The 55297-nt window shown below is 74.6% G+C and carries 52 protein-coding genes (1 of these 52 cut by a window edge); 29 read left to right on the plus strand and 23 right to left on the minus strand.

Features of this window, described 5'->3' with window-relative positions:
- Positions 1 to 259 precede the first annotated feature (259 nt).
- Positions 260 to 1000 carry a Clp protease N-terminal domain-containing protein gene (locus tag ABZW14_RS05420; protein WP_355340215.1) on the plus strand — a complete coding sequence of 247 codons (741 nt, stop codon included), beginning with the start codon at positions 260 to 262 and terminating at the stop codon, positions 998 to 1000.
- Between the two features lie 127 nt (positions 1001 to 1127).
- Here the strand turns inward: ABZW14_RS05420 and ABZW14_RS05425 are convergent, their stop codons facing one another.
- Together ABZW14_RS05425 and ABZW14_RS05430 are read right to left on the minus strand one after the other, a co-directional pair.
- Positions 1128 to 1643 (minus strand): hypothetical protein, encoded by a 516-nt coding sequence (locus ABZW14_RS05425; RefSeq protein WP_355340217.1) that lies wholly within the window; start codon positions 1641 to 1643, stop codon positions 1128 to 1130.
- A gap of 99 nt (positions 1644 to 1742) precedes the next feature.
- On the minus strand, positions 1743 to 1928 hold the full coding sequence (locus ABZW14_RS05430; protein ID WP_355340220.1) for a DNA repair protein: 186 nt from the start codon (positions 1926 to 1928) through the stop codon (positions 1743 to 1745).
- Positions 1929 to 2098: 170 nt separating this feature from the next.
- Here ABZW14_RS05430 and ABZW14_RS05435 point away from each other — a divergent pair, with 170 nt between their 5' ends.
- A complete protein-coding gene (locus ABZW14_RS05435) occupies positions 2099 to 2764 on the plus strand; it encodes a GNAT family N-acetyltransferase (protein ID WP_355340223.1) in 666 nt (221 codons plus the stop codon).
- A 182-nt stretch (positions 2765 to 2946) separates the two neighbouring features.
- On the opposite strand, the gene ABZW14_RS05440 is transcribed toward ABZW14_RS05435, so the two are convergent.
- Genes ABZW14_RS05440 through ABZW14_RS05450 form a run of 3 tightly spaced genes read right to left on the minus strand, consistent with a single transcriptional unit; the run spans position 2947 to position 4560 of the window.
- Entirely contained in the window at positions 2947 to 3654 is a 708-nt protein-coding gene (locus tag ABZW14_RS05440) for a TetR family transcriptional regulator (RefSeq protein ID WP_355340226.1), read from the minus strand.
- Entirely contained in the window at positions 3587 to 4087 is a 501-nt protein-coding gene (locus ABZW14_RS05445) for a DCC1-like thiol-disulfide oxidoreductase family protein (protein WP_355340229.1), read from the minus strand. The genes ABZW14_RS05440 and ABZW14_RS05445 overlap by 68 nt, the downstream gene beginning before the upstream one ends.
- Positions 4084 to 4560, minus strand: a complete 477-nt coding sequence (locus ABZW14_RS05450) for a hypothetical protein (RefSeq protein WP_355340231.1) — start codon at positions 4558 to 4560, stop codon at positions 4084 to 4086. The genes ABZW14_RS05445 and ABZW14_RS05450 overlap by 4 nt, the downstream gene beginning before the upstream one ends.
- Before the next feature lie 135 nt (positions 4561 to 4695).
- Between ABZW14_RS05450 and ABZW14_RS05455 the strand changes: the two genes are divergently transcribed.
- The gene (locus ABZW14_RS05455; RefSeq protein WP_355340234.1) at positions 4696 to 5058 is read left to right on the plus strand and encodes an STAS domain-containing protein; all 363 of its coding nucleotides are present in this window, start codon (positions 4696 to 4698) and stop codon (positions 5056 to 5058) included.
- Between the two features lie 6 nt (positions 5059 to 5064).
- Here ABZW14_RS05455 and ABZW14_RS05460 read toward each other — a convergent pair whose 3' ends face one another.
- Positions 5065 to 6261, minus strand: a complete 1197-nt coding sequence (locus tag ABZW14_RS05460; protein WP_355340237.1) for a PP2C family protein-serine/threonine phosphatase — start codon at positions 6259 to 6261, stop codon at positions 5065 to 5067.
- 36 nt (positions 6262 to 6297) lie between these two features.
- Positions 6298 to 7749, minus strand: a complete 1452-nt coding sequence (locus tag ABZW14_RS05465; protein WP_355340240.1) for a glycoside hydrolase family 3 N-terminal domain-containing protein — start codon at positions 7747 to 7749, stop codon at positions 6298 to 6300.
- Between the two features lie 123 nt (positions 7750 to 7872).
- Between ABZW14_RS05465 and ABZW14_RS05470 the strand changes: the two genes are divergently transcribed.
- A complete protein-coding gene (locus ABZW14_RS05470) occupies positions 7873 to 9048 on the plus strand; it encodes an ROK family transcriptional regulator (RefSeq protein WP_355340242.1) in 1176 nt (391 codons plus the stop codon).
- Between the two features lie 110 nt (positions 9049 to 9158).
- Here the strand turns inward: ABZW14_RS05470 and ABZW14_RS05475 are convergent, their stop codons facing one another.
- Entirely contained in the window at positions 9159 to 10169 is a 1011-nt protein-coding gene (locus ABZW14_RS05475; protein WP_355340245.1) for an ABC transporter permease subunit, read from the minus strand.
- Complete coding sequence (locus ABZW14_RS05480) at positions 10166 to 11170, minus strand: ATP-binding cassette domain-containing protein (RefSeq protein WP_355340248.1); 1005 nt, start codon at positions 11168 to 11170, stop codon at positions 10166 to 10168. The genes ABZW14_RS05475 and ABZW14_RS05480 overlap by 4 nt, the downstream gene beginning before the upstream one ends.
- Before the next feature lie 75 nt (positions 11171 to 11245).
- Between ABZW14_RS05480 and ABZW14_RS05485 the strand changes: the two genes are divergently transcribed.
- Together ABZW14_RS05485 and ABZW14_RS05490 are read left to right on the plus strand one after the other, a co-directional pair.
- On the plus strand, positions 11246 to 12142 hold the full coding sequence (locus tag ABZW14_RS05485) for an ABC transporter ATP-binding protein (RefSeq protein ID WP_355340910.1): 897 nt from the start codon (positions 11246 to 11248) through the stop codon (positions 12140 to 12142).
- 20 nt (positions 12143 to 12162) lie between these two features.
- On the plus strand, positions 12163 to 13062 hold the full coding sequence (locus tag ABZW14_RS05490) for a ribokinase (RefSeq protein ID WP_355340251.1): 900 nt from the start codon (positions 12163 to 12165) through the stop codon (positions 13060 to 13062).
- Positions 13063 to 13064: 2 nt separating this feature from the next.
- Here ABZW14_RS05490 and ABZW14_RS05495 read toward each other — a convergent pair whose 3' ends face one another.
- Positions 13065 to 14033 (minus strand): helix-turn-helix domain-containing protein, encoded by a 969-nt coding sequence (locus tag ABZW14_RS05495; RefSeq protein ID WP_355340254.1) that lies wholly within the window; start codon positions 14031 to 14033, stop codon positions 13065 to 13067.
- Positions 14034 to 14104: 71 nt separating this feature from the next.
- Here ABZW14_RS05495 and ABZW14_RS05500 point away from each other — a divergent pair, with 71 nt between their 5' ends.
- Positions 14105 to 14557, plus strand: a complete 453-nt coding sequence (locus tag ABZW14_RS05500) for a rhodanese-like domain-containing protein (RefSeq protein WP_355340257.1) — start codon at positions 14105 to 14107, stop codon at positions 14555 to 14557.
- Positions 14558 to 14562: 5 nt separating this feature from the next.
- On the opposite strand, the gene ABZW14_RS05505 is transcribed toward ABZW14_RS05500, so the two are convergent.
- Both ABZW14_RS05505 and ABZW14_RS05510 read right to left on the minus strand, forming a co-directional pair.
- A complete protein-coding gene (locus ABZW14_RS05505; protein ID WP_355340260.1) occupies positions 14563 to 15291 on the minus strand; it encodes a hypothetical protein in 729 nt (242 codons plus the stop codon).
- 71 nt (positions 15292 to 15362) lie between these two features.
- Positions 15363 to 15845, minus strand: coding sequence for a DUF6232 family protein (locus ABZW14_RS05510; protein WP_355340913.1), 483 nt, complete (start codon positions 15843 to 15845; stop codon positions 15363 to 15365).
- 68 nt (positions 15846 to 15913) lie between these two features.
- On the opposite strand from ABZW14_RS05510, the gene ABZW14_RS05515 reads away from it, so the two are divergent.
- Positions 15914 to 16345, plus strand: coding sequence for a nuclear transport factor 2 family protein (locus ABZW14_RS05515; RefSeq protein ID WP_355340263.1), 432 nt, complete (start codon positions 15914 to 15916; stop codon positions 16343 to 16345).
- Here ABZW14_RS05515 and ABZW14_RS05520 read toward each other — a convergent pair.
- Positions 16291 to 16812, minus strand: a complete 522-nt coding sequence (locus ABZW14_RS05520) for a DUF6232 family protein (RefSeq protein ID WP_355340266.1) — start codon at positions 16810 to 16812, stop codon at positions 16291 to 16293. The two genes, ABZW14_RS05515 and ABZW14_RS05520, sit on opposite strands and share 55 nt — an antisense overlap.
- 105 nt (positions 16813 to 16917) lie before the next feature.
- Here ABZW14_RS05520 and ABZW14_RS05525 point away from each other — a divergent pair, with 105 nt between their 5' ends.
- The 4 genes from ABZW14_RS05525 to ABZW14_RS05540 all read left to right on the plus strand — a co-directional run bounded on the left by ABZW14_RS05525 (position 16918) and on the right by ABZW14_RS05540 (position 21353).
- Entirely contained in the window at positions 16918 to 17691 is a 774-nt protein-coding gene (locus ABZW14_RS05525; protein ID WP_107077603.1) for an enoyl-CoA hydratase-related protein, read from the plus strand.
- A gap of 109 nt (positions 17692 to 17800) precedes the next feature.
- Positions 17801 to 19423, plus strand: a complete 1623-nt coding sequence (locus ABZW14_RS05530) for an acetolactate synthase (RefSeq protein WP_355340270.1) — start codon at positions 17801 to 17803, stop codon at positions 19421 to 19423.
- A 155-nt stretch (positions 19424 to 19578) separates the two neighbouring features.
- Complete coding sequence (locus tag ABZW14_RS05535) at positions 19579 to 20544, plus strand: ATP-binding cassette domain-containing protein (RefSeq protein WP_355340273.1); 966 nt, start codon at positions 19579 to 19581, stop codon at positions 20542 to 20544.
- Positions 20541 to 21353, plus strand: coding sequence for an ABC transporter permease (locus tag ABZW14_RS05540; RefSeq protein ID WP_355340276.1), 813 nt, complete (start codon positions 20541 to 20543; stop codon positions 21351 to 21353). The genes ABZW14_RS05535 and ABZW14_RS05540 overlap by 4 nt, the downstream gene beginning before the upstream one ends.
- On the opposite strand, the gene ABZW14_RS05545 is transcribed toward ABZW14_RS05540, so the two are convergent.
- Genes ABZW14_RS05545 through ABZW14_RS05565 form a run of 5 tightly spaced genes read right to left on the minus strand, consistent with a single transcriptional unit; the run spans position 21337 to position 27133 of the window.
- Positions 21337 to 24534 (minus strand): BTAD domain-containing putative transcriptional regulator, encoded by a 3198-nt coding sequence (locus ABZW14_RS05545; RefSeq protein ID WP_355340279.1) that lies wholly within the window; start codon positions 24532 to 24534, stop codon positions 21337 to 21339. The two genes, ABZW14_RS05540 and ABZW14_RS05545, sit on opposite strands and share 17 nt — an antisense overlap.
- Positions 24535 to 24572: 38 nt before the next feature.
- Positions 24573 to 24977: a PLD nuclease N-terminal domain-containing protein gene (locus tag ABZW14_RS05550; RefSeq protein ID WP_355340282.1), complete on the minus strand. Its 405-nt coding sequence runs from the start codon at positions 24975 to 24977 to the stop codon at positions 24573 to 24575.
- Between the two features lie 28 nt (positions 24978 to 25005).
- The gene (locus tag ABZW14_RS05555; protein WP_355340285.1) at positions 25006 to 25305 is read right to left on the minus strand and encodes a DUF202 domain-containing protein; all 300 of its coding nucleotides are present in this window, start codon (positions 25303 to 25305) and stop codon (positions 25006 to 25008) included.
- The gene (locus ABZW14_RS05560) at positions 25302 to 25688 is read right to left on the minus strand and encodes a DUF202 domain-containing protein (RefSeq protein WP_355340288.1); all 387 of its coding nucleotides are present in this window, start codon (positions 25686 to 25688) and stop codon (positions 25302 to 25304) included. The genes ABZW14_RS05555 and ABZW14_RS05560 overlap by 4 nt, the downstream gene beginning before the upstream one ends.
- 8 nt (positions 25689 to 25696) lie before the next feature.
- Positions 25697 to 27133 (minus strand): transposase, encoded by a 1437-nt coding sequence (locus tag ABZW14_RS05565; protein ID WP_355340291.1) that lies wholly within the window; start codon positions 27131 to 27133, stop codon positions 25697 to 25699.
- Positions 27134 to 27218: 85 nt separating this feature from the next.
- Here ABZW14_RS05565 and ABZW14_RS05570 point away from each other — a divergent pair, with 85 nt between their 5' ends.
- From ABZW14_RS05570 to ABZW14_RS05610, 9 genes are all read left to right on the plus strand, one after another.
- The gene (locus ABZW14_RS05570; RefSeq protein ID WP_355340294.1) at positions 27219 to 28016 is read left to right on the plus strand and encodes a GNAT family N-acetyltransferase; all 798 of its coding nucleotides are present in this window, start codon (positions 27219 to 27221) and stop codon (positions 28014 to 28016) included.
- A gap of 2 nt (positions 28017 to 28018) precedes the next feature.
- Positions 28019 to 28423, plus strand: coding sequence for a hypothetical protein (locus ABZW14_RS05575; RefSeq protein ID WP_355340297.1), 405 nt, complete (start codon positions 28019 to 28021; stop codon positions 28421 to 28423).
- Between the two features lie 379 nt (positions 28424 to 28802).
- Positions 28803 to 29582, plus strand: coding sequence for an electron transfer flavoprotein subunit beta/FixA family protein (locus ABZW14_RS05580; protein ID WP_355340300.1), 780 nt, complete (start codon positions 28803 to 28805; stop codon positions 29580 to 29582).
- 11 nt (positions 29583 to 29593) lie between these two features.
- A complete protein-coding gene (locus ABZW14_RS05585) occupies positions 29594 to 30553 on the plus strand; it encodes an electron transfer flavoprotein subunit alpha/FixB family protein (RefSeq protein ID WP_355340303.1) in 960 nt (319 codons plus the stop codon).
- Positions 30554 to 30981: 428 nt separating this feature from the next.
- Complete coding sequence (locus tag ABZW14_RS05590; RefSeq protein WP_355340306.1) at positions 30982 to 32157, plus strand: cysteine desulfurase family protein; 1176 nt, start codon at positions 30982 to 30984, stop codon at positions 32155 to 32157.
- Between the two features lie 37 nt (positions 32158 to 32194).
- Positions 32195 to 33268 carry a tRNA 2-thiouridine(34) synthase MnmA gene (mnmA, locus tag ABZW14_RS05595; protein ID WP_355340309.1) on the plus strand — a complete coding sequence of 358 codons (1074 nt, stop codon included), beginning with the start codon at positions 32195 to 32197 and terminating at the stop codon, positions 33266 to 33268.
- A gap of 36 nt (positions 33269 to 33304) precedes the next feature.
- Complete coding sequence (locus ABZW14_RS05600; protein WP_355340312.1) at positions 33305 to 34309, plus strand: methionine synthase; 1005 nt, start codon at positions 33305 to 33307, stop codon at positions 34307 to 34309.
- Positions 34310 to 34345: 36 nt separating this feature from the next.
- Positions 34346 to 34714, plus strand: a complete 369-nt coding sequence (locus tag ABZW14_RS05605; protein WP_355340315.1) for a VOC family protein — start codon at positions 34346 to 34348, stop codon at positions 34712 to 34714.
- A 26-nt stretch (positions 34715 to 34740) separates the two neighbouring features.
- Positions 34741 to 35757 carry an ADP-ribosylglycohydrolase family protein gene (locus ABZW14_RS05610; protein WP_355340318.1) on the plus strand — a complete coding sequence of 339 codons (1017 nt, stop codon included), beginning with the start codon at positions 34741 to 34743 and terminating at the stop codon, positions 35755 to 35757.
- Positions 35758 to 35773: 16 nt separating this feature from the next.
- On the opposite strand, the gene ABZW14_RS05615 is transcribed toward ABZW14_RS05610, so the two are convergent.
- A complete protein-coding gene (locus ABZW14_RS05615) occupies positions 35774 to 36379 on the minus strand; it encodes a type II toxin-antitoxin system PemK/MazF family toxin (protein WP_355340321.1) in 606 nt (201 codons plus the stop codon).
- 274 nt (positions 36380 to 36653) lie between these two features.
- Here ABZW14_RS05615 and ligA point away from each other — a divergent pair, with 274 nt between their 5' ends.
- From ligA to gatA, 4 genes are all read left to right on the plus strand, one after another.
- On the plus strand, positions 36654 to 38789 hold the full coding sequence (gene ligA, locus ABZW14_RS05620) for an NAD-dependent DNA ligase LigA (protein WP_355340324.1): 2136 nt from the start codon (positions 36654 to 36656) through the stop codon (positions 38787 to 38789).
- A 154-nt stretch (positions 38790 to 38943) separates the two neighbouring features.
- Positions 38944 to 41784, plus strand: a complete 2841-nt coding sequence (locus tag ABZW14_RS05625) for an EAL domain-containing protein (RefSeq protein ID WP_355340326.1) — start codon at positions 38944 to 38946, stop codon at positions 41782 to 41784.
- A gap of 245 nt (positions 41785 to 42029) precedes the next feature.
- Complete coding sequence (gene gatC, locus ABZW14_RS05630; protein WP_091268917.1) at positions 42030 to 42335, plus strand: Asp-tRNA(Asn)/Glu-tRNA(Gln) amidotransferase subunit GatC; 306 nt, start codon at positions 42030 to 42032, stop codon at positions 42333 to 42335.
- On the plus strand, positions 42332 to 43807 hold the full coding sequence (gatA, locus tag ABZW14_RS05635) for an Asp-tRNA(Asn)/Glu-tRNA(Gln) amidotransferase subunit GatA (RefSeq protein ID WP_355340329.1): 1476 nt from the start codon (positions 42332 to 42334) through the stop codon (positions 43805 to 43807). The genes gatC and gatA overlap by 4 nt, the downstream gene beginning before the upstream one ends.
- 85 nt (positions 43808 to 43892) lie before the next feature.
- Here gatA and ABZW14_RS05640 read toward each other — a convergent pair whose 3' ends face one another.
- Positions 43893 to 44852, minus strand: coding sequence for a helix-turn-helix domain-containing protein (locus tag ABZW14_RS05640; RefSeq protein ID WP_355340332.1), 960 nt, complete (start codon positions 44850 to 44852; stop codon positions 43893 to 43895).
- Between the two features lie 97 nt (positions 44853 to 44949).
- Here ABZW14_RS05640 and ABZW14_RS05645 point away from each other — a divergent pair, with 97 nt between their 5' ends.
- From ABZW14_RS05645 to ABZW14_RS05655, 3 genes are all read left to right on the plus strand, one after another.
- Positions 44950 to 46053 (plus strand): hypothetical protein, encoded by a 1104-nt coding sequence (locus ABZW14_RS05645; protein ID WP_355340335.1) that lies wholly within the window; start codon positions 44950 to 44952, stop codon positions 46051 to 46053.
- Positions 46054 to 46190: 137 nt separating this feature from the next.
- Complete coding sequence (gene gatB, locus ABZW14_RS05650; protein WP_355340338.1) at positions 46191 to 47690, plus strand: Asp-tRNA(Asn)/Glu-tRNA(Gln) amidotransferase subunit GatB; 1500 nt, start codon at positions 46191 to 46193, stop codon at positions 47688 to 47690.
- A gap of 93 nt (positions 47691 to 47783) precedes the next feature.
- Positions 47784 to 50141: a pyruvate dehydrogenase gene (locus ABZW14_RS05655; protein WP_355340341.1), complete on the plus strand. Its 2358-nt coding sequence runs from the start codon at positions 47784 to 47786 to the stop codon at positions 50139 to 50141.
- A gap of 3 nt (positions 50142 to 50144) precedes the next feature.
- On the opposite strand, the gene ABZW14_RS05660 is transcribed toward ABZW14_RS05655, so the two are convergent.
- From ABZW14_RS05660 to ABZW14_RS05670, 3 genes are read right to left on the minus strand one after another with little or no spacing between them, the layout of a single operon-like run.
- Positions 50145 to 51755: a metallophosphoesterase gene (locus ABZW14_RS05660; protein ID WP_355340344.1), complete on the minus strand. Its 1611-nt coding sequence runs from the start codon at positions 51753 to 51755 to the stop codon at positions 50145 to 50147.
- Positions 51756 to 51810: 55 nt separating this feature from the next.
- The gene (locus ABZW14_RS05665) at positions 51811 to 52986 is read right to left on the minus strand and encodes a PQQ-dependent sugar dehydrogenase (protein WP_355340347.1); all 1176 of its coding nucleotides are present in this window, start codon (positions 52984 to 52986) and stop codon (positions 51811 to 51813) included.
- A gap of 56 nt (positions 52987 to 53042) precedes the next feature.
- Positions 53043 to 54848: a SpoIIE family protein phosphatase gene (locus ABZW14_RS05670; RefSeq protein ID WP_355340350.1), complete on the minus strand. Its 1806-nt coding sequence runs from the start codon at positions 54846 to 54848 to the stop codon at positions 53043 to 53045.
- A gap of 142 nt (positions 54849 to 54990) precedes the next feature.
- On the opposite strand from ABZW14_RS05670, the gene ABZW14_RS05675 reads away from it, so the two are divergent.
- Positions 54991 to 55297 carry the beginning of a 2-hydroxyacid dehydrogenase gene (locus tag ABZW14_RS05675; protein WP_355340353.1) on the plus strand. 620 nt of this gene lie beyond the right edge of the window, so the window shows 307 of its 927 coding nt (coding positions 1-307); it begins with the start codon at positions 54991 to 54993; its stop codon lies beyond the right edge, outside the window.

Below are 55297 nucleotides of genomic sequence, written 5' to 3' on the forward strand. Positions count from 1 at the left end.
GGTCGTTCACACAGAGACTCACGCGATGACCCACCTCTATGCCCGAGGCACGCCGAAGCAGGTCAACTTCTACACCACCCGGCGGGACGCAACCGTCATCTCGCGCACGCGCCCTCCCGGTTCCCGGCGTAGGTGGAACGCCACGCAGGGCTCCGGCCCGTTTCATGCGCCGCTCCGACCTCGTACCCCTCCGTCGCCGCCCGCCCGAGATCGTCAACCAGTGGTTGACGCGAAGAGTGCGTCAACCTATGGTTGACGCATGACGGAGGAGACAGAGCCGCTGAAGATGAATCACCCGGTACGCCTCGACGAGCTGATCGAGGGCATCAAGAAGGTGCACGGCGACGCACTGGACCAGCTCGCCGGCGCCGTCCTGGTCGCGGACCATCTGGGCGACCTCGCCGACCACCTGATCGGGCACTTCGTCGACCAGGCCCGCCGGTCGGGGGCGTCGTGGACGGACATCGGCCGCAGCATGGGCGTGAGCAAGCAGGCCGCCCAGAAGCGGTCGGCCGCGAAGGCCGAAACGGCGGCGGCCCTCGACCCGAACGCCGGCTTCGGCCGGTTCACCCCGCGCGCCCGCAATGTGGTGGTGTCCTCGCAGGAGGAGGCGCGGGCCGCCGGGAACGCCGAGATCACGCCCGGGCACGTCGCCCTGGGTCTGCTGGCCGAGCCGGAAGCGCTCGCGGCGGCGCTGATCGTGGCGCGGGGCGTACCCCTGGAGCGGCTGCGGGAGGCGGTCACCGCGACCCTGCCGGCGAAGGCCGAGACGGTCCCCGACCTGATCCCCTACGACGCGCGGGCCAAGAAGGTCCTGGAGCTGACCTTCCGGGAGGCGCTGCGGATGGGCCACAACTACATCGGGACCGAGCACATCCTGCTCGCCCTGCTCGAGGAGGAGGGCGGCGACGGCGTGCTCACCGGGCTCGGGCTGGAGAAGACGGCCCTGGAGCACGCGGTGGAGGGCGCCCTCGCCGAGATCACCCGCAAGCGGGCCTGACCCGCCCGGACAGCACCAGCGCTCGCACCGCACCAACGCCCGCACCGCAGAAGGCCCGAGCGGTATCAACGCCCGGACCGCACTGACGCCGGGCACGCGCCACGGGGGCGCGTGCCCGGCCGGTGCGTCAGTCGGTGAGGAAGCCGTAGCGGGCCGCGTGCTCCGGGTCGGCCGGGTCGACCTGCCGGATCCCCGCGTCGGCGAGGCGCTTGTTCACCTCGTCGAGCTGCTCGCGGACCAGCCGGGCCTCCTCGTCGGTGACCCGGCCGCGGTGCGGCTTGCCGGCGTGCTCGATGGTGCCGTAGTCGATCTTCTCGGCGGAGCGCCGGGCCTTGGGGGGCTTGACCCGCTCGGCGGTGCGCAGCAGCTGCGCCATCGGCATGTCGGTCGCCATCGCGTCGAACTCGCTGGCGGTGAGCACCACCCGGCGCGGCTCGCCGCCGCCGTGCCGGTCGTGGATCTCCACGACGGCCACGTCCAGCGCCGCGTCGTCGATGCTCTCGACCTCGACCGGGGTGGCGTCGAGTTGCACGGGCCCGGCCACGAGGTCCGGGTGCTCCAGCACGACGACCTTGACCACCTCGTCGTCGGGGCGCAGCACCTGGCCGCTGAAGTCGGAGACGTGGATCGTCTTCTTGCCCATGCGCGGAGTTTCTCCTGTGGTAGGCCGGGATTCGGACCACAAGACGTTACAGCACAGGTGTGCGAAAGCTCGGTGTGGAGCGCCCCGGTGTGTCGGGCGTCAGCGGGCGGTGAGGCCCCGCCGGGTGGAGGTGCCCGCCGGCAGTGCGTTCAGCTCGGCCCAGGAGAGCGACCCGCGGCGGGTTCCCCGGTAGTCGGCCTGCGCCGGGAACCGCCCGGCGGCCTCGACGGCCTGCCAGCGCTGCTCGGCGTCCTGCTGGTACCGGTCATTCGGCTGATTCGGCATGACCATTACCGTCCCAGAGAAACTTGTACATGTATGGAAATGAATATGACGCGGGATCGATGGCTCCGGTTCCGCGATCGACGATGATGTTCGGAATGCGTCTACCCACCCGACGGGCGCCTCAATCAACTCCGGCACCGGACCCGGCGCGCCGGGCGTACCATGATCACGTGCTCGACCGGCGGTTGTTCCTGCACCTGGCGACCTGGTTGGGGCAGTGGCCGGCGGGTCCCGGGCTGCATGTCGTCCGGTCGCACCGGCGCGCCCGGCCGGCCTGGGACGGGCGGCTGCGCCCGGCCCTGGCGGTCGCCTCGCCGGAGTGCGCGATCCTCTCGGTGCCGCCGGACCGGGCCGCCGTGATCCGGGCTCTGATCCGGGAGCGGCCCGGCGAGAAGCTGCTGCCCGCCCTGCCGGCGGCGGTCGGCACGCCCGAGTTCATCACCCACGCCGGGCTGTTCCGGTGGAGCACCGCGCCGGCACCGCTGCCGGACGCCGGCGAGTGGGTGCCGCCCAACACGCCCGGGCTGCCGCCCTGGCTGCGGCTGTTCGACCGGGAGGTGCTGGTGGTCCGGGACGCCGACGGGGCGTACCTGGCCGGCGCCGCGATCAAACGGCACGACGCGTACGGGCACGAGCTGGCGGTGGGGACGGTGCCGGCGGCGCGGGGGCGGGGTCTGGCGCGGCGGCTCGTCGCCCAGGCGGCCCGGCGGGTGCTGGACGAGGGAGCCGTGCCCACCTACCTGCACAACCACGAGAACTCCGCCTCGGCGCGGGTGGCCGAGGCGGCCGGCTTCCCGGACCGGGGCTGGACGTCCTACGGGGTGTTCCCGCGCTGACCGGTGCAGGCGCGGACCGTGGATCCCGGGCCGGATCCACGGTCCGCGGCCTGTCCCCCCAGGTCCTGACTCTGGTAACGCTATGTGTCCGCCTTGTGTCGAGCAAGGGGTGAAGGGCTGGTGACCCCTGTCCGGTTGCGGACTTGACCTGCGGTCCGGCTCGATCCGGTCCTCCGCAGCGATCAGTGACGCAAGGTGTGGATCAGGGAGACCACCTGGCGGGTCACGGGGCGCAGCACCCGGAGCCGGGACAGCCCCACCAGCCGGTCGACCAGCGGGACCGCGCCGTCGATGAGCTGGCGGGTCTTGGCCTGGCCGGGGGAGCGGTCGTGCACCCAGTAGAGCACCACGCCCATGTAGCCGAGCCAGAGCAGCTCGGGCAGGGGCTCGCGCAGCTCGTCGTCCACCCTGGCTGCCGAGCCCTCCAGCACCTCCCGGAAGAGCGCGACCGAGGCGTCCCGCGGGCCGGACGACTCGGCGGAGAACGGGCTGAGCGGCGAGGTGGGCTCGGCCGCCGTCTTGAAGAAGGCGGCGGCGAACGAGTGGTACGGCGTCAGTACGTCCACCCCGGCGTGCAGCACGGCGGCCAGCCGGGCGGCGAAGTCCCGCTCCCGGGCCAGCGCCGGCGCCGCCACCACCCGGTGCTCCCGCTGGGTGTCCGCGTAGAACTCCTGGATGAGGTGTTCCTTCGAGCCGAAGTAGTAGTAGGCGTTGCCCACCGCCACGCCGGCCTCCTGGGCGATGGCACGCATGGTGGTGCGCGCGTACCCCCGCTCGCGGAACAGCCGCATGGCGGTGTCCAGGATCAGCTGGCGGGTCTGCTCACCCCGGGCCGTCGGCCCGGTGCTCGGGCCACCCGCAGCGGTCGTCGGCGCAGTCTGCTCGGTCATCGTCGTCACCGTATCCCGGGTCCGGCCGGGGTTCCCGGACCAGCTCACGGACCGCGGAGGCGGTCGTCACCACCCGTCGGGCCAGCGGCAGCAGGTGCGGGCGGGCCAGCCGTTCGGCCGTCGCGCGGTGGTCGGCCAGGGCCCAGAGGCAGGCGAACCAGGCGCCGTCGCCCGCGTAGACCGCGCCGGTGTCGGCCACCACGGTCAGGTCCCGCAGCGTCGCGTCGTGGTCGAGCCCGGGGAAGCGCCGCCGGGCCTCCGCCGACCCGGCCGGCAGGAACTCCAGGGGTACGAGCTGGGCGCGCGAGGCGAGCCACTGCCGGGCGGCCCGGCACAGCGGGCAGTGGGCGTCGTAGAGGACGGTGAACCCGCGGATCCCACCGGCCCCGTGCCCGGTGGGATCCGCCGGGTGCCCGCCCGGGGAGAGCGTCATCGAGGCGGGGTGGGCGGGGCCTGCCCGGGTGCCGGGCCGGCCGGCGCCGCGGTGGGGGCGACCGGCCGGGGGCCGCCCTGGGGCGGAAGGTAGCCGACCGGGGCGATCGGCGGGTGGCCGGCCGCCTGCTGGCGCAGCCGCCCGCGCCGGTAGCGGCCCAGCGCGAAGACGTTGAAGAAGTGCAGCGCGCCGAGGACCAGCAGCACCCAACCCACCTTCATGGAGAGCTGTTCCAGGGCCTGGCTGGTGGTGCCCACCGGGCCGGCCTCCTTCATGGCCACCGTGACGTAGCCGAGGTTGAGCAGGTAGAAGCCGACCACCAGCAGGCTGTTGACCGCGTCGGCCAGCCGCTTGTCGGCGAAGACGTCCTCCAGGAACACCAGCCCGTTGCGGGCGAGCGCCCGGGCCACCCACACGGTCAGCCCGATGCTGACCGCGAGGTAGGCCAGGTACATCCAGACCTTCACGTCCATCCCCGTCGCCTCTCTTGAACGCGTTCAAATCGAAGTCGCGCTCAGCGTACGACAGCTTTTGAACACGTTCAAGTACGGCCGCCGGTGCGTGACCGGTATGGTCGCGACGGCGTTGTCGGAGTGGACGGGCGGCTCATGGAGATCGGTACGCGGGACGCGGGGGCGGGGCGGCTGGTCCTCAGCCTGACCGGCGACCTCGACATGGCCGGGGTGCCGACGTTCGACCGGGTGCTCGACGGCGTGCTGGACCGGCCCGACGTGGTGGAGATCGTCGTCGACCTCGGCGGTGTCGACTTCCTCGACTCGACCGGGGTGGCGGCCCTGCTGCGCGGCGCCGCGGAGGCGGTCGGCCGGGGCGCCACGCTCCGGGTGGCCGACCCGCAGCCGCTGGTGGCGCGGGTGCTGCGGATCACCGCGGTCGACGTCCTGCTCGGCTGGCCGGGTGGCCGGGACGACGACGGCACCGCCGTGGAACCCGGCTGGCGCCGCCTGCGCTGAACCGCCTCAGGGCTCCATGCGGGCCGCCGCCGCGCCGGACCATTCCACCAGCACCATGCTGGCGTCGTCGCGCGAGGCGGTGCCGCGGTGTGCCGCCACGGCCCGGCTCAGCCGGCGTAGCGTCTCCGCCGCGGGCAACTCCGAGCCGATGTGCCGCTCGGCGAGGTCAGCCAGCCGGGGCAGACCGAACATCTCCCCGGCCGCGTCGCGGGCCTCGGTCACGCCGTCGGTGTAGAGCAGCAGCCGGTCCTCCGGCTCCAGCCGGGCCTCGCCCGGTTCGCCGCCGGGCAGGTTCAGGCCGAGCGGCGGGCGCCGTCCGCCGGTCAGGGCCCGCACGGCCCGTCCCCGGCGCAGCAGCACCGGGGCGGGGTGCCCGGCGTTCACGTAGCGGACCTGCCCGGTGCCGACCTCGACCTCGGCCAGGACGGCGGTCACGAACCGCCCGTCCCGCCACTGGCTGAGCAGGGCCGCGTCGACGGCGGCCACCTGCTCGGCGAGCCCGCCGCCGGTGCGGCGGGCGGCCCGCAGGGCGGCCAGCGCGACGGAGGTGGTCAGCGTGGCGGGCAGACCGTGCCCGACCCCGTCCAGCACCGCGAGCGCGAGCCGGCCCCCGTCCAGCGCGTAGTCGAACGCGTCCCCGCCCACCTCGTAACAGGGCTCCAGGATCGCGCTGACGACGGCCGTGTCGGTCGCGAAGGTGAGCGGCGGGAGCTGTTGCCAGAGCAGCTCGGCCGAGACCGCCATGGGCTCGCTGCGCCGGACGCGGTGCAGGCCGTCGCCGTACGCGGACTTGCTGGCCACCAGGTGCCCGACGAGGCCGGCGATCGTCTGGCAGCCGTCCCGGAGGGCAGGGTCGCCCGGGTCCGCGCCGGCCGGCAACCGGACCTCCAGCAGGCCCAGCCGTTCGGTGCCGTCGACCACCGGCACCCAGAGCCGGCCGTCCTGCCCGGCCCGCACCCGCACCTCGGTGTAGGCGCGGCCGGGCAGGCTGGTGTCGATCGGCACCGGCTCCGGCAGCGGGCGACCCGCCTCGGGAAGCGGGCGCAACAGCTCCTGCTCGACGTCCACCAGGTACGTGGTCACGGCCACCCCGAGGTCGCGCACCGCCTCGGTCACCGCCGTGGACAGCGCGTCCGGAGGCACCCGGTGGGACCGGGCGGCCAGGTCGGCCAGCGCCCGGTGCCAGGGCTCGGTTGCGCTCATCCGACCCGTGTACCCCGGAACGCGTCCGGGCAGACCTCAGCCGGCCAGGCCGAGCACCTGTGCCGCCGCGCGGCCGTTGGCGTGGCTGGCGCCGTACGTGGTGACGAAGGCCCGGGCGCCGGTCGGCCGCCAGGCGCCCGGCCAGCCCATCTCGACCACGGTCACCGGGTGCGTGGCGGCCAGCGCGTCGACCAGCTCCGGGGCCCCGGGCAGCCGGTGCAGGTGGCGGCCGACCAGCACGACGGGCCGGTCCCCGGCGAGCCGGCGCAGCTCGTCCGGGTCGGTCTCGCCGGCGACCGCGCGGATCACCTCCGCCCCGGCCAGGTGCGGGCCCAGCCCCCACGGCACCCGCCCCTCGGCGATGGTGGAGGGGGCGTGCACCTGCACCACCAGCGGCGTGGCCAGGCCGGTGACGTCGCCCTCGACGCGCACCGCACGCAGGGCGGCGGCGTAGCCGAGGCCGTCCGGGGTCTCGGTCGCGGAGCCGCCCGCGGCGGTCCAGGCCGCCAGCTCGGCGGCCCGGCCGGCGGCCTGCTCGACGCGGGCCCGGTCCAGCCGGCCGTCACCGAGCGCCGCGACGATCTCCTCGACGACGTGCTCCACCAGGCCGGCGTCGACCTTCGCGCCGATGCAGAGCAGATCCGCCCCGGCGGCCAGGGCGCGGACCGCGGCCGGTCCCACCCCGCCCGCGGCCAGCGCGGCGCCCTTCATCTCCAGCGCATCGGTGATCACGGCGCCGGTGAACCCGTACTCGCCGCGCAGCAGGTCGACCAGGACCGCCCGGCTGAAGGTGGCCGGACCGTCGCCGGTCAGGGCGGGCACCCGGATGTGCGCGGTCATGACGGCGCGTACGCCGGCGTCGACCACCGCGGCGAACGGCGGCAGGTCACGCTCGCGCAGCACGGCCGGCGGCACGTCGACGGTGGGCAGCTCGTAGTGGGAGTCGGCGACCGTGGCGCCGTGCCCGGGGAAGTGCTTGGCGCAGGCGGCCACCCCGGCGGACTGGAGGCCGACGACCGCGGCCGCCGAGTGGACGGCCACCCGGACCGGGTCGGCGCCGAACGAACGGGTGCCGATCACCGGGTTCTCGTCGGCGGTGTTCACGTCGACGGTCGGCGCGAGGTCGAGGTTGATGCCGAGCGCGGCCAGCTCCGCGCCGATCGCCGCGTACACCTGGCGGGTCAGGATGGGGTCGTCGACCGCGCCGAGGGCGGCGTTGCCCGGGTACGGGCTGCCGGTGGCGTGCGCCAGCCGGGTCACGTCGCCGCCCTCCTCGTCGATCGCGAGGAGCACGTCCGGGCGGCCGGCGCGCAGCGCCGCGGTGGTCGCCGCCACCTGGGCCGGGTCGTGGATGTTGGTGCCGAACAGGGTGTGCCCGGCCAACCCCTCGGCGAGCAGGTCGACCGCCCAGTCGGGCGGGACCGGGCCGGGGTACGCCGCCAGCAGCGTGCCCAGCGCGAGCCGGCGGAGTCCTGGATCCAACCCCACGAGTATCCCCTTTCCCTGCCGGGTCGTCCGACAGCCCCGGATCGGGGTGGCCGATACGCTAACGGACACCCCTCGGCAGGCGTTTTGTGGTTAGCAAACTTTACTGAAAATAAAGGACGTGGCATGAGTGCGACCCGGCTGCCCGGCACCCCCCGACTGTTGCGGGCGCTCAACGACCGCGCGGCGCTGGAGCTGCTGCTCGAGCAGGGGCCGTTGACCCGGGCACGGATCGGCGAGCTGACCGGGCTCTCCAAGGTCACGGCGTCCCAGCTGGTCGAACGGCTGGAGGAGCGCGGCCTGGTCACCCGGGTCGGCGAGCAGGCCGGCGGGCGGGGCCCGAACGCCCAGCTCTACGCGGTCCGCCCGGGCAGCGCGTACGTGGTCGGCGTGGACGTCGGCGCCGAGCGGGTGGTGGCCGCCTGTGCCGACATCACCGGGGCGGTGGTCGGCCGGGTCGAGCAGTCCACCAAGGACACCGACGACCCCGTGGGCGTGGTGCACAACGCCGTGGTCCAGGCGGCCAGCAGCGCCGGCGCGGAGCTGTCCAGCGTGCGGCGGATCGTGCTCGGCACCCCCGGCCTGGTCGACCCCGGCACCGGCGACATCACCTTCGCGTTCAACCTGCCGCGCTGGCACAGCGGCCTGCTCGCCGCGCTCCGGGAGGACCTGCACACCCCGGTGGTCTTCGAGAACGACGTGAACCTGGCCGCCGTGGCCGAGGCGCAGTCCGGCGCGGCGCAGGGCACCTCGGACTTCGTGCTCGTCTGGCTGGACGCCGGCGTCGGTCTGGCCATCATGCTGGGCGGGCGGCTGCACCACGGCAGCAGCGGGGCGGCCGGCGAGATCGGCTACCTGCCGGTGCCCGGCGTGCCCATCCCGCGCGACGTGTCGAAGCGGGCCAAGCCGGCCTTCCAGCAGCTCGCCGGGGCCGACGCGGTCCGCGCGGTGGCCACCGAGCACGGCTTCGCGGCGGACTGCGCGGCCGACGCGGTGCGCGCCGCGATCGCCGCCGGCACCGCGGGCGGCCCGATGCTGGACGAGTTGGCGCGCCGGCTGGCGCTCGGCGTGGCGAGCACCTGCGTCGTGCTCGACCCGCCGCTCGTGGTGCTGGCCGGCGAGGTGGGCCAGGCCGGTGGGGCGGCGCTGGCCGAGCGGGTGCAGCACGAGGTCGCCGCGATCACCCTGGTCCGGCCGCGGGTGGTCAGCACCGGGCTGACCGAGGAGCCGATCCTGCGCGGCGCGCTGCGCACCGCCCTGGACGCGGTGCGCGACGAGGTGTTCGGCTCGACGGTCGGCTGACCGCCGGCCCGTCGTCGCCCGTGTCGCCATGTGAAGGAATTCTTCACGAGGTGACGAATCTCTGCAAGGAGTTGCCGGTGCGGCCCGGAGCCGGGCCGCACCGGTGCCGCTCAGATCAGGTCGCGGCGGCGGAACGCCGTGAAGGCCACTACCGTCAGGGCGGCGGTCAGGCTGAGCAGGACCACCAGGCCCGGTGCCCAGCCCAGCGAGTAGTAACCGTCGCAGAAGCCCGCGATGTCGCCGGAGCAGGCGTCGTTGTCCCAGAAGCGCGCCTCGCCGCTGAGCCAGGCCGCCAGGTAGCTGGAGAGCATGAACCGGTCCGGGCGGGTCACCGAGAGGATCTGGAACACCAGCCGCGCGCCCAGCTCCCACACCACCAGGTAGGCGGCCACCGTGCCGAGCGCCGCCGACGTGTGCCGGCCGAGCGTCGCCAGGGCGAAGCCGAGCGCCGCGGCGAGCAGCACCAGCACCAGCCCGCGCACCCAGACGGCCGCCAGTGACGACCAGAAGCCGCCGCCCAGCCGGCCGGTCAGCCCGGACGCCTCGCCGATGAGCCAGAACACCCCCAGGTAGACCACCGACGCCAGCGCGGAGAGCCCGAGCAGCCCGCCGAGCAGCGTGCCCAGCTTGGCGCCGAGCACCGCGAGCCGGCGTGGCCGCCAGAGCAGCAGGTTGACCACGCCGCCGGAGTTCAGGTCGGCGCCGATGTAGGAGGCGCCGACCAGGAACCCGAACATCGCCAGGAACGCGATCAGGAAGTACAGCAGCGGCTCGGCCTCGTTGGCGAAGACGAACACCCCGCTCAGATAGTCGGCGGTGCTCGGCAGCTTCTCCATGAGGGCCGGGTCGATCTGCGCGCAGTCCCGCGGCAGGTAGTCGTTCTCGTCCGGCGTCACGGTGCCCGCCTTGATCCGCAGGCAGCGGTCGTGCGCCAGCTCCAGGTTGCGTACCTCGTCGGCGGCCTGCGCCTGGGCCCGGCCCAGCTCCACCGGGGTGGGCCGGTGCGAGCCGGCCAGCGTGGTCGCCACGGTGAGCGCGAAGGCGACCGCCAGCAGCAGCACCATGAGCTGGACGAAGCGGCGGGCGGCCAGCCGCTCCAGCTCGGCACGGACCAGGTTCACGCGTCCACCTCCCGGCTCTCCCGGACGTCCAGGTCGATCACTCCGTCGCGCGGCGGCGCCCCGTCCACCTGACGGGGCAGCGCCGGATGCGGGTGGTCGCCGGTCAGTTCCAGGAAGACGCTCTCCAGGTCCGGCCGGAGCGGGACCAGCTCGCGTACCCAGAGGCCCTGCTCGCCCAGCGTGCGGCTGATCAGCTCGGGGTCGACGACACCGGTCACCACCAGGCGGTCGGACTGCGCGGTCACCGCCAGGCCGGCGCGGCCGAGCAGTTCCACGGCCTGTTCGGGCTCGGCCACCCGGACCTGCCACTGGTGCTGGTCGAAGCCGGCCAGCACCTCCTCCACCGGCCCGTACGCGACCCGCCGGCCGTGGCTGATGATCGTCACGTGGTCGCAGATGAGCTGGATCTCGGCCAGGATGTGGCTGGACAGCAGCACGGTCACCCCGGCCGCGGCGAGCGACCTCGTGAGGTCGCGCATCTCCCGGATGCCGGCCGGGTCCAGCCCGTTCGCCGGCTCGTCCAGGATCAGCAGCTCCGGGTCCTTGAGCAGCGCCGACGCGACCGCCAGCCGCTGCTTCATGCCCAGCGAGTAGCCCTTGACCCGCTCGTCGCCGCGGTCCCGCAGGCCGACCTGCTCCAGCACCTCGTCCACCCGGGCGGTGGGCACGCCGCCGGCCAGGGCCAGCAGCCGCAGCGTCTTGTGGGCGGTGAAGTTGCCGAAGAACTGGGGGCTCTCCACGATGGCGCCGACCCGCCCGGCCACGTCGGCCAGCCGCTCCGGGGACTCGGCCCCGAGCACCCGCATCCGGCCCGCGTCGGCCCGGACCAGCCCGAGCAGGGCCCGCAGCGTGGTGGTCTTCCCCGAGCCGTTCGGGCCGAGGAAGCCGTGCACCTGACCCGCCTCGACCAGCAGGTCGAACCCGTCGACGGCGATCCGGCGCCCCTGACGCAGCGTGTGGAACGTCTTGCGGAGACCGGCGATCTCGATGACCGCGCTCATCCGCACGCCTCCCGGCAGCGGTCGGGCATGAGGCGTCCTCCCGGAGTGGTGACCAACGACACGGCGCCCCACCCTATGGTGGCGACGCCGCCCGTGGGGGGCACCGAGCCGGCTGCGTGGTTGGATGGACCGGTGACTGGTGACCTGATCCCCGGCGCCGCCGGCGCCCCCGCCCCCTCGCCCGTGGACGCGGATCTGGTGGTCAGCCTCGACGGGGTCGGCGTCCGGCGCTCCGGCAGCGCGCTCCTGCAGGACGTCGACTGGCGGGTCGAGCTGGACGAACGCTGGGTGGTGCTCGGCCCCAACGGCGCCGGCAAGACCACCCTGCTCAACCTCGCCGCCGGCCGGCTGCACCCGACCACGGGCACGGCACACGTGCTCGGCGAGCGGATCGGCCGCACCGACGTCAACGAGCTGCGGACCCGGATCGGCCTCTCCACGGCCACGCTCGCCGAGCGGATCCCCACCGACGAGCGGGTCACCGACGTCGTGGTGACCGCGGCCTGGTCGGTGGTGGGGCGCTGGCGGGAGAGCTACGACCGCACCGACGAGGCCCGTGCCCGGGCGCTGCTCGGCCAGCTCGGCATCGGCCACCTCGCCGAGCGCACGTTCGGCACGCTCTCCGAGGGCGAGCGCAAGCGGGTGCAGATCGCCCGCGCCCTGATGACCGACCCGGAGCTGCTGCTGCTCGACGAGCCCGCCGCCGGGCTGGACCTGGGTGGCCGCGAGGACCTGGTGGCCCGCCTCGCCGACCTGGCGTACGACCCGGACGCCCCGGCCATGGTGCTGGTGACCCACCACGTCGAGGAGATCCCACCGGGCTTCACCCACGCGCTGCTGCTGCGCGAGGGGGGCATCGTGGCGCAGGGCCTGCTCGCCGAGACGCTCACCGCCGACAACCTGTCGAAGACCTTCGGCCTGCCGCTGGTCGTCGCGCGGGCCGGCGAGCGCTGGACCGCCCGCGCCGCCTGAGCCGGACGGGAGGGCACGCCGTGCAGCAGACCCGGATCGCCGTGGTGGGCAGCGCGAACATGGACCTGGTCGGCACCGCCGCGGCGCTGCCCCGGCCGGGGGAGACCCTGCTCGGCGACGACTTCGTCATGCTGCCCGGTGGCAAGGGCGCCAACCAGGCCGTCGCCGCCGTGCGGGCCGGCGCGTCCTGCGTGTTCCTCGGCGCGATCGGCTCGGACGCCTTCGGGGTCACCCTCAAGGCCCGGATCACCGCGGCCGGCGTCGACACCGGCCACCTCCGGGTGGTCTACGGCTCCTCCGGCGTCGCCCTGGTCATGGTCGGCGGCGCGGGTGAGCACGCCATCCTGGTCACCCCCGGCGCCAACGACGCGTTCACCGGTCTCACCGAGGGCGAGCTGGCGGCCGTACGCGAGGCGGACGTGCTGGTCGCGCAGCTGGAGGTGCCGGTCGAGACGGTGACCGCCGCGGCGCTGGCGGCCCGGTCGGCCGGCACCCGGGTGGTGCTCAACGCGGCGCCGGCCCGGCCGGTGCCGGCGGAGCTGCTCGCCGCGACCGACCTGCTGGTGGTCAACGAGACCGAGGCGCGCGCGCTCACCGGCCGGGGCCGGGACGACCCGGGGGCGCTGCTCGCGGCGGTGCCCCGCGCGGTGCTCACCATCGGCGGCGACGGCGCCTGGTACGTCGAACGGGACCGGCCGGCGGTGCACGTCCCCGCCGTGAAGGTCGACGTGGTCGACTCCACCGCGGCCGGCGACGCCTTCACGGCCGCCCTGGCGGTGGCCTGGGGCGAGGGACGCGAGCTGGTCGAGGCGGTGCACTGGGCGGCGGCGGCCGGTGCGGCCTGCGTCCGCAGGCTGGGCGCCTCGGTGGCGCTGCCCCGCCGGGTGGAGATCGACGAGCTGTTCAGCCGGCCGGTCTGACCTCAGGCGGCGCCGGCCCGGAACGCCCGCCGGTAGGCCGACGGCGAGGTCCGCATGGCCCGGCCGAAGTGGTGCCGGTAGGTGACCGGGCTGTCGAAGCCCACCGCCCCCGCGATCTCGGTCACCGGTGCGTCGGTCGTCTCCAGCAGGGCCAGGCTGGCCCGCACCCGCTGGTCGATCAGCCAGCGGATCGGGCTGGTGCCGGTGGCCCGGGCGAAGTGCCGCAGGTAGCTGCGGGTCGACAGGTGGGCCTGCCGGGCCAGCACGGCCACGGTCAGCGGCTCGGCCAGGTGGCGGACCGCCCAGGCCAGGCTCGCGGCGATCCGGTCGTCGTCCGGGTCCACGCTCACCGGCGCCTCGATGAACTGGGCCTGCCCGCCGTCGCGGTGCGGCGGGATCACCAGCCGGCGGGCCACCGCGTTGGCCACCACCGCGCCGAAGTCGCGCCGGACCACGTGCACGCAGAGGTCCAGCCCGGCGGCGCTGCCGGCGCTCGTGAGGATGTCGCCGTCGTCCAGGTAGAGCACGTCGGGATCGACCGTGACCGCCGGGTGGCGGCGGGCCAGCAGGTCCGCGTACCGCCAGTGGGTGGTGGCCCGCCGGCCGTCGAGCAGGCCGGCGCCGGCCAGGGCGAACGCGCCGGAGCAGATCGACATGAGCCGGGCGCCCCGGTGGTGCGCCCGGCGCAGCGCGGCCACCAGCTCCGGGGACGGGTCGGCGGCCACGTCCGGCACCCCGGGCAGGATCACCGTGCCGGCCGCGGCGAGGGTCTCCAGGCCGTACGGGGTGTGCAGGGCCGCCCCGCCGACGACCGGCACCGGGCCGGGGCGCTCCGCGCAGACGGTGAGCCGGTACCAGTCGACCTCCAGCTCGGGCCGGGGCAGCCCGAACACCTCGGTCACGATGCCGGTCTCGAAGACCGACATCCCGGGGTACGCGAGCACCGCCACGGTCCGGTCTACGGAGGTCATGGCGGGATGTTAGCGAAGGACGGCGATCACGCCACTCTCACCGGTGTCCGGGCGGGCCGCAGGATCGGGGCATGACCTTCTCCGTGCCGCCGGCCGACCCGGCGACCGCCGCCGCCCACTTCCACGCCCGACTCGCCTTCGAGACCGACGTCAGCGACGTGCACGCCGCCCTGGAGGCCGGCACGCCCGGGCTGGTCGTGGTCGACTCCCGCGGCGACGCCGCCTGGCGGCAGGGCCACCTGCCGGGCGCCCTGCACCTGCCCACCGCCGAGATCGCCGCCCGGGCCGCCGACCTCGTCCCGGCCGATTCGACCGTGGTGACGTACTGCTGGGGTCCCGGCTGCAACGGCGCCACCCGGGCGGCGCTGGAGTTCGCCCGGCTCGGCCGGAGGGTGAAGGAGATGCTCGGCGGCTTCGAGTACTGGGCGCGGGAGGGGCTGCCGGTGGTCACTCCGACCGGCACGGTGCGCCGCCGGCCCGACGAGCTGACCGCGCCCCGGTCGGCGATCGCCTGCGACTGCTGACCGGGTCAGTCGACCGGCTCGTCGGTGAGGCGTTCGCCCCGCCGGCGCAGCATGCCGAGCCCGGGGATGCCGGCCACCGCCAGCTTGAGGTCCCGGGTGACCGCCAGCAGGTCGTGCAGGTCCGGGCCGACCCGGTCCAGGGTGGCCAGGATCGGCAGCACGTCCGAGGTCAGGTGCTCCTTCAGCTTCGGCAGCTCGTCGACCAGCCGGATCGCCGCGGTCACCTCCTCCGGGCTGAGCTGCTCGACGAACCGGGTCGCCATCGGCGCGGCCCGGCGCAGCGCCGGCTCGTACGCCCCCAGCAGCTCCGCCGCGGTGCCGGCCGCCTCCTCGGCGGCGACCACCGTGCCGGCGGCCCGGGCCGCCACCGCGCCGGCCTCGGCGACCAGGGCGCCCGCCGCCCGGGCCACCCGCTCGGCCTCGCCCACCACGACGGCGGCGGCCGTGGCCACGCCGGTGGCACTCTCGATCGCCTCGGTGGCGGCGGCGCTGATCACGCCGACCTCCCGGACCGCCGCCTCGGCGTCGTCGAGCACCCGGTCGGTGCGGTCCAGGGTGCCCTCGATCCGGTCGACCACCCCGTTGATCCGCCGCAGCAGCGTCTCCACCTCGTCGAGCACCGCGAAGGCGCGGGCCGGCACGGCGGCGAACGCGGCGGCCGAGCCGAGCGCCTGGTCCAGGGCGGAACGGGTGAGCCCGACGACGGCGCCGGGACGGGGGAGGGGAATCGCCATGCCACCCAGTGTGCGTCGCGCCGGCCAGGACCGCCTGGTGGCAGCGGGCGGCCGGGGTCACACCCGGGCGGTCAGTGGCGGTCGCCCTGCTGCTCGACGGCCCGCTGCACGGCCCGGTAGATCTGCCCGAACCGGAGCGCGTCGGGCGTGCGCAGCAGCAGCATCTCCCGCCCGTGGTGCTGCACCCACAGCTCGTGCACCCGGTTGCCCCGCTCGTAGGAGCGGTCCAGCCAGCCGAGCGGCACCTCCAGGAACGGGGTCAGGGCCAGCCCGACCACCACGAACGCGGCCAGGATGACCAGCGCCAGCTTCCAGTCGCCCCGGTCCTGCGCGGCCCAGGCCAGCGAGAGCGCGCAGACCAACGCCACGAGCGGCGGCAGCGACAGCAGCAGGACCAGCACACCGCGCCCCAGGACCCGGCCCCGGACCGCCAGCGTGGTCACCCCACGGGCGTGCCAGACGTACGTGATGTCGGCGAGCGCGACGACGTGCCCGCCGGCGTGGATGGCCTGGGAGGTGACCTGTACCGCGTCGTCCCGGTAATAGAGGGTCATCATTCAGCCTAACCACCCGGAGTCCAGTGGGGACGGTGGGTGAACGGCCGGCGGGGTAGCGTGACCGCATGGTGGACCGGGACGGGGCCGGGGCGGCCGGCACCGAGCAGGAGCGCAACGTCGAGGTGGTCCGGCGATACCTGCGGACCTTCGTCACCAAGGATCTGGCCGAGCTGGCCGAGGTGGTCGCCGAGGACGTGGAGATCTACGGCTCCGGCACGGCGGTCCGCGGCCGCCGCTATTCCGAGGCGGCCGTGTCCTCGCCCGGGCTGACCGTGCTCGACCAGCGGATCGTGGAGATCTTCGCGGCCGGGGACCGCGTGGTGGTCTCCCTGGCCCAGACCTACCGGCGGGACGCCACCGGGGCCACCACGGTCCAGAGCGCCTGCAAGATGTACCGGCTGGCCGGCGGCCGCATCGTCCAGTTCTGGGGCGAGCAGGACACCTACGGCCTGCTGCGCGGCCTCGGGCTGCTGCCCGACGTCCCGATCACGTTCTGACCCCGCCGACCGGCGGGCGCGCTCTCCATGGCCCGCTGCACCGCCCGGTAGATCTGGCCGAAGCGCAGCGCGTCGCCGGTGTGCAGCAGCCGCACCGGCCGGCCCCGCCAGCGCGCCCACATCTCCAGCTCGCGGCTGCCCCGGGCGTAGGAGCGGTCGAGGTGTTCGAAGAGCACGTCGGCGAGCGGCCCGATGCCGAGACCCACCAGCACGGACGCCCCGACGATGGCGATCGTGACCACGGCGGAGCGGTGCAGCCAGACCGCGAGCCCGATGCCGAGCACGGCGGCCACCAGCGGGCCGGCGAGGGCGGCCCCGATCGCGCCGCGGCCGGCGAGCACCCGCCAGGAGCGGTCGCCCCGCCGGTGCCACACCATGCCCAGCTCGGCGAGCGGATAGCTGCGCCCGTCCACCCGGACAGCGGTGGAAGTGACCTGGACCGAGCGGTCGTCGTAGTAGGTGATCATGCCCTCACTCCCGGTGCGACCTGGAGCCGTCGACACCACACTGTCTACCCCAACGATCCCGGTCGTAAGGTTGGCACGCGACTTCGACGAGGAAGTGAGGGCAGCGTGGGCGAGTTCGTCAGGCTGGAAGTGAAGGACGGCATCGGCACCATCCGGCTGGAGCGGCCGCCGATGAACGCGCTCAACACCCAGGTGCAGGAGGAGTTGCGCGCCGCCGCCGCGGCGGCCACCGCCGACGCCGAGGTCCGCGCCGTCATCGTGTACGGCGGCGAGAAGGTGTTCGCCGCCGGCGCGGACATCAAGGAGATGGCCGACATGTCCTACGTGGACATGGCCGACCGGGCCGCCGACCTGTCCAGCGCCCTGGGCGCCATCGCCCGGATCCCCAAGCCGGTGGTCGCCGCGATCACCGGGTACGCCCTCGGCGGCGGCTGCGAGCTGGCCCTGGCCTGCGACTGGCGGATCGTGGCCGAGGACGCCAAGCTCGGCCAGCCGGAGATCAAGCTCGGCATCATCCCGGGCGCGGGCGGCACCCAGCGGCTGGCCCGCCTGGTCGGCCCGGCCCGCGCCAAGGACCTGATCATGACGGGCCGGATGGTCGACGCCGAGGAGGCGCTGCGGATCGGCCTGGCCGACCGGGTGGTCCCGGCCGCCGAGGTCTACGAGGCCGCCGTCGCCTACGTGAAGCCGTACCTGACCGGACCGGTGCAGGCGCTGCGGGCGGCCAAGCTGGCCGTCGACGGCGGCCTGGACATGGACCTCAACTCCGGGCTGGCCTGGGAGAGCCAGCTCTTCGCGGCGCTGTTCGCCACGGACGACCGGCGCGAGGGCATGGCCGCGTTCGTCGAGAAGCGCAAGCCCGGCTTCACCGGCCGCTGAGCCACGGTTCTCGGGTCGGCGGCCCACCCCGCCGCCGACCCGAGAACGGTTCACATCCCGCCTACCGGCCAGTAGCGTGTGACTCCGGTCATGACGAAGGGAAGTGGCGATGACGGAACGGGTCGAGGGGCACGGCGGCGAGCTGGCCCTCGCGGCGCTGCGCGCGCACGGCGTACGGGAGATGTTCACCCTCTCCGGCGGGCACGTCTTCCCGCTCTACGACGCCGCGCACCGGACCGGCTTCCCGATCTACGACGTCCGGCACGAGCAGTCCGCCGTCTTCGCCGCCGAGGCGGTGGCGAAGCTCCAGCGCCGCCCCGGCCTGGCCGTGCTCACCGCCGGCCCCGGCGTCACCAACGGCGTCTCCGGCCTGACCAGCGCCTTCTTCAACGCCTCGCCGGTCCTCGTGCTCGGCGGGCGGGCCCCGCAGTTCCGCTGGGGCTCCGGCAGCCTCCAGGAGATGGACCACCTGCCGCTGGTCGCCCCGGTCACCAAGCACGCCGAGACCGTGTTCAGCGCCGACGACATCCCCCGCGCCGTCACCGCGGCGCTCACCGCCGCGCTCACCCCGCACCGCGGCCCGGCCTTCCTCGACTTCCCCCTGGAAGCGGTCTTCTCGGTCGGCGACGCCGACCTGCCCGCGGTCACCCCGCCCGCCCCCGTCGAGGCCGACCCGGACGAGGTCGCGAAGGCCGCCGCCCTGATCGCCGGCGCGTCCCGGCCGGTGATCATCGCGGGCTCCGACGTGTACGCGGGCGACGCCGTCGAGGCGCTGCGGGCCGCCGCCGAGTCCCTCCAGGTGCCGGTCTTCACCAACGGCATGGGCCGGGGCGCGCTGCCGCCCGAGCACCCGCTCGCCTTCGCCAAGGCCCGCCGGGTCGCCCTCAAGAGCGCCGACGTGGTCGTGGTGGTCGGCACCCCGCTCGACTTCCGGCTCGCCTTCGGCGACTTCGGCGACGCGCGGGTGGTGCACGTCGTCGACGCGCCGACCCAGCGCGCCGGGCACGTCGAGCCCGCCGCCAGCCCGGCCGGTGACCTGCGGCTGATCCTCACGGCGTTCGCCCAGCACCCCGGCGACCGGGCCGACCACGCCGACTGGATCGCCCAGCTGCGCACCGCCGAGGACGCCGCGAAGGCCCGCGACGCGGAGGAGATGGCCGCCGAGAGCGACCCGATCCGCCCGGCCCGGGTCTACGGCGAGCTGCGCAAGGTGCTCGCCCCCGACGCCATCACCATCGGCGACGGCGGCGACTTCGTCTCGTACGCCGGCAAGTACCTGGAGCCCGCCCAGCCCGGCACCTGGCTCGACCCCGGCCCGTACGGCTGCCTGGGCACCGGGATGGGCTACGCCATGGGGGCCCGGGTCAGCCACCCCGACCGACAGATCTGCGTGCTCATGGGCGACGGCGCGGCCGGCTTCTCGCTCATGGACGTGGAGTCCCTGGTCCGCCAGCGGCTCCCGGTGGTGATCGTGGTCGGCAACAACGGCATCTGGGGCCTGGAGAAGCACCCGATGCGGGCCATGTACGGCTACGACGTGGCCGCCGACCTCCAGCCCGGCCTGCGCTACGACAAGGTGGTCGAGGCGCTCGGCGGCGCGGGCGAGACGGTGGAGAAGGCCGCCGACCTCGGCCCGGCCCTGGCGCGTGCCTTCGACTCCGGCGTGCCGTACCTGGTCAACGTGCTCACCGACCCGGGCGACGCGTATCCCCGCTCGTCGAACCTGGCCTGACCTCGACGCCGCGACCGCCGCCGCCCGGGTGACCGGCGACGGCGGTCGCGTCGTTTCGCCCGGAGACGAAAATCAGCGGTCTGTCAGCGCTTGTCGCCGTACCGTCAGCGCCGTCGCTCAAGGTGGGGTGACCAGCGAGAACGACGGGAGTTCCGATGACGTACGCGATCCGCGCGGAGGGTCTGGTGCGCCGCTTCGGCGCCACCACCGCGCTGGCCGGGGTGGACCTGGCCGTTCCCACGGGGACGGTGTTCGGGTTGCTCGGGCCGAACGGGGCGGGCAAGACCACCGCGGTCCGGGTGCTGGCCACCCTGCTCGTCGCCGACGAGGGGCACGCCACGGTCGGCGGCTACGACGTCCGCCGCGACGCCCACCGGGTGCGCCAGCTGATCGGCCTCACCGGTCAGTACGCCTCGGTCGACGAGAACCTGACCGGCACCGAGAACCTGCTGCTCATCGGCCGGCTGCTCGGCCTCTCCCGGGCCGACGCCCGGGCCCGCGCCCGGGTGCTGCTGGCGGACTTCCAGCTCAGCGACGCCGCCGAGCGGGCCGCCAAGACCTACTCCGGCGGCATGCGCCGCCGGCTCGACCTGGCCGCCAGCCTCGTCGGCCGCCCGCAGGTGCTGTTCCTCGACGAGCCGACCACCGGGCTCGACCCGCGCAGCCGCAACGAGCTGTGGGACATCGTGCGCACCCTGGTGGCCGACGGGGTGACCGTGCTGCTCACCACCCAGTACCTGGAGGAGGCCGACCAGCTCGCCGGCGAGATCGCCGTGGTCGACCACGGCCGGGTGATCGCCCAGGGCACCCCGGAGGAGCTGAAGGCGAAGGTGGGCGGGCAGGTGCTCGCCGTCCGGCCGGTGGACCTTGCCGACCTGCCCACGGTGCTCGCCGTCACCGGCGAGGTGGCCCGCGCCACCCCGGAGGTGGCCCACCAGACCGTCACGGTCGGCGTCAGCGACCCGGAGGTGCTGCCGGCGGTGGTCCGCCGCCTCGACGACGCGGGCGTACGCGTGGCCGAGCTGGCCCTGCGCAGCTCCAGCCTCGACGAGGTCTTCCTCTCCCTCACCGGCCACCGGGCCGAGGAGGCCACCCCCACCCTGGAAGGGAGCCCGGCATGACCACCCTCACCGCCACCGCGTCCCCGGTCGCGCCGGCCCGCCGGCCGGGAGTCCTCGCCGGCGTGCGACACACCCTCACCCTGGCCTGGCGCAGCCTGGTGCAGATCAAGCACAACCCGATGGAGCTGCTCGACCTGAGCGTCCAGCCGGTCATGTTCGTGCTGCTGTTCACGTACGTCTTCGGCACGGCCATCTCCGGCTCGCCCGGGACGTACCTGAAGTTCGCGCTGCCCGGCATCATCGTGCAGACCGCCCTCTTCGCCACCATGACCACCGGGTTCGGCCTCAACCAGGACCTCACCAAGGGCGTCTTCGACCGGCTCCGCGCCCTGCCGGTGGCGAGGTGGGCGCCGCTGGCCGGCCGGATCGTCGCCGACACGGTCAAGCAGGCCTGGTCCCTGGCGCTGCTGCTCGGCATCGGCATGATCCTCGGGTTCCGGCTCGGCAACGGCGTGGCCGGGCTGCTCGGCGCGCTGGTCCTGCTGCTCGTCTTCTCGCTGGCCGCGTCCTGGATCTCGGTGCTGGTCGGGGTGCTGGTCAGCGAGCCGGACAAGGTGCAGATCTTCGGCTTCATGGTGATCTTCCCGCTGACCTTCACCAGCAACGTCTTCGTGCCGACCGACCAGATGCCGAGCTGGTTGCAGCACTGGGTGAACGTCAACCCGGTCACGATCCTGGCCGACGCGCTGCGCGGCCTGCTGGTCGGCGGGCCGGTGGCCGGGCCGGTCGGGCAGTCGCTGCTCTGGGCCGCCGGGATCCTGCTGGTGTTCGCCCCGCTGTCGGTGCGGGCGCTCAGGCGTCGAGTGTGACGGCCACCGCCTCGGCGGCGGTGTCCCAGCGGTAGGTCAGCCCGCCCGCGTACGCCTCGGCGAAACCCGCCTCGCCGAGCGCGTCGCGGGCGGCCGCCTCCACCCGGGCGCGGTCCAGCACCGCGTGGTCCGGGCCGCCCCGGATCCCGGTGGCCGCACCGAGCAGCCGGGCGGCGGCGGCCGGACGGTCGAGCCGCAGCGCCAGATCGGCGTAGCCGACCAGCACCGCCGCGACCACCGGGGCGTCCTGCGAGCCGATCGCCAGCTTCAGGGCCTGGTCGTGCCGGGTGCGCGCGGAGACCAGGTCCCCGTCGGCGGCGTCCAGCACGCCCAGGTTGGAGGCGTTGAGCGCCCGCCACTGCGGGGCGATCGAGCGGTCGCCGAGCAGCCGGGCGGCCTCCCTGAGACAGGCCCGCGCCCCGGCCCGGTCGCCCTCCGCGCGCAGCAGCTCCGCCCTGCCGTACGCGATCGCCGCCCGGGTCTCGTCCGACCCGGAGACCTCGGCCTCCTGCACGGCCCGCTCCAGTTCCGCCCAGGCCCGCTCCCGGTCGCCGCGCCGCCACAGGTTGTGCGCCAGCCGCAGCCGCATCTCCGGCACGTCCTCCCGGACGCCCAGCTCCTCGAAGTAGGTCATGGCCTCCTCGTGATACGGCGTGGCCTCGGCGGCCTGGCCGCGCCGGTCGAGCAGGTCGGCCAGCGAGGTGAGGCTGAACGACATGCCCCACCGGTCGCCGACCCGGCGGTAGTGGGCCAGCCCGGCCCGCAGGTCCGCCTCCGCGCCGGAGTCCGGCAGGCCGCCGTTGAGCAGCGCGTGCGCCCGGACCAGGCGGGCGATCCCGGCCACCCACGGATCCGGGTCGTCGAACAGGGCCACCATGCCGGCCATGGCCGGCGGCTGGAAGTTCGCGCCGAACGCCGCGGCGATCGGCCCGGCCACGCGCAGCAGCGGATGCTCGTGCTCGTGTCCCCGGGACAGCTGCGCGGCCCGCACCAACCGCTCCTGGCTGACGGCGGCGTTGTCGGCGTGGGTGGCGGTCAGGTTCAGCGCGGCGGTGGCGAGGGTGAGCGCCGTGGCGGCGGGCGGGGCACCGGCCACCCCGGGCAGCGCGAGCACCTGGCCCGCCAGGTCGGCGCCCTCGGCGCGCTGGCCGGTCAGCCACCAGTACCAGCCGAGCGCCGCGGCGTACCGGACGGCGGTGGCGGCGTCGCCGGCGGCGATCACGTGGCGCAGCCCGGCGTGCAGGTTGTCCTGGTCGGCCGAGAGCCGGCGCAGCCAGTCCAGCTGGGCCGCGCCGCGCAGCTCCGGCTCGGCCGTCTCCGCCAGGACCAGGTACTCGGCGGCGTGTGCCCGCCGGACCCGGTCCACCTCACCCGCCTCGGCCAGCCGGTCCAGGCCGTACTCCCGGATGGTCTCCAGCATCCGGTACCGCGGCTCGCCCGTGCCACCGGCCACCACCAGCGACTTGTCCACCAGCGCGGAGAGCCGGTCGAGGACCTGCGCGTCGGCGCAGACCCGCTCGACCGCCTCCAGGGTCGCGCCGCCGGCGAAGACGGCCAGCCGCCGCCACAGCGCGCGCTCCCCGTCGTCCAGCAGGTCCCAGCTCCAGTCGACCACCGCCCGCAGCGTCTGGTGCCGGGGCAGCGCGGTCCGGCTGCCCCCGGTGAGCAGCCGGAACCGGTCGTCCAGCCGGGTGTCCACCTGCGCCGCGGTCATCGTGCGCAGCCGGGCGGCGGCCAGCTCGATGGCCAGCGGCATGCCGTCCAGCGCGCGGCAGATGCGCACCACCGGGCCCACCGTGGCCGCGTCCACGGCGAAGTCCGGGCGCACCGCACCGGCCCGGTCGGCGAAGAGCCGCACCGCCGGGTACGCCAGCGCGGTCCCCGGATCCGCGTCGGCCGGGGGCAGGGCCAGCGACTCCACCGGCCGCAGCGCCTCCCCGGTGATGCCCAGCGGCTCCCGGCTCGTGGCCAGCACCCGCAGCCCGGGGCACGCGGTGAGCAGCCGTTCCGTGAGGCCGGCCGCCGCGTCGAGCAGGTGCTCACAGTTGTCCAGCAGCAGCAGGACCGTACGCCCCGCGAGCGCCTCGACCAGCCGCCCCACCGGGTCGGCCGGCTCGGGGGCGGTGCGCCCGGCCCGGGCCAGCAGCGCCTGCTCGCGCAGGCCGAGCGCGGCCAGGGCGGCCTGCGGCACCTCGGCGGGGTCGGTGACCGGGGCGAGCGGCACCAGCCACACCCCGTCGGGGAAACGGCCGGCCACCGCCCGGGCCGACTCGACCGCCAGCCGAGTCTTGCCGGCCCCGCCCGGGCCGGTGAGGGTCGCCAGGCGGAACCGGTCCAGCAGCCCCGCGACCCGCACCACCTCCTCCTCGCGTCCGACGAAACTGGTGAGCGTGGCGGGCAGGTTCCCGCGCGCGGGGCGTTCCGGACCGGCCGGGGTGGGGCGGACCGGGGCGGTTGCCGGCTCGCCGCGCAGGATCTCCAGGTGCAGGGCGGTCAACTGCGGGCCGGGGTCGGTGCCGAGGGTGTCGGCCAGGGTGACGCGGAGCCGTTCGTACTCGGCGAGGGCCTCGGCCGGGTGGCCCGCCCGGTGCAGCGCCCGGATCAGCAGCCCGGCCAGCCGCTCCCGCAGCGGATGGGCGGCGACCAGCTCGCGCAGCTCGGGCAGCAGGGTGTCCGGCGCCGACCGGTCCAGCCGTGCCTCGGCCAGGTCCTCGGTGGCGGCCAGCCGCAGCTCGGTGAGCCGGGCCACCGGCGCGCGGGCGAACTCGGCGTCGGCCACGTCGGCCAGGGCCGGGCCGCGCCAGAGCGCCAGCGCCTCGGCCAGCCGGCGGCAGCCCTCGGCCGGGTCGCCGGCGACCCGGGCCCGGCCGGCCCGGACGGCGGCCTCGAACCGGTGCACGTCCACGTCGTCCGGTGCGACGGCGAGCCGGTAGCCGCCGGGCTGCGCCTCGACGGGCAGCCCGGACCGGCGGAGCCGCGAGACCAGGGCCTGGAGGGCGTTCGCGGCACCGGCCGGCGGCTCGCCCGCCCAGAGCGCCTCGCCGAGCCGGCCGACGGTGACCGTGCGGCCCGGCTCCAGGGCCAGCAGGATCAGCAGGCGGCGCAGCCGGGCGCCGCCCACCTCCACCGGCGTGCCGGTGTCGGCGCGCACCTCCAAGGGGCCGAGCAGGCTGATCCGCACGGCGTCGATTCTGCCCGGCCGGCGCTCGGCGCCGGTGCTCAGACCTCGGGCCGGTCCCGGTCGCCCTGCCCGCGGCGCAGCTCCTCCTCACGCCGGCGCAGGTCCTCCTCCCAGCGGCGGAGGCGTTCCCGGTCCTCGGCCCGGGAGCGCTCGGCGAGCGAGGAGAGGAACTCGGGGTCGTCGTCCGGCGCGACCGGCCGGCGCTTCTCCTCGGAGAAGCCGTTGCCCATCGGCCACGCGGTACGCGTCCGCCGGGCGCCGGCCTCCCGGCCGGCGACGAACCAGGCGATCGAGCCGACGAGCGGGAAGAACAGGATGATCAGCACCCAGGCGATCCGGGGCAGCGCGCGGATCTCGCCCTCCTCGGCGGAGAGGCAGCTGATCAGGGCGCACACGGCAAGCACGAGCTGGGCCAGGAAGAGCAGCCCGTAGAGGCGAACCATGCCGGACATCATGGCGCACCGGGGACGCTCAGCGCAGCCCGCGCACCACGTGCAGGACGCCCAGCAGCGCCAGCCCGGCCGCGGCCAGCGCGGTGAGCGGGACCGACCAGCGTTCCACGCCCCGCGGCCCGGCGCCGGTGGCCCGGCGCCAGTCGACCACCAGGACGCCCAGCCAGGCGACCACCGCGAGCCCGGCCAGCACCGCGTCGAAGGCGTCCCCGGCGAACACCAGCCGCACCTCCAGCAGCAGGACGGCGGTGACCGCGAGCAGCGTGCGCCGCCAGGCCAGCCGGGTGCGCTCCGGTTGCAGCCCCGGGTCGCGGCTCACCCGAGGCCCCGGGCCAGCACGGCGACCACCAGCAGCAGCGCGCCGAGCGCGACCACCAGGGCCAGGACGGCCGGGAAGCGGGACGCCGGCAGTTCCTCGCCCAGCCGGATGGCCCGCTCGGTGCGGGACCAGTGGTCCACGGCCCGGATCGCGACCGTGGCGCCGAGCAGCAGCAGCGCGACGGCGATCACCTCGCGCAGGTGGGCCAGGGGGAGCCGGGGGAGGAACTGCGCGGCGGCCAGCCCGCCGGCGATCAGCGCCAGCCCGGTGCGCAGCCAGGCCAGGAAGGTGCGTTCGTTGGCCAGCGAGAAGCGGTAGTCCGGCGTCCTGCCGACGGACCGCAGCTCGCGCGGGTCGAACCAGCGCCTGATCGCCTCCCACACATCGTCGATTATCCGTGCGGTTCCCACGAACTTTCACCGGTTGTCCGGTGGCGGTTGTGGATCCTCGCCGTGTGGGCGAGCGACTCCCCATTGTTGGTCGATGGGGCGGGCCTCCGCTGGCCAACTGATCCTCTCGCCGCCAGGGGGCGCCGGGGATCACGCCGGGACTGGCCGACACCGGGCAGGTGCCGGCCAACTCGACGGTGCGTGACCACCTCCGGCAGCACGATGGCTTTCGGGGTGGTAGGTCCGCCGCCCGGGGTGCGGGTGGCGATGATGGCGGCCGCGACCAGGTCGCGGTGCCCTGTGAATTGGCAGCGCGGGCAGGACAGGCTCCGCCCGCGCGGTTTCGGGATGCGTCGCTGGCAGGTGGGGCAGGTGGAGGAGGTGCCCCGCTCATTCACGAGGTGAACGCTGATGCCGGCCAGGGTGGCCTTGTCTGTGAGGACCTGCAGCAGCCGGCCGATCTGCCACTGGCGTAGCCGCAGGTTGTGCCGCCGTCCTGCATCGATGTCGAGGACCCCGCGCGGGTCCCCGACGTACAGCACCCCGACACGCTCCCGTACGGCCCAGGAGACGACCGTGGCGGCGGCTTCGTGCTGGGCCAGACGGACCCGACGCCGGTGCCGACCTTCCACCAGCCGGGCGCGGTGGCGGTACTTGCGCCAGCGCCGTGACCCCTTCTGCCCCGGCTTCGGCGCCCGCTGGGACACCGCACGGCGGCGAGCTTTGGTGTCGGCGAGGTGCATGCGGTGCTCGGCGCGGATCGCTCGCCCGGACACCAAGAGGCCTTCCCCGTCCGGGCCGGCGACCGCGTACGGGTGGATGATCCCCACGTCCACCCCGGCCGCCCGCCCAGGGTCGGGCCCCTCACCTGGCGGATACACCGCCACCGGAACTTCAGCGGTCACGTCCAGGAACAGTCGGCCGCCCTCGTGTAGCAGGGTGACCGATCTGACCTGCTCGGGCGGATACGGCACCTCCCGCGCTAGGCGCAAATGCAACGGCGGTTTGCCCTTGGCCGCCGGGATCCGGACCCGACGGCCGTCGATGTTGAACGTGCCGTGATACCAGCGCACCGGCGTCAGGGCACGTCGGCGGCGCGGGAAGCGCGCCGACAGGTCACCATCGCGGCGGCGTTTCGCCGCCGCGAACCAGGCATCCGAGAACCGACGCAACACCGACCGGGCACCTACGGTATCCAGGTCTCCGAACGTGCCCGGCCCCGACGCCGCCAGTTCGCGGCACAAGTCCTGGTAGCCCACCAGCGGTGCGTCGTGGCGACGGCGCCGCCAGGCGTTGACCTCGAGCACACACGCCCACAGGTCACTAGCCGAGCGCAGCAGTCCGAAGCACCGCCGTTGCTGCCCCGGCGTCACCCGCAACGCCACCCGTGCGGTGCGGTGAACAACCCGGGGCGCGGCAGGATCCCGACGCCGAGGCACGAACTGAACCGAACACCACCCGTACGACAATTCCCTACGAAGATCGGCCGGCGGAAATTGGTGGACACGCCAATAGCCTGGAGGGATGACCGATCTTGACGCGCGAAGCCTGCGCGACGCCTATGACAGCCAGATCCGCCCGGAGATCCCAGACCCGCTGCCGGCCGGGGCGACCGTCGACCGGGACGGCCCGCTGGTTCGGATCCTCGGCCTGGACCACCGCGGCTTCATCACGTACCGGACGCTGGACGGGCTGGCCGGCGCCGAGCTGGACGCGCTGATCGCCCGGCAGGTCGAGTTCTTCCGCGCCCGGGGCGAGGGGGCCGAGTGGAAGCTCAACGGGCACGACGAGCCGGCCGACCTGGGCGACCGGCTGCGCGCCGCCGGCTTCGTGCCGGAGGACCTGGAGACCGTCGTGGTCGGCCCGGTCGCGGCCCTGGCCGCCGCCGTCCCGACGCCGCCCGAGGGGGTACGCCTGCGCGAGGTCACCAGCCTCGAGGACCTGGAACGGATCGCCGCCATGGAGGAGGCGGTCTGGAACGAGGACCGGAGTCACCTGGTGACCGGGCTGGCCAAGGAGATCGAGGCGGATCCGCAGTCGATCACGATCGTGGTGGCCGAGGCGGGCGACACCGTGGTCAGCGCCGGGTGGGTGCGCTACCTGCGGGGCACCGGTTTCGCCACCCTCTGGGGCGGCTCGACGCTGCCGGAATGGCGGCGCAAGGGCGTCTACCGGGCGCTGGTGGCGTACCGGGCGCGGCTGGCCGAGCAGCGCGGCAAGACCCTCGTGCAGGTGGACTGCTCCCCGGACAGCCGGCCCATCCTGGAGCGGCTCGGTCTCGTTGCGGTCACCACGACCACCCCGTACGTCTACACTCCGTGATCATGGAGCGGTTGACGGCGGACGAGCAGCTCACCCTCAAGACCGGTGCCTTCGGGGCCGTGTTCCTGGTCTCCAACGCCGTGCCGGGCATGCTGGCCATGGTGCGGGAGAGCATCGCGGCGTCCGGGGCGCTGGGCGACGCCAGCGGGGTGGTCAAGGAGGCGCTCACCACCGGCCCGCTGCCGCAGCTGCCCCGGGACTCGGCGCTGGAGATCGAGGCGACCGTGCTGCCGGCGCTGGGCCGGGCGGTGGAGATCCTGCGGACCAAGTCGCCGGGGGACGTCGAGGCGTACCGGTCGGTGGTGCTGGCCGCCGCCGACCGGGTGGCGCAGGCCCACCGGGGTGTCTCGCCCGCCGAGGCGGCCGTGATCGACAAGATCAGGCACGCGCTGGCCGAGCCCGCCTGACCGGCTCGGCCGACCAGAGCGCTCGCACGCTGGCCCGGACGCAGCGGTCCCGGACGCGGCCGCAGGCGCAGCGGTAGGTCTCCGGGAGCATTCGGCGGCAGGCCCGGCGGGCGGTCCGCGGGCCGTCCGCCGGTCCCGCCGAAATGCTCTTTTCCGGCATATCCGTCACCTCCCTGTTTCGGGAGTTTACCCGCCGGACGACACCCGGTGAGCTGTGTCACTCTGAGGCTCCGGGGAGCCGATGCTACTTGCGGGTAACATAAGCCCGTGGGCAACTGCACAGCTTCGCGCGGTTGACCGAACGTTAAGTCACGCGCGAGGCTGCGCCCGTGACCGGGCGAGTGATCGCTACACCAAACAGGAGGGTCGTCGAAGCGCGATGAACATCGTCGTACTCGTCAAGCAGGTGCCCGATTCGGGCGCGGACCGCAACCTGCGTCCTGACGACAACACCGTCGACCGCGGTTCGGCGAACAACGTCATCAACGAGATGGACGAGTACGCCATCGAGGAGGCGTTGAAGATCAAGGAGGCGCACGGCGGCGAGGTCACCATCCTGACCATGGGTCCGGACCGGGCGACCGAGTCGATCCGCAAGGCGCTCTCCATGGGGCCGGACAAGGCCGTGCACGTGGTGGACGACGCCCTGCACGGGTCCTGCGCCGTGACCACCTCGAAGGTGCTCGCCGCCGCCCTGGGGCAGCTCAACGCCGATCTGGTCATCTGCGGCGCCGAGTCGACCGACGGCCGGGTCCAGGTCATGCCGCACATGATCGCCGAGCGGCTGGGCGTCGCGGCCCTGACCGGCGCGCGCAAGCTCACCGTCGACGGCGCCACCCTCACCGTCGAGCGGCAGACCGAGGAGGGCTACGAGGTGGTCACCGCCTCGGCCCCGGCCGTGGTCTCCGTCTGGGACACCATCAACGAGCCGCGCTACCCCTCCTTCAAGGGCATCATGGCCGCCAAGAAGAAGCCGGTGCAGACGCTCTCCCTCGGTGACCTGGGCGTCGCCCCCGCCGAGGTGGGCTTCGACGGCGCCACCAGCGCCGTGGTCGAGCACACCAAGCGACCGCCGCGCTCCGGCGGCGAGAAGATCACCGATGAGGGCGAGGGCGGCGTGAAGCTGGTCGAGTTCCTCGCCACCGAGAAGTTCGTGTGAGAGGTCTGGACATGTCTGAGGTTCTCGTCGTCGTCGAAGCCACCAAGGAATTCGGCGTCAAGAAGGTCACCCTGGAGATGCTCACCCTCGCCCGCGAGCTGGGCACCCCGAGCGCGGTCGTGCTCGGTGGCGCCGGCGCCGCCGAGGCCCTGAGCGCCAAGCTGGGCGAGTACGGCGCGGAGAAGATCTACGCCGCCGAGGGCGAGGAGATCGACGGCTACCTGGTGGCCCCGAAGGCCACCGTTCTCGCCGAGCTGGTCCGGCGGGTGCAGCCGGCCGCCGTGCTGCTCGCCTCCTCTCAGGAGGGCAAGGAGATCGCCGCCCGCCTGGCCGTGAAGCTGGACAACGGCATCCTGACCGACGTGGTGGCCCTCGCCGCCGACGGCACCGCCACCCAGGTCGCCTTCGCCGGCTCCACCATCGTCAAGTCCAAGGTCACCAAGGGCCTGCCGCTGGTCACCGTCCGGCCCAACTCGCTCAACCCGGCCCCGGCGGCGGCCACCCCGGCCGTCGAGCAGCTCACCGTGTCGGTCTCCGACGCCGACAAGCTGGCCAAGGTCGTCGAGCGGGTCGCCGAGCAGAAGGGCTCCCGTCCGGAACTCACCGAGGCCTCCGTCGTCGTCTCCGGCGGTCGCGGTGTCGGCAACGCCGACAACTTCAAGCTGGTCGAGGAGCTGGCCGACCTGCTCGGCGGCGCCGTCGGCGCGTCCCGCGCGGCGGTCGACTCCGGCTTCTACCCGCACCAGTTCCAGGTGGGCCAGACCGGCAAGACGGTGTCCCCGCAGCTCTACGTCGCGCTGGGCATCTCCGGCGCGATCCAGCACCGGGCCGGCATGCAGACCTCGAAGACCATCGTCGCGGTGAACAAGGACGCCGAGGCGCCGATCTTCGAGCTGGCCGACTTCGGCGTGGTCGGCGACCTGTTCAAGGTCGTCCCGCAGGCCGCCGAGGAGATCCGCAAGCGCAAGTGACCCCGTCACGATGCGAGCCGCCGTCCGGTGATCCGGGCGGCGGCTCGCGCGTGTCGCGGCCCTTCCGTGCGGCGGAAGGGAGCTGATCGGCGGGCCGGGGAGCTGAGCCGGCCCGCCGATCAGCCCGTCAGGGTGCCCCTCGGCGGACCGTCGCCGGAGCGGGCGGGCTGGCGGTCGAAGGGTTCGACGCCTCGCTCAGGGTACCGAAGAAGAACATCCGTGGCGTCCGGGGATCGGCCAGACCTCAATACCCCGGAACGGCCGGGAGATTCGCCGGGAGCGGGTCTGAACGGTGGTCGTCCGATGTGGCTCCCTCGCCGCCCGGCCGGCTCGGAGAAGCCGTGCCGTCGGGAGCGCCCGGACGGCCCGTGCCGGACGGGTGGTCCGGCATCCGGCGGCACGCCGGTCGGCCGTTAGGCTGAGCGGTGATGGCATACCTGGATCACGCGGCGACGACCCCGATGCTCGACGAGGCACTCGAGGCGTACGTCGCCACGGCCCGCGAGGTGGGCAACGCGTCGTCGCTGCACGCGGCGGGCCGGCGCGCCCGGCGGCGGGTGGAGGAGTCCCGGGAGCGGGTGGCCGCCGTGCTCGGCGCGCGCCCGTCCGAGGTGATCTTCACCGGGGGCGGCACCGAGAGCGACAACCTCGCCGTGAAGGGCATCTTCTGGGCCCGCCGCGCCGACTCGGCCGAGCGGGTCCGGGTGATCGCCAGCGCCGTCGAGCACCACGCAGTGCTCGACGCGGTGGACTGGCTGGCCGGGCACGAGGGCGCCGAGGTCGGCTGGCTGCCGGTCGACGCCGCCGGCCGGCTCGACCCGGAGCGGCTCCGCGCCGACCTGGTCGCGCACGGCGACCGGGTGGCCCTGGTCACCGCCATGTGGGCCAACAACGAGGTGGGCACCGTGCAGCCGGTGGCCGAGCTGGCCGCGGTGGCCGCCGAGCACGGGGTGCCGTTCCACACCGACGCGATCCAGGCGGTCGGCCAGGTGCCGGTCGACTTCGCCGCCAGCGGCGCCGCCGCGCTCACCGTCACCGGCCACAAGCTCGGCGGCCCGGCCGGCGTCGGCGCGCTGCTGCTGGCCCGGGACGTGGCCGCCACGCCGTTGCTGCACGGCGGCGGCCAGGAGCGCGACGTCCGCTCCGGCACCCTCGACACCGCCGGCATCGTCGCCTTCGCAGTGGCCGTGGAGAGCTCGGTGAAGGGCCAGCAGGAGTACGCGGCCCGCGTCGCCGCGCTCCGCGACGAGCTGGTCGAGCGGGTCCGGCAGGCGGTCCCCGAGGTGGTCTTCAACGGCGACCCCACCGACCGGCTCCCCGGCAACGCGCACTTCTCCTTCCCGGGCTGCGAGGGGGACGCGCTGCTGCTGCTCCTCGACGCCCAGGGCATCGCCTGCTCGACCGGCTCGGCCTGCTCGGCGGGGGTGGCCCAGCCCTCGCACGTGCTGCTGGCCATGGGCGCCGACGACGACCGGGCCCGCTCGTCACTGCGCTTCACCCTCGGCCACACCAGCACCCGGGCCGAGGTCGACGCGTTGATCGCCGCGCTGCCGGCGGCCGTGGAGCGGGCCCGCCGCGCGGCCGCCCTCCGCACTCCCCGCTGACCCGGATACCCTCGGTGATGACGAGGGGAGTGGGCTGGTGAGGGTTCTGGCGGCGATGTCGGGCGGGGTGGACTCCGCCGTGGCGGCGGCGCGCGCGGTCGAGGCCGGGCACGACGTGACCGGCGTGCACCTGGCGCTGGCCCGCAATCCGCAGACCTACCGCACCGGCGCACGGGGCTGCTGCACCCTGGAGGACTCCCGGGACGCCCGCCGCGCCGCCGACGTGCTCGGCATCCCGTTCTACGTGTGGGACATGGCCGACCGGTTCCACGAGGACGTGGTGGACGACTTCGTGGCCGAGTACGCGGCCGGCCGTACCCCGAACCCGTGCCTGCGCTGCAACGAGAAGATCAAGTTCGCCGCGGTGCTGGACCGGGCCGTGGCCCTGGGCTTCGACGCCGTGGTCACCGGCCACCACGCCCGGCTCGGCCCGGACGGCCTGCTGCGCCGCAGCGTCGACGCGGCCAAGGACCAGTCGTACGTCCTCGCCGTGCTGACCCGGGCGCAGCTCGACCGGTCGATCTTCCCGCTCGGTGACTCGACCAAGGCCGAGGTGCGCGTGGAGGCCGCGCGGCGCGGTCTCGCCGTGGCCGACAAGCCGGACTCCCACGACATCTGCTTCATCGCCGACGGCGACACCCGGGGCTTCCTGTCCCGGCGGCTCGGCGAGGCCCCCGGCGAGGTGGTGGACGCGCTCACCGGCGCGGTGGTCGGCAGCCACACCGGCGCCTACCAGTACACCGTCGGGCAGCGGCGCGGCCTGCACCTGGACCGGCCCGCACCGGACGGCCGCCCGCGCTACGTGCTCTCCATCACCCCGAAGACCAACACGGTCACCGTCGGCCCGGCCGAGGCCCTGGAGGTCGCCGAGGTCCGGGCCACCCGCCCGGTCTGGACCGGCGGCGCCCGCCCCGACGGGCCGATCGACTGCGAGGTGCAGCTACGGGCCCACGGCGACGTGGTGCCGGCCACCGTGTCGCTGGACGCCGCGGGGCTGCACGCCGACCTGCGCCGCCCGGTCCGCGGGGTGGCCGCCGGGCAGGCGATCGTCGCGTACCGCCCGGACCCGGCCGGCGACGTCGTGCTCGGCTCGGCCACGATCACCGCCTGAGCCCTCGGCACGCGATGCGGTGGATAGGCTGCGGCGGTGAGTGAGACGACCTGGCCGTGGGGATTGGGAACGGCGACGGGGATCGGGTCGTTGCCCGGCACCGACGTCGCCGAGGCGCAGCGCATCGTGCTCGGTGAGCTGCCCGACCTGCCGCACCTGCCGGAGCTGCCCGCCCGCGGCCCCGGCGCCGACCTGATCGGCCGCACCGGCGGTCTCCTCGTCGAGCTGCCGGTCGAGCTGTACGCGGCCCGCTGGCGGATCGCCCCGCGTCCCGGCAAGGACCTGCGCCGCGCCCGCGACCTCATGGAACGCGACCTCGACCAGCTCGCCGAGCAGGCCGAGGACTACGCCGGACCGGTCAAGGTCCAGGCCGCCGGCCCGTTCACCCTGGCCGCCTCGCTGGAGCTGCCGATCGGCGGCCGGCTGCTGCGCGACCCCGGCGCGGTCCGCGACCTCGCCGGTTCGCTCGGCGAGGGGCTGCGCGGGCACGTCGCGGCGGTGGCCCGGCGGCTGCCCCACGCCGCGGTGCTGCTCCAGCTCGACGAGCCGTCGCTGCCCGCCGTGCTGGCCGGCCGGGTGCCCACCGAGAGCGGCTTCGGCACCCACCGGCCGGTCGAGTCCGAGGTGGCCCGCGCGCTGCTGAGCGGCGTGATCGAGGCGGTCGGCGTGCCCACCGTCGTGCACTGCTGCGCGCCGGACGTGCCGCTGGACCTCATCCGCGCGGCCGGGGCCGTCGGCGTCGCCCTCGACCTGGCCCAGGTCACCGACCTGGACCCGCTCGGCGAGGCGATCGACGCCGGGCTCGGCCTGCTGGCCGGCGCCGCGCCCGCGCTGCCGCCACCGGCCGGTCGCGCGCCGACCTCGGCCCAGGTCGCCGACCGGGTACGCCGCGTCTGGGACCAGCTCGGCTTTCCCCGCCGCCGCCTCGCCGAGCAGGTGGTGGTCACCCCCGCCTGCGGCCTGGCCGGTGCCGACCCGGCGTACGTGCGGGCGGTCCTCGCCGCCTGCCGCGACGCCGGCCGCCGGCTCGCCGAGGAGTGAGGTTTGCCGTCGTACGCCGGGGGCAGGATGACCGGCATGATTGGACAGCTGCGTTCCGTGGTGATCGACTGCCCTGATCCGCGCGCGCTGGCCGGCTTCTACGCGGAGCTGCTCGGCCTCCCGCTGATCGAGGACAACTCCGACGGCGACGACTGGGTGGTGCTGGGCGGGCGGCCGGGCCACCAGCCGCGCCTCGCCTTCCAGAAGGCGCTCGACCTGCGTGCCCCGGCCTGGCCCGACCCGGAGCGGCCGCAGCAGTTCCACCTCGACGTCACGGTCGACGACATCGAGGCCGCGGAGAAGGCGGCGCTGGCCCTCGGCGCGCGCCGGCTGCCCGGCGAGGGGGAGGGCTTCCGGGTCTACGCCGACCCGGCCGGGCACCCGTTCTGCCTCTGCTGGGACTGACCGGGCCGGGCTTGCACGGGCGGGGCATGATCGCCAGCGTGATCGACTCCGCCCTCCGCCGCGCGTCCGGCTCGCTCTTCGGCCTCGCCTACGGCGACGCCCTGGGCAAGCCCGCCGAGTTCCTCACCGTCGCCGAGATCGTCCGCCGCTACGGCCCGGCCGGTCCGCGGGAGCTGGCCGGCGACCCGGCGCTGGTCACCGACGACACCCAGATGGCGCTCGCGGTGGCCTGGGCGCTGCACGACGCCCCGGCCTTCACGCCGGAGGCGGTGGAGCCGTTGCTGCGGCGGCGGTTCCTCGACTGGGCGGTCAGCCCGGACAACAACCGCGCACCGGGGATGACCTGCCTGCGCGCCTGCGCCGAGCTGGACCGGGGCACCCGTTGGCAGGAGGCGACGGTCGCCGGCTCGAAGGGCTGCGGCGCCAACATGCGGGTCACCCCGGTCGGGCTGCTCGACGTCGACCTCGACACGCTGGCCGGGCTGGCCCAGCTCCAGGCCGGGCTGACACACGGTCACCCGACCGGCCTGGCGGCCAGCGAACTGACCGCGTACGCGGTCCGGCTGCTCCGCGACGGCGCCGCGCTGCCGGAGGTGCCCGGGCTGCTCACCGACCGGGCCCGCGAGCAGCGCACGGTCTACCGGGGCGACTGGCTCGGTGACCTGTGGCAGCGTCCGGGCGAGTCGACGCCGGCGGAGTTCATGGCGCGGGGCTGGGACGACTGCCTGCGGGTGCTCGGCCGGCTCGACGCGGTGCTGGCCCGCCCCGACGACGGCGGTGACCCGTGCCGGCTCACCGGTGAGGGCTGGATCGCCGAGGAGGCGCTGGCCACGGCGCTGTTGTGCGCGCTGCGCCATCCCGACGACCCGGTCGGCGCGCTGGCCCGGGGCGCCACCACGGCCGGCGACTCGGATTCCATCGCGGCCCTGGCCGGCGCCTTCGTGGGCGCCGCGCACGGCATGTCGTGCTGGCCCGTGGGGTGGGCCACCCGCATCGAGTACGCCGACCAGCTCGCCACCCTCGCCACCCCGCTCGACGGCTGACCGCGCCGGGCCCGGGTCAGACGGTCAGGTGGGGGAGGCGGCGGAGGCCGCGCCAGAGGTCGGGGTCGCAGGCGCCGGCGCGGTCCGCGAAGGCGGTGAGCGGCACCGGGATGGGTTCGCTGATGTCCAGGAAGCTGTCGTGGTCGGCGTCCGGGTCCCAGCTCCGGGTGGGGATCGGCAGGTGGTCGTCACGGCCTGACTTGTCCTGGCTGGTGATCTTCAGGACGTCGGCGTCCCGGCCGTCGACCCGCAGCACGAGACAGGGGCGCACCTTGGAGCCGGTCCCGTCGGCGTAGGGCACGTCGGCCCACCAGATCTCCCCGGGCCGGGGCGTCTCCGCCGGTCCCCGCCCGGCGTCCCGGGGCCGGGGCGCCGCGCCGGCACGTCCCCGCGCCGGTTCCCCGTCGGGGCGACGGCCGGGCCGCGCGCCGCGGCGCCCCGGCCGGGTGCCGCCGTCGGGGCGGGTCGCCGTCCCGGAGCGGCCGTCCGCCGAGCCCGGCCGCCCGTCCCGGCGTCCCGCGCCCCGGCCCGCCTCCGCGGCCCGGCGTCGCCACTCGCCCCACAGCCAGCCGGCCGTGACGCAGCCCACGATCACCGCCGCCCAGACCAGCCCGTCGCGCATCCGTACCCCCGCCTCTCGCCCGTGCCGGCCCGTGACCGCCCGGCGATCGTCGCACGCCGATCACCCCGCCGCCCGGCACCGCGAGCGCGACCCCGCGCCCCGAGTCTTCGGTTGATCATGACGTTGGCGGGGTGGAATGTCCGCTTCGGCGCCGTCAACCTCATGATCGCCGGGGAACGTGCCGGTCTGCCGGGGGCGGTTGTCCGGCCCGACCGATACGGTGCGGGAGTAGCACGAACACGGGAGGTCGGCAGCGGTGTCCGAAGGCGGCAGGGTGTCCGAAGAAGCGATTCCCCAGACGGTCAGCCCCGCCCAGGAGGCGGCGGCGGGCGCCGAACCGACCCCCGAGGCGCGGGAGCGGCACGCCACGCTGAGCCAGGAGCTCACCGAGCACCAGTACCGCTACTACGTGCTGGACGCGCCGACCATCTCCGACGCCCAGTTCGACAAGCAGTTGCGCGAGCTGGAGGCGCTGGAGGAGGAATACCCGGCGCTGCGCACCCCCGACTCGCCGACCCAGCGCGTCGGCGGCACCTTCTCCACCGACTTCACCCCGGTCACCCACGCCGAGCGGATGCTCTCGCTCGACAACGCCTTCGCCGACGAGGAGCTGGCCGCCTGGGCCGAGCGGGTCGAGCGCGACGCCGGCGGCCCGGTGCCCTACCTGTGCGAGCTGAAGGTCGACGGCCTGGCCATCAACCTGACCTACGAGAAGGGGCGGCTGGTCCGGGCCGCCACCCGGGGCGACGGGCGCACCGGTGAGGACGTGACCGCCAACGTGCGCAGCATCCGGGACGTGCCGGCCCGGCTCACGCCGTCCGACGACTTCCCCGACGTGCCGGAGCTCCTGGAGGTGCGTGGCGAGATCTACTTCCCGGTGGCCGGCTTCGCCGACCTCAACGCCGGCCTGGTCGAGCAGGGCAAGGCACCGTTCGCCAACCCGCGCAACGCGGCCGCCGGCAGCCTGCGCCAGAAGGACCCGCGGATCACCGCCTCCCGGCCGCTGCGCCTGGTGGTGCACGGCATCGGCGCCCGCCGGGGCTTCCAGCCGGCCGCGCAGTCCGAGTCCTACGCGGCGCTCAAGGCGTGGGGGCTGCCGACCAGCGACCGCTGGCGGGTGGTGCCCGACCTGGCCGGGGTGGCGGAATACATCGCCTACTACGCCGAGCACCGGCACGACGTCGAGCACGAGATCGACGGCGTGGTGGTCAAGGTCGACCCGGTCTCCATCCAGGGGCGGCTCGGCTCGACCAGCCGCGCGCCACGCTGGGCCATCGCGTTCAAATACCCGCCCGAGGAGGTGACCACCAAGCTGCTCGACATCGACGTCAACGTCGGGCGCACCGGCCGGGTCACCCCGTTCGCCGTGCTCGAACCGGTCCGGGTGGCCGGCTCCACGGTCGCCCTGGCCACCCTGCACAACGCCCGCGAGGTCGAGCGCAAGGGCGTGCTCATCGGCGACACGGTGGTGCTGCGCAAGGCCGGTGACGTCATCCCCGAGGTGCTCGGCCCGGTGGTCGACCTGCGCCCCGCCGACGCCCGCCCGTTCGTCATGCCGACCACCTGCCCGGCGTGCGGCACCCCGCTCGCGCCCGCCAAGGAGGGCGACGTCGACATCCGCTGCCCCAACTCGCGCAGCTGCCCGGCGCAGCTGCGCGAGCGGGTCTTCCACCTGGCCGGCCGGGGCGCCTTTGACATCGAGGTGCTCGGCTACAAGGGCGCCGCCGCCCTGCTCGACGCCGGGATCATCCACGACGAGGGCGACCTGTTCGGGCTCGACGCCGAGCAGCTCTCCCGCTCGCCGTTCTTCGTCAACAAGGACGGCACGCTGGGCAGCAACGCCACCAAGCTGCTCGACAACCTGGCCGTGGCCAGGGAGCGGGAGCTGTGGCGGGTGCTGGTCGCGCTCTCCGTCCGGCACGTCGGCCCGACCGCGGCCCAGGCGCTCGCCCGGCACTTCCGTTCGGTCGAGGCGATCGACGAGGCCAGCGAGGAGGAGCTGTCCTCGGTGGACGGGGTCGGCCCGACCATCGCGGCCAGCATCAAGGAGTGGTTCGCCGTCGACTGGCACCGCGAGGTGGTGCGCAAGTGGGCCGAGGCCGGCGTCCGGATGGCCGAGGAGGCCGGCGAGGAGGGCCCGCGCCCGCTCGAAGGGGTGACCGTGGTGGTCACCGGCACCCTTGCCGGGTTCAGCCGCGACCAGGCGTCCGAGGCGATCCAGAGCCGGGGCGGCAAGGTCACCGGCTCGGTCTCCAAGAAGACCGGCTTCGTGGTGGTCGGCGACAACCCGGGCTCCAAGGCCGACAAGGCGGCCGGCCTCAAGCTGCCCATCCTCGACGAGGAGGGCTTCCGCGTGCTGCTGGAGTCCGGCCCGGACGCGGCCCGCGAGGTGGCCCGCATCGAGGGCTGACCCCGGTCCTCGCGGCGCCGCCCGTCGCGCATTCCAACTTAATTACGACTACGACCGATTCGTGACTGTCGTGTCGGGGAAATCGGCACCGAGGGCGTTTCATTGGCGTACGGCGTGTGACGGTGCGCGCCAGGGCCGACCCCGGGGAGGTGCGATGGAGACGGGCGACCCGCGGAACTCCGTCCCGCCCGGGCGGACCGGGCCGTTCTTCGGCTTCGTCGCCGTGGTCGGCGTCCTGGCCCTGCTCGTCTCGGTCGGGCCGCTGGCCGCGCTCCCCGACGACCTGCCGCACCTGCCGGCCGCCTTCTGGACCATGGCGGCGCTGGCCGTCGCCTGCGACGCCCGCCCGTTCGTGCCGCCCGGCCGGCGCCAGACCTCGGCGGTCTTTCCGTCGACCTGCTTCACCTTCGCCATCCTGCTCGGCTGGGGGCTCGGCCCAGCGGTCGCCGTGCAGGCCGTGGCGGTGGCCGTGTCCGGCTGGCGGCTCGGCTACGCGAGCTGGCGCACCGTCTTCAACGGAGCCCAGTACGCGTGCGCGCTGGCCGCCGCGTACGCGTTCACCCGGCTCGGCCCCGGCGAGCTCTTCGGCGGCGGCCGGCTGCACTGGACCGACGTGGCGGCGGTGGGCGGCGCCACGACGGCCTGGTTCCTCGTCAACTACGGCCTGGTCAGCTGCGCGATCCGGCTGCGGTTCGGCGACCGCTGGTGGCCCAGCGTCCGGCAGGGCCTGGCCTACGAGCTGCTCTCCACCGGCTCGCTGCTGCTGCTCGCCCCGGTGCTGGTGGCCGCCGCCCGGGCCAGCGCCGCGCTGATCCCGCTGGTGCTGGTGCCGCTGTTCGCGGTCTACCGGATGGCCCACCTCTCCGCCGAGCGGGAGCAGCTCGCCGACCTCGACCCGCTCACCGGGCTGCCCAACCGCAAGGCCCTGCTCACCGAGGTGGCCGAGCAGGTGCACCTGCACGCCGAGCGGGCCGCCCGCGGCGACACGGACGCCCACCTGGCCCTGCTGCTGCTCGACCTCGACCGGTTCAAGCACGTCAACGACGCGCTCGGGCACGCCGTGGGGGACCGGCTGCTGGTCGAGGTGAGCGCCCGGCTCATCGAGGCGGTCGGCGAGGAGGACCTGGTGGCGCGGCTCGGCGGCGACGAGTTCGCCATCGTCGTGCCCCGGCTCACCGGCACCGACCAGGCCCGCGAGCGGGCCGCCCGGGTGGTGGCGGCGCTCGCCGAGCCGGTGCCGCTGGACGGCCTGCCGCTGGACGTGGGCGGCTCCATCGGCATCGCCCTCTTCCCCGAGCACGGCGAGGACTTCGCCACGCTGATGCGCCACGCCGACGTGGCCATGTACGACGCGAAGCACCGCAACGACACCGTCGCCGTCTACGCGCCCGAATCCGACCACAACTCCGCCGAGCGGCTGAGCCTCCTCGCCGACCTGCGCCGCGTGCTGGACTCCGGCCCACCCGCCCCGGCCGAGGAGCCGACCGGCGTACGCGGCGGCGACGGCGCGGCCCTCGCCCCCGCACCCGGCCTGCCCGCCCCGGCGCGGCCGGCCCGCGGCGACGGCCTGCTCCGCAACGGTGGCCGGGCGCGACCCCGCCAGGAGTCCTCCAACGCCTCCGGCTCGGCGCGCCTCACCCCGCGCCGGGACCTGGAGTCGCCGGCGCGGTGGCGCCTTCGGCGGCGCGAGCGCGTCGAGGTGCGGCACGACGACGAGCTGATCAACCGGATCGTCACCGGCGCCGACCCGATCCGCCGCCGGGCCGCGCGCACGGCCCCACCGGAGAACCCCCGGCCCGGCGACGGCGACGACCTCACCCCGGCGTTCGGCGGCCGGCCCGGCACGCTGTCCGAGGATCCGCCCGGCACGCTGCCTGAGGGCCGGTCCGGCACGTTGCCCGAAGGCCGGCCGGAGGGGGTGCTCCGCGGCCGGCCCGAAGCGGCGCCTGGTGGCCGGCCCGGCGTGACGCCCGACGGTGATCCCGCCGGGGTGCTCGACGGCCGGCCCGGCGTGGTGACCGGCGACGATCCCGGCGGTCGGCCCGACGTAGCGCCCGGCGACGACCCCGGTGCCCGGCCCGGCACGGTGTCCGCCGGCCACCCGGACCGCGGCGGCGCGGCCCTCCCGGACCGCCCCCCGGCGGGCACCGCGCCCGCCCGGATCCCGGCGGCGGAGCAGCGCGGGGACCTCGGCCCCGACGACCCGGCCGGGGACCCGGGTGAGATCACCATGTACTACCAGCCGCAGATCGCCATCGCGACCGGCCAGGTCGTCGGGGTCGAGGCACTGCTGCGCTGGCGGCACCCGCGCCGGGGCATGGTCGACCCCGGCGAGCTGATCCAGGTCGCCGAGCAGAGCGCGGTGATGCGGCTGCTCACCCGCCGGGTGGTGGACGACGTGGTGGAGCAGCTCGCCAAGTGGTCCGCGGCCGGCGTCACGCTGCGCGCCGCGCTCAACGTCAGCGTCCGGGACCTGCACACCGGCGAGATCGCCGAGCAGATCGCCGAGCGGCTGACCCGGTACGGCGTACCCCCGGACCGGCTCCAGGTGGAGATCACCGAAGGCGCGCTGATGGCCGACCCGCGGCGGGTGCTGGCCAGCATCACCCAGCTGCACCGGATCGGGGTCGGCATCGCACTCGACGACTTCGGCACCGGCTACTCGTCGTTGCAGCACCTGCGCCGACTGCCGCTGTCCGAGGTGAAGGTGGACCGGTCGTTCGTGCTCGGGATGGCCGACGACCCGGACGACGCGGCGATCGTCCGCTCGATGATCGAGCTGGCCGGCGCGCTCGGGCTGCGGGTGGTGGCCGAGGGCGTCGAGGACGAGCGCACCTGGCGGCTGCTGCACGCGGCCGGCTGCGACGTGGCGCAGGGCTGGTTCTACGCCCGGCCCATGCCGGCCGAGGAGCTGGTCACCTGGCTGTCCCGCTACCGACCGGTCCATCCCGCCGTCGCCGCGGACGCCGAGGGGCCGCGCCGCCCGCCCCGTTGACCGCCGGCCGCCGCGGAGCCCGCGCCGGCGGCGCGCGGAGGCGGGCCGGTCGGCACGCCGGCGTCTGGGCGGACGGCGACGGGCCGCGCCGACCGGCGCCCCGGCGGGACGGGCACCGGGAGTCGGAGGCGTCGACCCGACCGGAGGGCAATAGACTCGCTCCGGTCACCGCGTGTCATCGTCCCCGGCGAGCACGCGGCCGGCACACCGCAGACGCAGCAGGACAGCCACGAAGGGGGCACCCGATGGCCGCCATCTCCCGCGAGGAGGTCGCGCATCTCGCGCGACTGTCGCGGCTCGCCGTCACCGAGGAGGAGTTGGACACCTTCGCCGGCCAGCTGGACGTGATCCTCCAGTCGGTCGCCCAGGTCGGCGAGGTCGCCGCGGCGGACATCCCGCCGACGTCCCACTCGGTGCCGCTGACCAACGTCCTCCGCGAGGACGTGGTGACGCCGTGCCTGACCCCGCAGGAGGCGCTGTCGGGTGCGCCCGACGCCGAGGAGCAGCGGTTCCGCGTCCCGCGGATCCTGGACGAGGATGTGGCTTCATGACTGACCTGACCCGGCTCACCGCCGCCGAGATCGCCGGCCTGGTGGCGACGGGCGAGACCTCCGCCGTGGAGGTCACGCAGGCCCACCTGGACCGGATCACCGCCGTCGACGAGCAGGTCCACGCCTTCCTGCACGTCGACACCGAGGGCGCGCTGGCCGCCGCCCGGAACGTGGACGAGCGCCGGGCCGCCGGTGAGGACCTGGGCCCCCTGGCGGGCGTGCCGGTCGCCGTGAAGGACGTGCTCACCACCAAGGGCGTGCCGACCACCGTCGGCTCGAAGATCCTGGAGGGCTGGCGCCCGCCGTACGACTCGACCATCGTGGAGCGGCTGCGCGCCGCCGGCACGGTGATGCTCGGCAAGACCAACATGGACGAGTTCGCCATGGGCTCCTCCACGGAATACTCGGCGTACGGTCCGACCCGTAACCCGTGGGACCTTGAGCGGATCCCGGGCGGCTCGGGTGGTGGCAGCGCCGCGGCGCTGGCCGCGTACGAGGCGCCGCTGTCGATCGGCTCGGACACCGGCGGCTCGATCCGCCAGCCCGGCGCGGTCACCGGCACCGTCGGCGCGAAGCCCACCTACGGCGGCACCTCCCGCTACGGCCTGGTGGCGTTCTCCTCCTCGCTGGACACCCCCGGCCCGTGCGCGCGCAACGTGCTGGACGCCGCCCTGCTGCACCAGGTGATCGGCGGCCACGACCCGCGTGACTCCACCTCGATCCCGGCCCCGGTGCCGGACGTGGTCGGCGCCGCGAAGCTCGGCGCGTCCGGCGACCTGACCGGGGTGAAGCTCGGCGTGGTCACCGAGTTCACCGGCGAGGGCGCCGAGCCGGGCGTGATGGCCGCGTTCCGCGAGTCGGTGGAGGCCCTCGCGAAGCTGGGCGCCGAGATCGTCGACATCTCCTGCCCGCACTTCCAGTACGCGCTGCCGGCCTACTACCTGATCGCGCCGAGCGAGTGCTCCTCCAACCTGGCCCGGTTCGACGGCGTCCGGTTCGGCCTGCGGGTCGGCGACGACGGCAACCGGTCCCTCGAGGAGGTCATGTCGCTGACCCGCGAGGCCGGCTTCGGCCCGGAGGTGAAGCGGCGCATCATGATCGGCACCTACGCGCTCTCGTCCGGCTACTACGACGCCTACTACGGGCAGGCCCAGAAGGTCCGCACCCTGATCACCCGGGACTTCACGGCGGCCTTCGAGCGGGTGGACGCGCTCATCTCGCCGACCACCCCGTTCGTGGCCTTCCCGATCGGGGCGCGCACGGCCGACCCCTACCAGATGTACCTGGCCGACCTGTTCACCATCCCGACCAACCTGTACGGCGGACCGGCCATCTCGGTCCCGTGCGGCCTCTCCGAGGGGCTTCCGGTCGGTTTCCAGATCATGGCACCGACCATGGCCGACGACCGGATGTACCGGGTCGCCGCCGCACTGGAGTCCACGGTCGGCACGTTCACCCCACCGGCGCTCTGACGCACGACGTGGTCAACCGGCGCCAGCGGCTTCCGCTGGCGCCGGTGGCGCACCCGGGGCGCGACGGGGCGGGCACAGCGGCGGTTCAGGCGAGGCCCCGGCGCCCGGCCTGCAACCCGGCCTGGAAGCGGGTACGGGCGCCGAGGGCGGCCAGCAGGGCGGATGAGCGACGGCCCAGGGTGCGTACGCTCACCCCGAGTTCGCGGGCGATGGCCTCGTCCTTGAGGCCGGTGGCGAGCAGTCCCAGCAGCCGCAGGTCCAACTCGTCGGCCCCGGTCGTGGACTGCCCCGGATCCCAGACCGGTAGCGGCGTGGCCTGTCCCCACAGCATCTCGAAGAGTTTCACCAGCGCCGACACCACCATCGGCGCGCGGATGACCAACGCCGCGTCCACGGCCCGTTCGCTGGCCAGCGGCAGCAGAGCCACCGAGCGGTCGCCGATCGCCAGTTTCAGCGGCACGTCCGTGTGAACCCGGGCCTGTTCCCCGGCCGCGACCGCCGCCATCGCCTGCTCGAACGCACCCGGCATCTCGAACGCCTCCGGCGCGTAGATCCCGCGTACGCTGGCCGCCCGGCCGAGCAGTTCGTTCTCGGGCGTGTTCGCGGCGGCCACCTCCTGTGCGTACGGCGGTCGGTCGAGGACCAGCAGTTCGCTCGTGACTCCGTGGGTGAGCTGGACGAACTGAGCCTCCACCGCGGCCCGGCCGGTGACGATCTCGAGTAGCTCGTCGGGGCTGGTCAGCAGGGCCTGGGGGAACTCCTCCGCGATCCGTTCGGCGGCTTGCCGGGCCGCCGCGAACTCCTCGGTGCGCCGGACGACGAGGGCGTTCACGGCGACGTCGGGGCGGGTCGCCAGCAGACGGGTACCGGAGCCGAGCAGGCGGCTGACGAAGCCGAGATCCTCCAACCGGTCGGTCGCCGCCCCGACCACCCGCAGGCTTTCGCCGACCTGCTGGGCGAGCTCCGGCACGGTCGACTGACGCCGACGCAGCAGGGCAAGGTAGACCGCCTCCTCCACCGGGGTCAGACCCAACGACTCGAACACCCGGGCCTCCTTCCGCCGCTGTCCGATCCAGGCCATGACCGGGCTCGGACACCCGAAACTGTGGTGATCGGCGCATGTCGACGGCTAGACATGCGTCATGATCCTCTCCCGTTTGAGCGGCGTGATCGTGCTGGCCGTCACGGCCGCCGGCGCCGTCAACCTCACCTCCGCGTCCCCCGCCGCCGCTGCTGACGCCTGGCACCGCCCACAGTGCGGCACGGTGCAGGGCGACGGCTCGGTGACCTTCACCCGTAACGACGGGGTGTTCCTGGCCCCGACCACGACCCCGGTCACCGCCGTGGCGTACCCCCGGCTCGTCGCGCTGACCACGCCGAACACCCTGGTGGCCATCTCGAAGAAGTCGATCCAGCGGTCCGTCGACGCCGGCTGCACCTGGCAGCCGATCGCCGCCACCGAGCTGAACCTGGCAACGTACGACCTGGCCGCCGGGCCGGATGGCACCGCGTACGCGTACGGCATCAACGACCAGCCGGTCTACCGGGTGCAGGGCGAGCAGGTGAGCGAGGTCGACGGGCCGGTCCCGGCCGACGGCGTGGCCGCGCTGGCGGTGGACCCGACCGACGCGCGGGCGCTGCGGGCGGTCAGCAAGGCCGGGCAGATCTACGACTCCGGCGACGGCGGCGCCACCTGGACCGCCGTGGGGTCGCCCGCCGGCCCGGACCAGTACGTCTACAAGGCGGCCGTGGATCCCGTCGACCGGGCCCACGTCATCGTCGGCACCATGGGCAACGGCAGCTACGTGACGTTCGACGGCGGCCACAGCTGGACCCGGTCGTCCGGGGTCGGCGCCACCTCCCAGTCGAACGGCTTCTCCGTGGCCTTCTCCCCGTTGGATCCGCGGACGGTCTGGCTGGAGGGCTATGACCTCAGCCAGAACGACAACTCCGCCCGGCACATCTGGCGCTCGACGGACGGGGGGCGCAGCTTCGCGTCGGTGCTCGACGGCGCGGGACCCACGCTCGTCAACGGCACCTCGCTGTGGCCCAGCCCGGTCGACCCGAACGTGCTCTATTTTCCGTACGGCACGTGGTTCGGCGGTTACGGAACCGATCTCTACCGGTACGACGCGTCGACCGGCCGGCTGACCTCACAGCACAACTCCCACGACGGCATCGCCGGGGTCGCCTTCAACCCGGCCGACCCCCGGGTGATGTACCTCGGCCTGGTCGAGGAGCGCTGACCTCCGCGGCCGCCCGGGGACGGTTCCCCGGGCGGGCCCCGGGGCGCGTACCGGCGTGGATGGAAACCCGGGGAAGGTGAGCGCAGCCAGCCCCATTAGGCTGGGGCGGTTACGTCCGGATCGCGCCTGGAGCTCAGATGACGACGACACTGCCCGCGTACGACGAGGTCGTGGCGCGCTACGAACCGGTGATCGGCCTGGAGACCCACGTCGAGCTGGGCACGAACACCAAGATGTGGTGCGGCTGCCCGACCGACTTCGGCGGCGAGCCGAACACCCGGGTCTGCCCGGTGTGCCTGGGCCTGCCCGGCTCGCTGCCGGTGGCCAACAAGGCGGCCATCGAGGCGACCATCCGGATCGGCCTCGCGCTGAACTGCTCCATCGCCGAGTGGTGCCGGTTCGCCCGGAAGAACTACTTCTACCCGGACATGCCGAAGAACTTCCAGATCAGCCAGTACGACGAGCCGCTGTGCGTCGACGGCTACCTGGACGTCGAGGTCAACGGCGAGACCGTGCGGATCGGCATCGAGCGGGTGCACCTGGAGGAGGACACCGGCAAGACGCTGCACGTCGGCGGCGCCACCGGCCGGATCCACGGCGCCACCGAGTCGCTGGTCGACTACAACCGGGCCGGCATCCCCCTCGTGGAGATCGTCACCAAGCCGATCCCGGGCACGGGCGCGCTCGCCCCCGAGGTGGCCCGGGCGTACGTGACCGAGCTGCGCGACGTGATCCGCTCGCTGGGCGTCTCCGACGTCCGGATGGAGGAGGGCTCGCTGCGCTGCGACGTCAACACGTCGCTGAACCTGCCGGGCGAGGAATGGGGCACCCGCACCGAGACCAAGAACGTCAACTCGCTTCGTTCGGTCGAGCGGGCGGTCCGCTCGGAGATGCTGCGCCAGGCGTCGGTGCTCGACGCGGGCGGCAGCATCACCCAGGAGACCCGGCACTTCCACGAGGACACCGGGGACACCACCTCCGGCCGGTCCAAGGAGACCGCCACCGACTACCGGTACTTCCCGGAGCCGGACCTGGTCCCGCTCGCGCCGGACACCGCCTGGGTGGCCGAGCTGAAGGCCGCCCTGCCGGAGCTGCCGCGGCTGCGCCGCAAGCGGATCCAGCAGGAGTGGGGCCTGTCCGACCTGGACATGCAGTCGGTGGTCAACGCCGGCGCGGTCGAGCTGATCGAGGCGACCGTGGCCGCCGGGGCCACCCCGGCCGCCGCCCGCAAATGGTGGCTGGGCGAGCTGTCCCGGCGGGCCAACGAGACCGGCGTGGAGCTGGCCGACGTCGGCGTCAGCCCGAAGCACGTCGCTGAGCTGCAGGGGCTGGTCGACGCCGGCAAGCTCAACGACAAGCTGGCCCGGATCGTGCTGGAGGGCGTGATCGGCGGCGAAGGCTCGCCGGCCGAGATCATGACCAACCGGGGCCTGGAGGTCGTCTCCGACACCGGGGCGCTGACCGCCGCCGTGGACGAGGCCATCGCCGCCAACCCGGACGTCGCCGACAAGGTCCGCAGCGGCAAGGTCGCGGCGGCCGGCGCGCTGGTCGGCGCGGTCATGAAGACCACCCGCGGCCAGGCCGACGCCAAGACCGTTCGCGAGCTGATCCTGGAGCGCCTCGGCGTCCAGGGCTGAGCCCGCAGGAAAGGGCCCCTTCGCCACGAAGGGGCCCTTTCCGTCAGCCAACCCCTCGGTGGGCGTCAACGGCGACGCCCGGATGGAGTCACCGTGAACCAGCACGACCTCGACGTCCTCGACGAGATCCAGCGGCGGGTGCTCTGGCTCGCCACCCGCATCGTCGACGCGGCCAACCACGACCGGGACACCGGCGACGGGGTGAAGGTCGGCGGCCACCAGGCGTCCAGCGCCTCGCTGGTCACGGCGATGACCGCGCTCTGGTTCGCACATTTGGACGCCGAGGACCGGGTCGCGGTCAAGCCGCACGCCTCGCCGGTCTTCCACGCCGTCCAGTACCTGCTCGGCAACCTGGACCGGTCGTACCTGCCGAAGCTGCGGGCGCGCGGCGGGCTCCAGTCGTACCCGTCGCGGACCAAGGACCCGGACGGGGTGGACTTCTCCACCGGCTCCGTCGGCCTGGGGGCGGCCGCGCCGCTGTTCGCGGCGGTCACCCGCCGCTACGTCGACGCGCACTTCGGCGAGCGGCCGCACTCCCGGTTCATCGCGATCATCGGCGACGCCGAGCTGGACGAGGGCAATATCTGGGAGGCCGTCGCCGACCCGGCCACCACCGGGCTGGGCAACGTGATGTGGCTGGTCGACTTCAACCGCCAGTCGCTGGACCGGGTCGTCCCCGGGGTGCGCATCAAGCAGTGGCGGGGCCAGTTCGAGGCCGCCGGCTGGCACGTGGTCGAGGTCAAGTACGGCCGGAAGCTCGCCGAGGCGTACGAGCGGCCGGGCGGGGCGGCGCTGCGCGACTGGATCGACCTGATGCCCAACGAGCAGTACCAGTCGCTGTTCGGGCTGGCCGGGCCGGCCCTGCGCAAGCAGTTCCTGGACGGCGCCCCGGCCGAGGTGGCCGCCTTCGTGGCCGACATCCCCGACGACGAGCTGGGCCCGCTCGTCACCGACCTGGGCGGGCACGACCTTGCGGCCATGCTCGACGCCTACGCCCAGTGCGACGCGGTCACCGACCGGCCCAGCGTGGTCTTCGCCTACACGGTCAAGGGCTGGGGCCTGCCGATCGCCGGCAACCCGCGCAACCACTCGGCGCTGCTCACCACCGAGCAGGTCGACGCGCTGCGCGCCGCCCACGGCCTGACCCGCGAGACCGAGTGGGACCGCATCGACCCGGCGTCCCCGGCCGGCATCCGGGCCGGCGAGCGCCGGGAGGCGCTGGCCCGCGCGCCGCGCGAGCGGGCGCTGGGGGTCACCGTCCCGGAGACCACGAAGGTACGGGTGAACAAGCCCGTCTCCACCCAGGAGGTCTTCGGGCGGGTGCTGGTCGACCTGGCCCGCGACCCGAAGGTGGCGCCCTACCTGGTCACCACCGCGCCGGACGTGGCCACCTCCACCAACCTGGCCGGGTTCATCAACAAGACCGGGGTGTTCGCCCCCACCGAGCAGCGCTCCTGGACCGAGGACCGGATGCTGCGCTGGACGGAGACCCCCGCGGGCCAGCACATCGAGCTGGGCATCTCCGAGATGAACCTGTTCCTGCTGCTCGGCCAGCTCGGCCTGTCGTGGGACCTGTCCGGGCAGCCGCTGCTGCCGGTGGGCACGGTCTACGACCCGTTCGTGCTGCGCGGCCTCGACGCGTTCCTCTACGGCACCTACTCCGGTTCCCGGTTCGTGGTGGCGGGCACCCCGTCCGGCATCACCCTCGCCCCCGAGGGCGGCGCCCACCAGTCGACCATCACCGCCTCCGTCGGCCTGGAGCTGCCCGGGGTGACCTTCTGCGAACCGGCGTACGCCGGCAGCCTCGACTGGCTGCTCTGCGACGCGCTCGGCCAGATCGCCGGGGGAGCGGCACCGGCCGCCACGGCCGCGCCGGCCGAGGACGGGGCGTACTACTTCCGCCTCAGCACCCGGCCGATCGACCAGGCGCCGTTCGAGGCGGCCCGGGCGCGCATCGGTGACGCGGTGCTGCGCCGGCAGGTGGTGGCGGGCGCGTACCGGCTCGTGGACGCGCACGAGGCGTATCCCCATCTCGCGGACGCCCCGGTCGTGCAGCTCGCCGCCTCCGGCGCGGTGCTGCCGGAGGTCCTCGCGGCCGCCGCGGAGCTGGCGGAGGAGGGCGTCGCGGCGCACGTGGTCGACGTGACGAGCCTGGACCGGCTCTACCGGGCGTGGCAGCGCACCCTGCGCCAGGGTGTGCGGACGGCGACGGTGCCGAGCGTGCCCGGCGCGCTGCGGTCGGCCTTCGCCGACCGGGTGCCGGTGGTGACGGTGCACGACGCCGCCTCGCACGCGATGGCCTGGCTGGGCTCGGCGCTCGGCGCCCCGGCCGTGCCGCTCGGGGTGGACGAGTTCGGCCAGTCCGGCAGCGTGGGCGAGCTGTACGAGCTGCACGACCTGCTGCCCGGCAGCATCGTCAACGCCGCGCTGGCCGCCCTCTCGCTGCGTTGAGGCTCAGCCCGTGGGGCTGGGCGTCGCGGTCGGGCTGCCGCTCGGGGCGGGCGAGACAGGGCCGCCCCGGGTCGGGGTCGGAGTGACCGGCACCTGGTCACCCTTGGTCGGGTCCTGGATGATGTGCCGTTCCAGGTTGACCTGCGACTGCCCGGTCCCGCCCACGGTGATGTCGTCGTAGGCCTGGAGCAGCTTCTGCTGGTCGAAGTAGAGCACCGTCATCGACAGCGGGGTGGGCTTCTCGCCCTCCAGGCCCCGCAGCCCGGCGCCGCCGGTGGAGCCCTCGACGAAGAGCTGGGTGGGCTGCTTGTCCGGCACCTGGGGCAGCTTCGACACCTGCCGGGCGTGGGTGTGCCCGGCCAGCACCAGCGGGCAGGTGCCGGAGAGCGGGCCGGCCGAGGCCGGGTCGTGCACCAGCGCGATGTTCACCGGCTTGGGTGAGCTGGTGACCGTGGCGGCGAGCTGCTCGCCGGCCCCGATCACCTGGTCGGCGACCGCCTTGGTGAGCCCGCTGCCGGCCGGCGAGGTCTCCTTGTCGGGCGTGAACCGGGGGTCGCCGATGCCGGCGATGGTCAGCCCGGCGACCGTGGCCGTGGAGTTGTTCAGCACGACGGCGTTCGGCTGGGCGGCCACCGCGGCGGCGGTCCGCGCCGAGTCGTGGTTGCCGCGGATGTAGACGTACGGCTTCTTGAGCAGGCCGATCGAGCCGACGAAGGACGCCTCGGGCTCGCTGCCCCAGTCGGTGATGTCGCCGGTGTCGATCACGACGTCGATGCCGAACTGCTCCACCACCGTGCGGATGAGCTGCCAGCCGGTCGGGTTGAGGTGCATGTCGGAGACGTGCAGCACCCGCGTGGTGCCCGGCGACGGCTGGACCACGGGCAGCGAGGAGACCGTGGTGTAGAGCTTGCTGACGTTGCCGACCAGCCGTTGCAGCTGCTCGGCGTACTTGGTGTAGTCGTTGGCGATCCGCCGCGCGTCACCGACGATCGCCGGAGCGTTGACCAGCAACCCCTCGTAGCGCGGCTCCTCGATCGCCTGTGGCCGGACGGTGGCGGCGGCGAGGCCGAGGCTGCCGGCGGTGATCACCAGCGCCAGCCCGCCGGCCCACGCGGTGCGGCGCACGTTCCGGAAGACCAGCCCGGCCAGCAGCAGGGTGGCCAGCACCGCCGAGGCCAGGGTCTTCAGGCCGAGCCGCATGACGCCGGCCCGGACGTCCTCGACGGCCGACTGGCTGGCCCGGCTGATGCTCGCCGGATCGTCGATCAGCGCCTCGGTGCGCCGCTGGTCGAGCGCGCCCAGCTCGACGGTCAGGTAGGCCGGCCCGTCGTGGCTGTCCAGCAGCAGTGCGCCCAGCGGGGGGATGTCGACGGTGGTGCCGCCGCTCAGCGATGGGCTGAGGTTGAGCTGGGCGCGGAACGGCCCGATGTCGGTGCCCACGTGCCCGCCCGCGTACGTGCCGGCCACCACCCCGGTGAGGGTGACCACGAGCAGGGCGAGCACCACGCCGAGCCGGCGCAGGTTCGTGCCGGGGCGCCACCGGCGGCGGGCGCGCCCCTTTCCCGGGGCCGCTCCGCCCACGGCGTCGTGCTGCTCGTTCTCCTGGCCGTCCATGCTGAGATTCTGACCTGCCCGTTGAAGGATCTTGGCAAACCCGGGGGATGGAGGATCAGCTGCGCCCGGCGCCTCCGTCGGCGAAGACCAGCCGCAGGATCCGGTCGTCGTCGCCGGCCGGCTTGCCCCGCCCGTCCCGGTTGGAGGTGCTCACCCAGACCGACCCGTCGGGCGCCACCGCGGCGGCCCGCAGCCGGCCGTACCGGCCGGTGAGCAGCTCCCGCGGCTGGCCGAGCACCGTGCCGTTGCCGGCCAGCTCGACCAGCCAGAGCCGCTGCCCGCGCAGGCAGGCGGTGATCAACAGCCGGTCGACGGACGCCAGGCCGGAGCAGGACGCCTCGCTGGTGCGCCACTGCACGACCGGGTTGACGTAGCGCTTGTCGTCGCCGCGGCCCTCGACCTGCGGCCAGCCGTAGTTGCCGCCCTTGTTGATCTGGTTGATCTCGTCCCAGGTGTTCTGGCCGAACTCCACGGCGTACATCTTCTTGTCCGGCGTCCAGGCGAAGCCCTGCACGTTGCGGTGCCCGGTCGACCAGACCGGGGAGCCGGCGGTGGGGTTGCCGGGGGCCGGCTTGCCGTCCCGCGTGATCCGCAGGATCTTGCCGCCGAGGCTCTTCGGGTCCTGGGCGTTGGCCGTGCGCCCGGCGTCGCCCGTGCTGGCGTAGAGGAAGCCGTCCGGGCCGAAGCCCAGCCCGCCGCCGTTGTGGTTGCCGGCCTTGGGGATGCCGGTGACGATCGGGGTGGGCGGCCGGCCCAGCTCCAGCTTCGCGATCCGGTTGTCGTCGGCGGCGGTGTAGTAGACGAAGACCGTGCGGTCCCGGGCGTACCCGGGGGAGACCGCGATGCCGAGCAGGCCGCCCTCGCCGCCGGCCGCCACGCCCGGCACGGTCTGCACCACCCGGACGGTCATCCCCTCCGGGCCCGACTCCGGGCCGACCTGGAGGATCCGCCCGCTGTCCCGTTCGGTGACCAGCGCGCCGCCGTCGGGTAGGAAGGCGATGCCCCAGGGCACCCCGAGCCCCTTCGCCAGCACCGTGGCGACCACCTGCTGGCCGGCCCCGCCGGGGCTGGCCGAGGTCGACGGCGACGGGAGGTTGGGCGGCTCGCCGGCCGGGTCGGGGGCCGGGTCGCCGAAGGCGCAACCGGCGGTGCCGAGCAGCAGCGTCGCGCAGGACGCCGCCAGCGCCGCCCGGAGGCGGCCGGTGCGGGGGTACGGGGGACGCGGCCTCACCCGCCAAGCCTAGCCGGGCCGGGTGGGGAACCGGGCCCGACGAAGCGAGTCCCGGCTCACCGGGCCCGCAGGGCGAGCAGGGCGACGTCGTCCTCGCGCCGCTGGGCCGCGGCGAGCAGCCGGTCGCAGAGGGCCGCGAGGGGGAGCGCGGCGGCGCCGGCGAGCTGCGCGATCAGCTCGACCTCGCCCTCGTCGATCGGCCGGTCCCGGCGCTCGGTCAGCCCGTCGGTGTGCAGCAGCAACGTGTCGCCGGGCGCGAGGGTGAGTTCCTGGCGCCTGCGCCGGGGCGGGCGGGTCAGGCCGAGCAGCGGCCCCCGGTCCCCGTCCAGCGCCCGCACCGGGCCGTCGGCCGGGACCAGCAGCGGCGGCGGGTGGCCGGCGTTGCACCAGGAGACCCGCAGCCCCGGCGCGGCCGGGCGGACCCGGGCCAGGATGGCGGTGGCGACGGTCGAGACGGGCAGGCCCTGGATCGCCCGGTCGAGATGGCTCATGATTTGGTCGACCGGGTCGGTCCGCCCGTACGCGTCGCCCCGGACCAGGTTGCGGAGCTGCCCCATGGTCGCCGCGGCCTCGATGTCGTGCCCCGCGACGTCGCCGATGGCGGCGACCAGCTCGCCGTCGGGCTGGACGAAGGCGTCGTACCAGTCGCCGCCGACCTCGACCCGGTCCGCCGCCGGCAGGTAGCGGGCGGCCAGCTCCACGCCCGGCACCACGGGCAGGGTGGGCAGCATGCTGTGCTGGAGCACCTCGGCGACGTGCCGCTGCTCGCCGTAGAGCCGGCTGTTGCCCACGGCCTGGCTGGCCCGCCGGCCGATGTCCAGCGCGGTCCGCAGGTCGGTCTCGTCGAACCCGCGCCGGGCCGGCCCGTTGACCAGGGTGACGGCGCCGACGGCGCGGACCCCGCCGGCGGTGATCGGCACGGTGAGGTGGGAGGCGAAGCCCAGCCGCTCGGCGAGCGGTGCCAGCTCCGGGTGGACGCTGCCCCGCTCGACGTCGGCCGGCCCGGCCACCTCGCGCATGACCGGCCGCCCGGTTCGCAGCACCGACCGGATGATCGAGTCCGGACCGAGGCCGGTGGCCAGCAGCGCGGCGAACCGGGCCACGTCGGCCGCCCGGTCCGGGTCCCGGTGCACGCCCGAGACGGTCCGCGGCCGGCCCACCGGATCGACCAGGGTGATGAGGCACCAGTCGGCCAGCAGCGGGACCATGGCCTGCCCGAGCCGGTCGACCGCCGTGGCCACGTCGAGCGTGCCGCCCAGCATCTCGCTCATCCCGGCCAGCATGGCGAGCCGGTCGTGCGCCTCCTCGGCGCGGCGGCGGGCCTGCTCGGCGCTCTTCACGGCGATCCGCAGCCGCAGCTCGGACGAGCAGGCGGCGGCCAGGTCGGCGAGGGTGCGCAGCTGCTCGGCGGTCCAGGCCCGGGGCTTGCTGTCGATGGCGCAGAGCGAGCCGAGCACCCGGCCGTCCAGGTCGGTCAGCGGCATCCCCGCGTACGCGACGACGCCGAGGTCCTCGACAGCCGGGTTGTGCCGCACCCGCGGGTAGAGCCGGGCGTCGGGCAGCACCATGGGCATCTCGACGTCGACCACGTGCTGGCAGAACGAGTGGCTCAGCGGGGTCTCCCGGCGGGCCGCCCACGGCTCGGGCAACCCGGTCGCGCCGGGGAAGAACTGGCGGTCGGCAGTGACCAGCGAGACCAGCGCGACCGGCACGTCCAGCAGGTCGCCGACCAGCCGCGCGAACCGGTCGAACGCCTCGTCGGCGGCGGGGCCGAGCCGGGTCTCCGCGAGGGACCGCAGCCGCTCGGGGTCGGTCAGCGCCGGGATCGGCACGACCGCGCGTCCGGCGCTGTCCTCGCTCATGACCACCCGTCTCCGGTGTGCGGGGCGCCGGCCGACGCTCCGCCCTCGGTTATACCTCGCGCGCTCTGCCGCCAATCGTCCCGGCGGCGCTCGTCACGGCCCCGCCCACCCGCGCCGTCCGGGGCGGCTATCGTCGGCGGTCGTGAAGGTATGGATCCCGCACCCGGCCGGCCGGCGCCTCATCGGCGAGCCGCCCCCGGGCGTCACCGTGGAGGTGCTGGAGGACCCGGCCCGGCCGCCGTCGTCCCCGGCCGGCGTCCGGTTCTGGGTGCCGCCCTTCCTCTCCGGCCCGGACGCCGGCGCGCTCCTGGCCGAGCTGCCGGACCTGGCGGTCGTGCAGCTCCTCTCCGCCGGTGCGGACGCCTGGGCGGGGCGGGTCCCCGAGGGCGTGACGCTCTGCGACGCCCGGGGCGTGCACGACTCGGCCACCGCCGAGTGGGTGGTCGCCG

Origin of the sequence: Micromonospora sp. NPDC004551, assembly GCF_040609975.1 — a bacterium.
GTDB lineage: Bacteria > Actinomycetota > Actinomycetes > Mycobacteriales > Micromonosporaceae > Micromonospora.

Excerpts from the sequence above, each read along its gene's own strand:
- ABZW14_RS05420 (WP_355340215.1), top strand. The coding sequence starts at position 260 with ATGACGGAGGAGACAGAGCCGCTGAAGATGAATCACCCGGTACGCCTC.
- ABZW14_RS05425 (WP_355340217.1), bottom strand. The coding sequence starts at position 1,643 with ATGGGCAAGAAGACGATCCACGTCTCCGACTTCAGCGGCCAGGTGCTG.
- ABZW14_RS05430 (WP_355340220.1), bottom strand. The coding sequence starts at position 1,928 with ATGCCGAATCAGCCGAATGACCGGTACCAGCAGGACGCCGAGCAGCGC.
- ABZW14_RS05440 (WP_355340226.1), bottom strand. The coding sequence starts at position 3,654 with ATGACCGAGCAGACTGCGCCGACGACCGCTGCGGGTGGCCCGAGCACC.
- ABZW14_RS05445 (WP_355340229.1), bottom strand. The coding sequence starts at position 4,087 with ATGACGCTCTCCCCGGGCGGGCACCCGGCGGATCCCACCGGGCACGGG.
- ABZW14_RS05450 (WP_355340231.1), bottom strand. The coding sequence starts at position 4,560 with ATGGACGTGAAGGTCTGGATGTACCTGGCCTACCTCGCGGTCAGCATC.
- ABZW14_RS05455 (WP_355340234.1), top strand. The coding sequence starts at position 4,696 with ATGGAGATCGGTACGCGGGACGCGGGGGCGGGGCGGCTGGTCCTCAGC.
- ABZW14_RS05460 (WP_355340237.1), bottom strand. The coding sequence starts at position 6,261 with ATGAGCGCAACCGAGCCCTGGCACCGGGCGCTGGCCGACCTGGCCGCC.
- ABZW14_RS05470 (WP_355340242.1), top strand. The coding sequence starts at position 7,873 with ATGAGTGCGACCCGGCTGCCCGGCACCCCCCGACTGTTGCGGGCGCTC.
- ABZW14_RS05480 (WP_355340248.1), bottom strand. The coding sequence starts at position 11,170 with ATGAGCGCGGTCATCGAGATCGCCGGTCTCCGCAAGACGTTCCACACG.
- ABZW14_RS05485 (WP_355340910.1), top strand. The coding sequence starts at position 11,246 with ATGGTGGCGACGCCGCCCGTGGGGGGCACCGAGCCGGCTGCGTGGTTG.
- ABZW14_RS05495 (WP_355340254.1), bottom strand. The coding sequence starts at position 14,033 with ATGACCTCCGTAGACCGGACCGTGGCGGTGCTCGCGTACCCCGGGATG.
- ABZW14_RS05500 (WP_355340257.1), top strand. The coding sequence starts at position 14,105 with ATGACCTTCTCCGTGCCGCCGGCCGACCCGGCGACCGCCGCCGCCCAC.
- ABZW14_RS05505 (WP_355340260.1), bottom strand. The coding sequence starts at position 15,291 with ATGGCGATTCCCCTCCCCCGTCCCGGCGCCGTCGTCGGGCTCACCCGT.
- ABZW14_RS05510 (WP_355340913.1), bottom strand. The coding sequence starts at position 15,845 with ATGACCCTCTATTACCGGGACGACGCGGTACAGGTCACCTCCCAGGCC.
- ABZW14_RS05515 (WP_355340263.1), top strand. The coding sequence starts at position 15,914 with ATGGTGGACCGGGACGGGGCCGGGGCGGCCGGCACCGAGCAGGAGCGC.
- ABZW14_RS05520 (WP_355340266.1), bottom strand. The coding sequence starts at position 16,812 with ATGATCACCTACTACGACGACCGCTCGGTCCAGGTCACTTCCACCGCT.
- ABZW14_RS05530 (WP_355340270.1), top strand. The coding sequence starts at position 17,801 with ATGACGGAACGGGTCGAGGGGCACGGCGGCGAGCTGGCCCTCGCGGCG.
- ABZW14_RS05535 (WP_355340273.1), top strand. The coding sequence starts at position 19,579 with ATGACGTACGCGATCCGCGCGGAGGGTCTGGTGCGCCGCTTCGGCGCC.
- ABZW14_RS05540 (WP_355340276.1), top strand. The coding sequence starts at position 20,541 with ATGACCACCCTCACCGCCACCGCGTCCCCGGTCGCGCCGGCCCGCCGG.
- ABZW14_RS05550 (WP_355340282.1), bottom strand. The coding sequence starts at position 24,977 with ATGGTTCGCCTCTACGGGCTGCTCTTCCTGGCCCAGCTCGTGCTTGCC.
- ABZW14_RS05570 (WP_355340294.1), top strand. The coding sequence starts at position 27,219 with ATGACCGATCTTGACGCGCGAAGCCTGCGCGACGCCTATGACAGCCAG.
- ABZW14_RS05575 (WP_355340297.1), top strand. The coding sequence starts at position 28,019 with ATGGAGCGGTTGACGGCGGACGAGCAGCTCACCCTCAAGACCGGTGCC.
- ABZW14_RS05580 (WP_355340300.1), top strand. The coding sequence starts at position 28,803 with ATGAACATCGTCGTACTCGTCAAGCAGGTGCCCGATTCGGGCGCGGAC.
- ABZW14_RS05585 (WP_355340303.1), top strand. The coding sequence starts at position 29,594 with ATGTCTGAGGTTCTCGTCGTCGTCGAAGCCACCAAGGAATTCGGCGTC.
- ABZW14_RS05590 (WP_355340306.1), top strand. The coding sequence starts at position 30,982 with ATGGCATACCTGGATCACGCGGCGACGACCCCGATGCTCGACGAGGCA.
- ABZW14_RS05605 (WP_355340315.1), top strand. The coding sequence starts at position 34,346 with ATGATTGGACAGCTGCGTTCCGTGGTGATCGACTGCCCTGATCCGCGC.
- ABZW14_RS05610 (WP_355340318.1), top strand. The coding sequence starts at position 34,741 with ATGATCGCCAGCGTGATCGACTCCGCCCTCCGCCGCGCGTCCGGCTCG.
- ABZW14_RS05615 (WP_355340321.1), bottom strand. The coding sequence starts at position 36,379 with ATGCGCGACGGGCTGGTCTGGGCGGCGGTGATCGTGGGCTGCGTCACG.
- ABZW14_RS05625 (WP_355340326.1), top strand. The coding sequence starts at position 38,944 with ATGGAGACGGGCGACCCGCGGAACTCCGTCCCGCCCGGGCGGACCGGG.
- gatC (WP_091268917.1), top strand. The coding sequence starts at position 42,030 with ATGGCCGCCATCTCCCGCGAGGAGGTCGCGCATCTCGCGCGACTGTCG.
- gatA (WP_355340329.1), top strand. The coding sequence starts at position 42,332 with ATGACTGACCTGACCCGGCTCACCGCCGCCGAGATCGCCGGCCTGGTG.
- ABZW14_RS05645 (WP_355340335.1), top strand. The coding sequence starts at position 44,950 with ATGATCCTCTCCCGTTTGAGCGGCGTGATCGTGCTGGCCGTCACGGCC.
- gatB (WP_355340338.1), top strand. The coding sequence starts at position 46,191 with ATGACGACGACACTGCCCGCGTACGACGAGGTCGTGGCGCGCTACGAA.
- ABZW14_RS05660 (WP_355340344.1), bottom strand. The coding sequence starts at position 51,755 with ATGGACGGCCAGGAGAACGAGCAGCACGACGCCGTGGGCGGAGCGGCC.
- ABZW14_RS05670 (WP_355340350.1), bottom strand. The coding sequence starts at position 54,848 with ATGAGCGAGGACAGCGCCGGACGCGCGGTCGTGCCGATCCCGGCGCTG.